We start from the raw sequence: 57,671 nt of genomic DNA on the forward strand, positions 1-57,671 counted from the left end.
TATATTAAATAAAACAAAAAAGTGCGTACAAACTTTGATTGATTTCTCATCACCCTTCTAATAGATAGTCCTTAAAATATTGCAAAGGTCTTGTTGCACCATCTTTAAAACTACTTGTAAAAACCGTTACCAATTGATAGTCAGGTGCGACAATAATATACTGTCCTCCATGTCCAACCGCAAAAAAAATCCTGCCTACTTGATTGTCGGATGTTATGTTCCACCAATGATATGCGTATGAATAATCATCATCAGTTTTGACCTTTGGACTTGTTGATTCTTCAATCCAATGATATGATACGACTTGTTTGGATTTCCATACTCCATTTTTTAAATATAGCGTCCCGATTTTTAACATATCGACCGTTTTCATCGTTAATCCGAATCCACCAATTGCTATACCTTGAGCATCACGATTCCACTTATAATCTGTTATTCCTAGAGGTGTAAATAAATGCTTTTTGGCGAAGACCTCTGTATTTATTCCAGTAGTCTTTTGTAAGATTGCACTTAACAATTGTGAAGAACCACAACTGTAGACCATTTTACTTCCAGGAGGATGATCACTGTCCTGCTGCAATACAAAATTAACCCAATTTTTGCTGGGTATCATCCCTCTATTACCTGGCCAGTGTAACCCTGAAGTCATTGTCAGCAGGTGCTTGATTGTGATTTTCTGATGCTCTTTATCTTTATTAAATTCCGGAAAGTAATTAATTATTGGTGTGTTAACATTTTCGATACACCCTTTGTCTATTGCAATTCCGATCAGTGCTGATAAGATGCTTTTTGTGACAGAATATATTTTATGTTGCTTTTCCTTCATCTTTTTATTTCGATAATATTCAAAAATCACAGTACTATTCTTCTGTACAAGGACACTATCAATTTTTTCTTTTTTTATTATTTTTTCAAAATCGGTTAAAAGTTTCATTCGCCTGGGAATGCCCCCTTATATAGTAATCCAATATCTTTTTTCTTCTTTCCTAATTTCAAATCCAATAGATTTATAAAGTTTTAATGCAGATTCATTTTTTGTTTCAACGAGAAGCTGTATGTATTCAAGATTACAGTTTTGTAAATGGTGAATCCCCTCTATTATTAAATGACTTGCAAGACCGCACTTTCTCCAATCAGGCTTAACAAAGACATTTTCTATTGTGCCTATATTCTCATCTGCCTCCTTCCAAGCCATAGTACTGCCAATGATTTCATCATTATAAAAAGCAGTAACGGAAGTCCAGTATGGATTACTCTTATATTCACGCAATTTTTCTATTCCCGTTGGAGTCTCCGACCAAATTTCATTTTCTGCCTGCAAATATTTTATTTCTTCTTCGTAAGTGTTCATGTTCCAATGTTTTATTTTTACATTGGTGAGCTTAAAGTTTGTCGGAGGTAAATCTTTATTTAATTCAATATTCATCCAATAAAGGTTCTCAAAATGTTTAAATCCTTTTGATTCAAAATAAGAATTTTCTTTTACTTCAGTTGCATAATTACCGACACATAATTTGGTAGGAAACTGTGGTGGTAGTTTATTCTTGAGTAATTTAGCTCTTTGCAGTAATCGTTCGTAAAGGATATCCCAAATCTCATTACGATTTTTCCAATCCGGATCAACTTTAATATTTAAATAGATTAAATGGTTGGCAGTTCCTTGATAATCTTCAGAAATCAAATTAATCGCTTGCACTTGTCCTTTTGCAATCATAGATCCTTTATTAAAAATGCAGTGTACATCATCCCAGGTATCTTCTGGCCCCGGCCACCAATAGGTCACATTTTCTTCGTGTTTGATCAATTTTTCATATAATAGTTCTACTGAATCCCAGTCTTCTTCATGATAGCTTTTAACGTAAAAATCCCCATCTACAGCCATTGTATAATCCCCCTTACTTTTTGTTTATATAATATTAGTTGTCAGAATATTTATATATATTATATACCTTATTAAACAAATAAATCTTCCTTTTTAATTTAGGACTAAATGAATGCCATCTATTGTTTCCGAAATGCTAAGGGTGTACATATTTCATCGCCTTCAGAATCAACACTCTTTTTGTATGTTTCATTATAATGGGTAAGATAAAAAATCTTCCATTTTAAGGTTCAAAACACAAAAGTAATTATATTCACAACAAACTAAAGTTATATTTCACACAAAAGGAGCTTGGATATCCAAGCCCCTCTAACTATATTTAACCTCTTATTCAACTAAAGCGATCGATTGTAGAAGACCGATTCTTTATTGCATAGTATTCTTGAACTGCGCAGCAAATAACTTTGTATTATTACACTCCGTTTGTAATAATAATTATCTAATACTACTTATTGGAAAAAAGATATCAGTTACAGGATCTAAATAAATTAAGTCAACAGATTTACTTTTAATGTGCTGCAAGAACCGTCCCCATGTGCCTATCTCCGTCTGATGTTGCTCATTTCAAATCCACTTTTGGGTAGGGTTGGCATCTCATCTAGGCTATAGTTTAAGTCTTGGTTCGGGATGTCGTAATTAATTCTTTTAACTAGAAACTCTAACGTCGCTTTCATTACCTCGAGCGTAACACCTTCTCCAGGACAACGATGCCCTTTAGCAGGGTCACCCCCACCATGTGGAATAAAATTATAAAGACTGCCATTCCAATCTTTGAACCGACTTGGTTTAAACTCGTTAGGTTTTTCCCATAACCTTGGATCATGGTTTGTTCCATACATATCTAAAAATACAACTGTTCCTTTTTTAAATTGAAAGTTATTCCAAGTGAAATCATTTCGGACCTTAGCACCTACAAATGGGCCAAAAGGATAAAAACGTCGAACCTCGTGAATAAACCTTTCCATGTCGTCACTGGTCCCAGTCTCAAGCTTTTCTTTTTCATCTCTATATTGATAAAGAGCTAAGGCGGCGAATGTAATAAACGTTGCATTCGCCACAATTGGTCGTAACACGTTAATGAGTTCTACTGCTGCCATTTGGGTATCCAATTGTGTTCCATCGGGTTGTTTAAAAAACGCCATTTCATAAAGGGCTGTCCCTTTTTCCGATTGTAATTTTCCAGTTCGGACGTTATCGATGACTCCTCTAATCCATACCTCTGCTCGATTACGTGCTCTTCTACCTTGCCAATGTTCTGGTCCAACTTTTCCAAATGCATAAATCATCGATATAAAGTCATTGGCACGGTCCGTTATTTCTGAATCAGCTAGAGGAACTCCAGCCCACTGGCATACGACATTAGTTAGGATATTCTTCGCTTCCTCAAAAAGTACAATCCTTTCCGCATTCTCCCATCGTTCTAAGGCACATTCCCAATGCACACGAGTAAGTTTAGCAAGCTGTTGTTGGTTAGACGGAGTTAATAAGGACATAAAAAGTAATTTCCGATGTAGATGCGCTTCCCCATCCATCGTTTGAATAGCATTTTTTCCAAACAACGTTTCCTGTACGCGTTTTGGAGCTGTTCCTTTTCGTTGGAACTTTTCTGGGTCATAAAAAACTTCTGCAGCTTCTTCCCCTCTCATACAAATAACATTTTTGCCTAGTACACGAGCTTCAAAAATATCTGATTCATATCGTTTTACTCGATTCTCGATAAATAGATAGCCTTCTCTTAATAACGCTAGACTGTTATCTAAACTGTCATCATGCGGAAGCGATTGATTCGTTACCATATTTTCGTTCTCTCCTTTGTGTTATCGTAATGATTCATTATTTCCGCTTAGTTGCTGCTAATGCTAATGCCCCTAATCCAATAACAGCCATGGTAGAAAGGATCGGATGTTTACTAGCTTTCACATAAAGACTCTCTGAACGAATCCAGCCGGTATTCGTTCCCCGTTCATGTAATCCGTAACCAGCTTGATATAAGGCGCTATTTCTATTCAAAGCTGGTCTATTCGCGTACTGAGTAGGTGGCATCAAAAATTCAATGAGTCGATCAGTGAGTCGTGGAAGAAGTGTGCCCATCAGTTCTAGCAGTTTAGCTTGTGAGCCTACGTACATATCTCTTTTTGGGTGTTCCGCAGCGAATAGAATTGCTTCTGCAACAGCTTCTGGTGGATAAATCATCCCTTTATGTACCGGGTGCTCGTTTAAATAACTGGTGGCATGCTCATTATACGGTGTATCGATTCTTCCGGGATGGATCAACGTAACGGAGACAGGGACATTTTCTTTTTCTAATTCCATTCTTAGACTTTCTGTCCATCCATGCACAGCAAATTTAGTAGGGGCATATGTGGATTGAATGATTGTCCCTCGATCGCCGAAAAGACTACCAACATTGATTAAAGCACCTGTGACTCCTCTTTCTTTAAAGTGATTCACAGCAACTCTACTCCCATAAACGACACCCCAATAGTTGGTGTCGTGCATCCGCTTCATGTCTTGAATCGCTACATCCATCGCATAGCCATAGATCGTAACACCAGCATTATTCACCCATGTGTCAAAACGTCCGAATTGTTCAATTGCCTTTTGGGCTATTTTTTGGACATCCTCTTCACGTCCCACATCCGCTTTTACATAAGTCGCAGGATACCCTTTTTCTCTCAGTTCTTCTGTGACTTTTTTTAATGCTTCTTCATTTCTAGCAGCCAATACGACCTTAGCTCCTTTAGATGCAGCCATTCTTGCAGTGACTAGCCCAACGCCACTAGATGCCCCCGTAACAACAATCACTTGGTCTTTTAATTGCATTAAGGGCGAGTTACTTTTTTTCTGAATATTTGTTGTTTGATAATTCCATTGCTTGTTCTTTAGTTCTGCTATTCCTTTTAAATCTATCACCTTGTCATAATATTCATTTTTGTCATATATCATCTCAATTCCCAAGGATGTACCCCCTTTTCCTCAAAATCTTAACCTTAGTATTTGTAATCAATTAAGAAATATACATGGTTTACATACTAAATTTTAGTTGATTTCCATCGGTTTATTTTTTAAAGGTAGGGGAAGTTAACGATTACAATTAAAACATCTATTCTATTGAATTAATAAATAACCATTACATCTTTTTTCGTTATTAACGCTAGATTCAAAGATTGATTCGTTTTAATTATACATAAACTAAAAAAAGAGGGAGTCTTCTGTATAGGGAGAATTTTTTGTTTACTGAACAAATAAGCGTTCCTTAAAACTTCATATGGACCAATAGCATCAAGCATATTTCGCTTAATCGTTCGATATCAGTACTATCGACGTTTCTAATTTAATCCTCTTTTTCCCATTGATGTTGGTGCTTTATTACTTCCAGCCGTTCTTTTTTTGATCAATCCTTACTTGATTATTTCTTCGACTCTGTCTTCGCCTATATGTTTTAACCTTTAACTTCTTATACCAAAAAAATCAGACACTTGCCAATACAACTTTTATAAAGTTACATAAGATGTAATATCTGAATTAAGGAGGTGTCATTATGAGTGCTGGTACTGATTATGGATACGGTGGAGGCTTTGCCTTGATTGTAGTACTGTTTATTTTATTAATCATTGTTGGTACTTCCTTCGTTGGTGGTTTCGGCGGTTATGGTTATTAATACGACTGCCCATATCTAGCAACCTTCTTCATGGATACAGGGGTTAGTATACTTTCCTCTGTATCTATATTACATAATTGAATTCATCTTCTATTAGGCGCGTTAACTACAATAAATATTTATAGTCGAATATCCTATGCAGAACCTAATTAATGTAGATAAGGTTAAATTACTTAGCTGCCACCTATGGCCGGAATCCTCCTTTGTCCTTTTCTTATTCAAGAAAATTATAAGCAAAGTGACTCAAAAGTTGTTTTTTGTTCTTTTGAGTCACCATATTTTTCTTTTTAAGTAAAATCAATGTTTGCGATTCACGAAACGACCAGAATCTGGAGTTGCGATACGACCAAATTCCTTTACCAATCTTTCCAAACCATCTGAAAGTTCTGCTCCAAACACCGGCCGCCCATGACCAGTCACCGCAACGGCAGGTTTTAATGCTTCTAGTTTTTTGACGGATTCCCTTGCAGCATTCCAATCGGTCGTTAAATATCTTGGTGGTCCGCTAAATTCCAATTCCTGCGTCATCACCTTATAAAGCGATTCTTGTTTTACTGTGACAAAGGCGTCACCCGCAATTAGAGCACGATCCTCATCTCTAAATAAGGATATATGTCCAGGTGCATGGCCCGGTGTATGAATCCATCGCCATCCATCCATGAATGGAACACTACCATCAGAAGGAAGTACTTCTACATTATATCCTAAATCAACCGGTTCATTAGGAAACATTGGGGACATTTTGGCCACCAGTCCACCTTCTACCGTTCCATCAGGTTCAGGGAAACTTTGCTTTCCAGTTAAAAAGGGCAGTTCTGCTTCGTGAGCATATACTTTAACTCCCCATTGATTAACTAAATCCACCACGGCTCCCACATGGTCAAAGTGACCGTGTGTCAATATAATTGCTTTTGGCTTACTTTTTTCACCATACCGCTCCTCTACCACTTCAATAATACGGTTCGCAGATTCAGGCATGCCCGTGTCAACTAAAACCCACTCATTTGTTTTTTCAGGATTTCCTACACAACATATATTTACAATTTGGTTTGTATAACAGTAAAGATCAGGAAGTACCTCCATGCCCATCCCGCTTGTAAGAGAGTACATGGGAAGAAACTGGTTCTCCATCGAATCTTTCATACCATCATGCATTTTATCCAAAAGTATTCACCACTTTTCGTTATTGTTGTTCAAACAAATTTTTTTATATTGGACAAAGACTCATTTTAAACATCTTTATTATTCGGTTAACTACAAAAAATATGCCTCCTATTTAATAAGGCCTTTTAGTGTCATTTCTAATTGAAGTAAAAAGTAATTCTTTAAATAAAGAGTTCAGTGGTATTGGTAGTGGTTACTGTTAGAGGTATTACCTTTTGTTCTATCTAGCGTAGCAGTAATAGTTGTAAAGATGAATTCATAATCACTTCGTCATCCAATGTTTGATTAGCTCTTGTTGTTCCGGCGTTCGATTGTCTATTTCCTGAAACGAACCATTTGTGTACAACCTTTCTGATTTTTCATTTATGCTTTTATTTTATCGGACTTCGAAATACAGTTTAATTATTCTTAATTTAAAAGAACTTTTGTTAAATAAATTACTATATATAATCTATCACCTCAAACAAACCCAATTTTTCCTTTATTATTGACTTATACTTGGCAGTTTCATATAGTGAATTATCTAGCTTTGTTTTGTTTATACATAGCATTTCAAATATTTCTCTTTCAATCTCTCTTCTTGCTTCTAATACTTTAATTGTTCCCTCCACACCACTATAACCGTTTATTTTCCCATAGCCGTGATTCGTATAATACTCAATAAAACCAGTAGACCATTCTTTGGACCTTTCATTAAATATTTTTCTGAATGACAATTCTAAATCAGCTTGCTCTATATAAAACAATACTGGATTTAATTTTTCTATAATTCTCTCTAAAGCCCTTACATAACTTACAACATTTTCTTTTTGCTCCCCATGCCTAATCATTGCGGTTGTTAACGGATTTTGTATAAAACAGCATTCGAAAATATAAATCTTATTTCCGTAGAGAGCTTTATCTGCAAAATCTCTCCATTTTTCAGTTATTAATTCAATATGCTTTTCTAACGGTAGCTCATAAATATCATTTTGAAAAGTGCTATTTAGTAAACTGTCGGGAAAGTTGTATCCGTATTCATTTTTGATTTTTCTATATGGCAATAAATAATTATTCCCTTTCTTCATAACATTTTTATTAATTACTTCTTTAAACATTACACTATTCCTTAACAAATTTTCAAATTCAACTTTATTAAAACGAGAAACTCCATCATAATCAGCAGGATGGTCGAGATTTCCTTCAAGAAATAACTCAGCATCTATATTTAATTCAGTTAGAATATCGTAGAGTAAGTTTGCAGTGGTAGACTTACCGAATCCAGGTAGCCCTTCTACCATTATCAATTGTGTATTCAAGCAAATTGCTCCTTTCTAAGTCAACACAATAACTTTAAATGAAAAATATATTGTCCACTGAACTCACCTCCGATAATCAATATCTCTCTAGCTATTTATATTTATTCGGAATCCTCCATGTTCTTTTTCTGTTTTTTTCTAAGATATAACCCTGCAACAAACATAAGAGCATAACCTATTAAAATAAATATATCTAATTTATGTTGCCATAAGTTGTCTGCGTCTAATAACCTCAAAGTATAAGCTATTGTCATCAATGGACCAAATATAATAAATACGATCGGTGTTTGATCTTTTGGATCTATCTTTTTACTCATCATACAACATCCCTCTTCTTACATGAATTTACACTTATAACTATTATTACTGGTGACTATAATACCATAATTAGCATTAACTGTATATCTATATAGTTATCTTAACAATATAAACCAGATTAACTAGAAACAGTTCTTTTTGCCTTCAGATATTCAATAAAATTGATCACCGTTTCTGGTAGGCAAATAATCATGAAGAAGATTACCAGTACGTTATGAACAGGTGTCCTGTATGGAGTGAACCATTCTGAGAAAAATTGCGAATTACTCAGTTTTTCAATATATCCTCCCTCTTGAAAATACAGTGTCCATGATGAATGGTCAAAAAGAAACAAAATACTGTTCAAAATAAGAAATAATCCGAGCGGCAGAAGCTATCTTCTCTTTTTCGTTTGAATGAATTTGTAAGACTTTCCTCCATACATGCGGTATGCACTACGAATCCTTTTTCGAGTAAATAATCGAACCTCAATAAAGTTTGACTATATAATCAAACTTTTGTTATATTTGATTAAATCATCAAACTTATTATGTGAAAGGAGCTGTTCATGTTGTTAAATGAGGTCTCTGTCTTTATTATGGATGTGAGTAATTCGTCTAACAATGACATTGGGAATGAGTTAAGTAGTTATTTGCAGCAATTACAAACTAGCATTACAAAGTGGACAGAAAATATAACGATAACAAAGGTTAGTCATCGTGCTGGTGATGAATTGGTTGTGGTAAGTAGTGGTTATGCATCTGCCTATATACTTGCTTTTTATATAAGCCGTATTTGGAAGTTTGTCGATCACCAACCTTATTTCGGTCTATCCTTTGGTAATATCAATCAAGACATAACCACCCTAAATCTAGAAACTTGGATTCACCCATTGATGAAACAAGCTAGAAATGCCAATGATTATTTGAAAAAACAACAGAACAGGTCACTATTTCATATGGCATTACCTAATGTATCGGATAAACATGGGTGGAATACTTTTAGTAAACAATTCGAAACATTAATCAATACAAGTTTCCGTTTAAAACAAGAGCATATTAATGACCAGACGAACATCCAATCACTTGTCTGTTCATTATATTTAATATTTGGTCAACAAAGCGAAATAAGTCAATATCTTGAACGAACAAAAGGTACGATATCACATCATATGAAACAAGGTAAAACACAGGTTATCTTGCAAGCATTTCATAACATTGTGGAACTACTAGATTCTTTAGAAGTAAGTGCGGAGTACCAACTAACAGATATGTTGCAAAAAAATATTAGATATCATGTTATGAATCACCTACAGGATTATTTCCCTAAGGGAGGGAGAATATCATGACTGTACTATTATTACTTCTCGGTCATTTAATTGCTGATTTTTGGTTACAATCAGATAAAATGGTGACAAACAAATTAAAGAACTTGCCTAAACACCTGTTTCATCACATGCTAACAACAGGTATAGCACTTGTTGTTGTATGGGGGTATCAATATGAATTCCAACATATCATGACCTATTTCATTCTCCCTTTTGCTTTTATTATCATTAGTCATTTTTTGATTGATTTATTAAAAATAAAATTAGTGGATACCATACCAAGAGGTTCTACTGATAACTTGCAACGTTTAGGATACTTTCTATTAGACCAACTAATACATGTTGTCATGATATGCCTAGTTAGTATCTTTTTCTTTAATACAAAAGTACTCTATTTATTAGACTTTAACAAGACAAACGATGTAAGTTGGTTTCATTCAATCGTGTTCATCATTATAATATATATTTTGGCAACAAGTGTTAGCGGGCATATAATAAAATTCATTATTGGCTCGTTACCGTCAAAACTCACAAATTTTGAAGGAGAATTGACAGTAAAAAATCAACTGAATGCTGTTAAAACAAAAAGTCTACCACAGACGGAAAATAGCTTTACAGAGGAATATCATTACTTTTCATATTCTTCCCCACTCCGTTCACGTGGTAAGCTCATCGGATATGTTGAGAGATTGCTTGTTATTATTTTAACAGCAATAGGTGCATACCAATCAATTGCATTTATTATCGCAGCTAAGTCGATTGCGCGATTCAAACAATTAGATGACCGTAATTGGGCAGAATATTTCTTACTAGGTACCCTCTCTTCTATCTTAATTGGATTAGTGCTAGGTTTGATTGTTCAAGTAGTACTAATGTAAAATGTAAAAAGAACCACTGCAACACGCAGTGGTTCTTTAATTTAAGCACGTTTTATCCATAACCAAACATAGAAAATACCGGTAAGTATAAACGCTAGCCATAAGTTTAACTGTTCGCCAAAGAATAACACAATTGTGCCTGTTCCAACGCCTAATATGAATATTCCTATTCCAAGCAATAACGTGGAGAACGTATGTAACGCCGCTTTATCTTTATTAAAAATGGCTAAATAAAGGTTATTCATTAAATTTTTGGTATTCCCTGTCATAATACCATTGTTGATGTTCGTTGATTTAATCTTACGAAACACGGTTAGCTCATAACCCGCAAGTAGTCCAAGCATAAATCCAATGATCACAGAACCTATATGTTGTTGAATGATAGCTATAACTAGCAGAAAAATCATTTGGATAAAAAGATAAATACGATACTTTTTCCACCCATATTCCTTCAATCGTTCTATGACTCCTTGTGCTAAAAATGCTCCTACTGAAAAACCAACAAAAGATGATACGTTTATCAAGGCGTCTAACGGATTGCCCGCAAATAATTTAGCTGCCATCATAACGACGTTTCCTGTTTGCGCACTGGCAAACAATCCTTCTTGTGTTATAAACGTAAAAGCATCAATAAACCCCATCAAAAAAGTCGAGAAAATCGTTAAGATAGTTAAAAGTCTGTTTTGATCTATGTCTTGTTTCAATCTAATCCCTTCTTTCAATCAATCACCATATAGCATATTAGTTTTTTATAGTCCAAATGTCAACTTACAAAATGAATAGTAGCATAATTTTGTAAAAAATTATTTTTTTCGAGTAAATTTAAGGAAGTTTTATATTATTTATGTTATTCTATTAGAAAAATGTAAATTGATAGGATGTTTTGATTGGATATAAGGAAATTAGAAAACGAAATACAGTTGTTGCAAAATGAATTATATAGATTAGCTAATGAAACAAACCAATATACGTTAGGGGACATTTTGAAGATTAGCGAACTATTAGATGAAAAAATAGTAATTTATCAAAAGTTAAACTTTCCAAAAGGCACCAAGGTGAATGAATACAATCTGCGTTAGTCAGACACCATAAAATTACCATTTTTCGTTACTCGTAGCTAGGAGGAATGTCATGAAGGAGTTAGGCACAGAGCTATATGTACATAATTCTAAATGGGTATGTCGAACACTTTATCAACTTAATCCAAAAGAAATCCCCTTCTTAAAAAAGAAATGGAGCAAGCAAGAGCTGCACATACAGCAACAAAGATATAAAAAAGAATTACATGTCGTACAACATTTTATGAAAAAGCTGATTCAACATATGGCAGGTATCCCTACTTTGATTATTACAACGGATTATCAAGGATATATACTAGATATATATGGTGACGATAGTATTAGAGAAATGATTGATTCATGTAATATAAAATTAGGTGCGAAATTTGATGAAAAAGATGTCGGCACTAATTCTGTTTCGTTATCATTAGAACATCAAAAACCATTCGCAATTATTGGTACCGAACATTATCATGAATATTTGTCAGAAGTAGCATGTTATTCTACCCCAATAGACTTTACTAATAAAGGTAGTTTAATAGGCACTGTTTCTATAATGACAACGGTCAACTTCGCAAGTAATTTTCATCTAGGTCTTCTTTCATCCGCGGTTGATACAATCGAGAGAGAAATTCAACTTCAAGAGCAAAATCACACATTACATTTACTAAATCAAATATTAATTGACTCTACCCCTATCGGACTTATTATGACAGACCAATGCGGTCGTATGATAGAATTTAATTCAAGTGCAGAAAGTATTCTAGAGCTATCGAAACAATCTGTTATAGATAACCCGACTCGACTTAGTACTATATCGGAATACATTCACTATGTACTTGAAACGGGTGAAATTATTGAAAATTTAGAATTATCTTTCGCTCCTTTAAAAAGCGATTACGATAAGAGACTATTACTTGATGTACTACCACTTTTCGATGAAAGGGAAATGATTGGGGCTTTTGCTCAATTTAGAGATATGACGAGTTATCATGACTTACAGCAACAGTTAATTAATTCAGAAAAACTATCTGCCATTGGAAAATTAGGAGCAGGATTAGCACATGAACTTAGAAATCCTTTAACATCGATCATCGGTCTTACACATTTAATGAAAGAACAAACAGGCAGTAATCAGTATTTACCCGTTATAATTAATGAATTAGATCGTATGAAGAATTTAGTGAATCAATTTGTCGCATACGGGAAACCTTCCAAAATGCAACGTGGTGAATGTAATCTCAGTCAGCTTGTTCATGATACGATCGATTTAATGCGTAATAATGCTTGTGAGAGAAATATAAAGATTCATTTTGAACCAGAAAACACGACACCAGTAGTACATATAGACAAAAATAAGATAAAACAAGTATTGATTAACTTTATCAAAAACGCATGTGAGGCAATGCCTAATGGTGGAAATATTAAAGTAAAATTCGATGATAATGTTGAAAATAGTATGATTCGAATTTCCATAAAGGATGAAGGAGTTGGGATGACAAATGAACAATTAGAACAATTGGGAACACTTTTCTTTACAACAAAAGAAACAGGTCTTGGAATGGGCTTACCGATTTGCATTGATATTATTCACTCTCATGATGGTAAGATTGAGTTTGATTCTGAAGTAGGAAAAGGTACAGAAGTGCATATATTTTTACCTCTATATCAAGAAAGGATGGATATCTTATGAAAAAAGTGTCCGAAGTATTGGTTGATAACTTTAAGCAATTAGGTGTGTCACATGTTTTTGGTATTCCAGGCAAACCAGTAGTTCCTTTGATAGCAGAATGTGAAAAACAACGTATTCCCTTTGTCTTGTCTAGGCATGAATCTGGGGCAGGATTTGCTGCTGGTGGCTATGCATTAGTAAAAAATAAAATTGGTATAGCAATCGGTACATCAGGTCCTGGCGGCACGAATATGTTAACAGCCGCTGGCCAAGCTAAAGCGTATCATTCCCCTACCCTATTTATTACAGGACATCCATCCGCTCAAGGTACAGGAAAAGCACAAGGTCAGGATTCTTCGATATTTGGTACAGATTTAGTGAAAATGTTTGAACCTGTCACCCTATTCAGCACTAGAGTTGAGCGAGGTGATCAAGTGGAATTATTATTCAAGCATGCAGTGGAAAAAGCGACGACAGGCAGAAAAGGTCCTGTTCACTTATCCATTCCAATGGACGTGCTACAAGAAGAAATTGATGAATTTAAAGTAGATATTTCTACTTTCACCGCTACCGTTGTATCAAATAAAATAAATGACGTAATTATTAAGTTGCAAAAGGCGAAAAGACCGATATTGTTACTAGGTAAAGGAGTGCATCTATCCAAAGCATATGAAGAAATAAAATGGTTAGTTGATAAGTGGCAGATACCTGTTATGACAACTCCTGGTGGTAAAGGGACTTTTACAACAGACCATCCTCTATCTCTAGGTTCTTTTGGATTAGGCGGTAATGAAAAAGCAACTCAATACTTAAAGGACGGCGTCGATACGATGATGGTAATTGGAAGTAAGCTTAGTGATATGTCTTTAGCAGGCTTTTCGTCATCATTATATCCAAAAGAAGTGATTCACTTTGATATTGATGTTACATTTGTTCAAAAATCTTTACCATTGCCTACCTTAACTGTTCAAGGTGATATAAAGTCTAACCTCCAAGAGCTCCAACAACAGACATCTACACTAGAAATGAAAAGCGTTACAAGAACTCCTCTTCTATTAACTGAAAATGAACAAATAACAGAATCCCAAGAAAAAGATACACCTATTTCCGCTGCAGTATCCATTAATGAACTACGAAAACTATTACCAATGGATTCGATCATGTTTGGTGATGATGGAAGTCATACTTTCTATGCCATTAAACACTATGATATCTATGAGCCAGGGACATTCTATTTTGATGACGTGTTCGGTACGATGGGACATGCGATTGCTTACTCTATTGGAGCAAAATTGGCATCACCAGAGAAAAATATTGTTTGTTTAACAGGTGATGGCTGTATGTATATGCACGGTACAGAGATTGCAACAGCCGTCGACTGGCAATTACCAATCATTTATATTGTTTTAAATAATAAAGCATTAGATATGGTTGATAAAGGGATGAAAAAGATGCTAGGTTATTCGGTTGGATCGTTGTATCGTGAGGGATTAGATGTAACCCGATATGCTGAATCATTAGGAGCTAATGCTTATCTTTGTCGAAACCTTGAAGACATTCGAAATGCAACTAACCAAGCATTAAAAGAAACAGATGGACCGACTGTCATTGAGATCATGGTTGATCCTGATGAAATCCCTCCAATCTTAAACAGAGTGTAAAAATACTAATCGCACGACCATCCATTAACTTTGCTACAAGGATGGTCGTGCGATTTTGTTATTTTACATATTCCTGTTCTTCTATCCATTCTTTATATGTTTGGTCAAAAACTGTTAATGCATTCATAGCTTTTGGAAAACCTACATAACCGCTACAATGTGTAATCAATTCTAAAATTTCTTCTTTCGTCAATCCAGATCTCAGTGCTGCTTTAAAATGAAACGTAAGGGTATGACCAAATTGTCCTTGTGTAATAAGTGAAGATAACGTAATTAGTGTTCGTTGTTTCCGATCAAGCGCATCATTATCATAGATATCACCATAGCCAAATTCTAATGCTAGATTGGCTAGCCGCGGGGAAACAGCCTGTACACCTTCCATTGCTACAATCCCTTGTTCTCCAGCAATTTCTGCAATATTAGCCCAACCCTTTTCTCTTTTATTCATGCACTTATCATCCCTTCTATCAGATTACTAGCATTGTTTGTTCATTATATATATTCTCCGCGGAAGCTCCAATATCCTTTTGCTTCTATTTAATATTTTGTAAGAAAGAATGGGTTATCTATATGAATCATGGATTGGAGTGAATAAGTCATCTTGTGTACTTCTAACAAGGGAGAAATGCTCCACGTTATAGTGACCGTGCAATGTGTGATTATGATGTTGGATAATTTGTTCTGCGTCTAATACTTCATTACCAAGTGTAGAATGCCCGTCAGCTACTAATGTCACATCAAAACCATTAATAGTAGCAGTTCTCACTGCAGAATCGATACAATGCTGTGTTTCACATCCCATCATAACTATATGCTTCACTTGATTAGTGTTTAAGTAGTTCATTAGATTTGTACCGTGAAAGGAATTTGTCGCTGTTTTATCAAAGATTGGGGCGTGTCTAGGAACTTGGATATCCGTATGTATTTGAAAGCCATCCCCTTTGCCTTCTGCAACATCCTTATCTCTAATGAACACAACAGGAACGTTTGCTGCTTTCGCTTTTTCGATGACTAAATTGATGTTCTCTATAAGTTGTTTCTTATTAAAAATTGGACCGTGGTTCTCATTTCCATCAACTAATGCTTGTTGTGCATCGATAATTAATAAAATTTGCTTCAATTCATTACTCCCTTTCTTGTTTTACATAAGTATGACCGCAATACACCTTCCTTTTTATTACTTCTTTCAATTGTATCATAACAACTTACTTACAAGGTAACATAATTAGGAATTGCGCTTCCTTCTCAACAAAAAAGAAGGCAATATTTAATTACCTTCTTTTTTCTTCGCTTTTCGATGATTAACGGCTATCGCAATTCCGCTCCCTATTAATAATAAACAAACGAGAATTACTTGCACATATTGGTCATATATAAGCCATAGGTTAATTTGATAATAATCCATAAAGTAGTCTCCAAAGACAGGTAAGACAAACGCATCGATTAAATAGAAAACACCAAGTAGGATTAAACCAAATGCAATCCATTTTTGATAATTGATGAAATAGTTAATAACAGGAACATCTTCTAGAACTTCATATTCATAACGATTCGCTAGTTGAAGTGCATCAAAGAAACTGTAAAACCATAGAATCGGAATCATAAACAAGAATAGTGACAAATGTAACACATCTAACAAATAAATCGATAATAAGAAACCGATCATCAATTGAATACCTCGCTGCTGCAATCCTAAATATAAATGTCCTGCACCAGGAAATATAGCTAAAATAGTTGTGAGCATCTTACTTTTCCTATCATTATCATGTGCATGATTAAAATCATCCATTAATGTCCTATCTTCTAATTTCTCGCCTGCTTGTTGCTTATTTAATAATTGGATAATATCAAACATGCTATATATCCATATTATTGGTAGAGCTAATAGAAAAATTAAAAATATCGCACTTGTTAAAAAGCTAATAAAAATAACCATAATAATCACGCCAACAAAAGCTGCTAATATCGTCAATCCGCGATAAGATAAACCTAAATAAAAATGTCCCATACCAGGAATAATAGATAGAAGCATAGTAGCAACACGATCTTGACCGTTTTCTTCCTTCGTGTTCTCAAGTTCATTTGTTCCTATTTGTTTGTTCGCTTCTACTTTTCCGATAAACAAGGTCAAAATAATATCAATAAAACTAACGCCCCAAATAAACATACCAAACAGGACAAGTATAATAACATCATAAAAGCCTATTAAGAATGCAAATACTGTCATCATAACACTAGCAATAAATGTTAACGCGTAAAGAATCCCTCTGCCTTTGTGTCCCCAATATATATGACCGAATCCAGGAATAAGTCCTAGAAAAAATGCTGCTATACTTGATTTATTCATTGTGTGATTCCCCCTTAATATTGTCTAGCAAATCAAGTGTTTTCGTCATTAGTTCGTCAGTGAACGAACCATCGTTATCTAACTTCATGTCTGACATGTTTGTTACACCTTGGAAGACACCTGATACGGTTAACAACATCGTTAATCCCGCTGCAACTAGATAATGAACGAGAAGGTGATTTTTCTTATTTCTTTTAGGAGTAACAGTTGTTTTTTCAATCTGCTGAATAGTTTTATCCGTAAAATCACTAGATAGAGTACTATTCATCTCTATATCATCTAGAACGGACATATATAAAGCGACACACTCGTCACATTCTAACAAGTGTTGATCAATATGTTCTGCATATTCTGTCTCTCCTTCTATATAAGAACGAAGCATATCTTTTGTTATATGGGTCATATTAAAAATCCTCCTTCTTCCAATTTTCTTTCATCCATTTCTTTGCTCGATACAGCCGCATTTTGACTGTTGTTTCCTCCACATTTAATTTTTGCGCAATTTGCTTATAAGATAATTCTTCGAAATAGTATGCCTTAATAACAGGTTGAAACTTTTCAGGCATGTTATTTATTTGGTGTTGCACTTGACGAGCGCGATCGTTATTCACCATTTGCTCTTCTAACAGAGGGTGCTCACTAGCAGGTTCAAATGCTTCAAATGTCTCTAGCTGTTCCATTTGTTTGGATTGTTTCCGTTTATAATCAATTGCTTTATGTAATGCGATACGACTAATCCACGTTTTGAATCCTTTATGTTGATAAGAAGAAAGAGCATCGATCATTTTAATAAATGTTTCCTGTGTTAAATCTTCTGCTAGTTTATCATCATGAATAACGCCGTATATGACTTTAAAAACATGATGCTTATACCGCTCTATTAACAAGCGCGTAGCATGATGATTTCCTGCTTTTATCTTCTTTATTAATTGTTCATCTTGAATGATGCTCCCCCCTCTCTTTCTCTCTATATAATAATTGACGAGATTAATAACAAAATGACTACAAAAAAGAGAAAATTTTTATTTATTTTTGGCCATGCTATAATAATACAATAGAATAATCATGTAAGGAGTGAGGATTTGCCTAAAATTAGAACAATTTTATTCCTTTTGCTACTAGGAGGATTAGTATGGTTTCTTTACGGAGATGACTATAAGCAAACAGGGCTTAGTGGTGTTTGGGGAGAAATAAAGGATGACATACAGCATATAAAAGAGAGTGATGCAGTTCAACAGATGCAACTTGGATTGGAAAATCTCCTTCACTATGTTACAGACAAAGAAGAGGTTCCTCCTACTCCAGATATAGAAGCACCTGATTTACATCAACCAACAGAGCAAACATTCTCTGTTCATAATATTGAAATACATGATCAAAAATCCACTGTAGAAGAGGATTTGAATCATGCTAAAAGACATTCCATGAATGACTACGGTATTGATTGGTATACGTACCATGAGCATTATCACCATTTTGTCATGGTCGCTTATGATAAAAATGATCAAGTAGTCGGTCTATTTACCAATCAAGATTTAATCAGCTCTACTGTCGATATTACACTTGAAACAGATAAGCGTACAGTCCGTGAACAATTTGGCGATCCATTACAAGCAATTCAAAAAGGGCTTGTCAAATATCGAATCGATGATAATGATGACCAAGATACGTATGTTATAGATAATAATTATATAACGTTTTTCTATGATGTCCACCAAGATAATCAAGTTGCCGCCATTCAAATTATCGCAAAAGAGTTAGAAGACGATAAAACAGATTATTTTGCTTCACCTAGTAAACAATTAACGGAAGGACTAGAATACCAGTTATTTGACCTTACAAATGCTGCGCGTGTGAAATTCGGCAAGACGGTATTAGAATGGTATGAACCCGCAAGACTTACTGCCCAACATCATAGTGAAGATATGGCGGAGAACAATTACTTCGGTCATACGAATCTAGCAGGATTATCACCATTTGATCGTTTGAAGGAAGATGATATTAGCTTTCAAATGGCTGGAGAAAACCTAGCTACTGGTCAAGCGAGTAGTATTTATGCACACCAAGGTTTGATGAATTCAGCAGGGCACCGTGAAAATATTTTAAAAGACGAATTTCGATTGATGACAGTCGGTGTAGCCTTTCAAGACAATGGCCAGCCTTTCTATACGGAAAACTATCTGACCAAATAAAAAATCCAAACCACTAATGGTTTGGATTTTCCGTTTTTCTATTAACTTATAGCATGTTCCTTCATCCAATTAATCAATAAATCTTCTTGATACAGATCATTCGGATATTCTACGACTCCTGTATCTTCTTCTTCGTATAGATACATAAGTAGTTCATTCAATGCGCCCATATACTCTTGATAAAGAAACTCATAACTGATTGTTTCTTTTGGCATCACATTATCTCTACACACGGCAGGATCTGTATAATTTACATATGTTCTACATGGTAAAGGTCTAATCTCATATGCTAAACATTTGTTCGTCTCTGTATCTAACATAACGCACGGTAGTAAAGATTGTTTATATTCATATTTTTTCTCTACATCTGTTACATCTAATTCTTCAAACTGTCCGATTTTATCTTGATACGTATTATAATAATGTGCAAAATGATTTTCTAAATGCTCTTTTCGTTCTTTCGGCATGTGATTAATTGAGTGTTTGATCATTTTCGCTTCCAGTTTATTAATAGAGATCGGGAAGTAGCAACAAAAGGCACAGCCCATTCGACAAGTTGGCGTCAGATCGACCGCTTGCTCCATTTGTTGTATTTCCTCTGAGACTGCATTAAGTAGCATTTGGTAGCTGCTTGCTATTTTTTGATCTGTCGGCAGCTCTATCTTCATTAATTGATCAACAATTTGATAAAACGTATCTTCATTGATCTCGTATTTCTCATTTAGTTGATTACATTTATCAATAATTTCTTGATGTGTTATATAACGATTCATTCCTATTCTCCTCACAGCTGCGATTCATTGAATAGTATAACAGAAAGTCCACTTATCGAACATAATCAACCGGAAAAATCGCAAAAGACGAACTTCCTAAATAAGAAAGGAATAACCATCCAGCTAGTAGAGCAAGGAATAGTATGTCTTTAACAGAATAACTAAGTTGATAATAAAAGGTTCTCTGCTCATTTCGAGAAAATTGTTTTGCTTCCATCGCAACCGCAATCCGATGTGCTCGCCGGATACTTTGAGCTAACAAAGGGATTGCATACAATTTGATTTTTTCATATATGCCTTTTATCCCTTTGGTATACTGCACACCTCTTACCTTTAAAGCTCTTCTTAACGATTGGAACTCTTCTAAAATAATTGGTAGCATTCGAATGGCTGCCATGAAACTATACGCATATTTTGGTTTTATTTTTAACTGTTGCATGGTTGAGTAAAATAGTTGAACTGGCCTTGTCGTTAAGGCGAACAATAAACTTAATAGGCCAAACACACAACTTCTTAGGCCTAAATGAATTCCGCGATAAAAACTTTCCTCTGTTATATGAATAATCCCCCATTTAAACCATGTATGTTCCCCATCACCGAAGAAAATCATCGTTGTCGCAGAGGAAATAAAAATGATGAATAAAGGCAATGCCAATAGGCAAAGTAATTTCCAACTATGACCTGTACTGAATAGATAAAGTACAAGTGAGCCGATGATAACATAAAATAGAAAGTTCGGGTTATGAATAAACAGTAGTCCAATAAAAAGACTTGCTAACGTTAATAATTTTAAGCTTGGGTTTAACTGGTGTAACCATGTAGAGCGATAATCGATACTAATAGACATAATGTTCATCCTTTATCGTTTTGTCTTCTGTATTATGATAATTCACCACATCTATTAACCTACCGTTTTTGATACGCCATTCTTTCGTTGCATAAATCTCTACTATTTCCGGTTGATGGGTCACCATAACAATTGTTGTGCCTGCTCGTCTGCACTTTTCAAATAAACGAAGCATTTGAAAAGTATTGGTAGCATCTTGGCCAAACGTTGGTTCATCAAGTAGTAAAATATCTACATTACTAATAGTCGCAGTTGCGACACTTAATCGTTTCTTTTGGCCTATCGAAAGCTGATAGGGATGATGCTCCTTTACATGTTCAAGATTGTATGTTATTAAGTGTTGATTGATTCTTTCTGCAAACTGTTCAGACGGGATATTACTATGTTCTAATGAATGCTGTAACTCTTTATAGACACTATTGGTTATAAATTGAAGTTCAGGGTTTTGAAATACATAGCCCATTTTGCGATAATCACACGTTTCTACACCTTCGGATAAATGGTAGTTAATAGTCCCTTCTGTTTTGATTAATTGCATGATCGCTAACATTAACGTACTTTTCCCAGAGCCATTTTCCCCTGTTATCGCAATCCAATCCCCATGTTGAATCGTTGCTTGTTCCACTTCTATTTTCTTTTGTTTGTGATAAAAACCTGCAAAAGCATCTAGTTCTATAATTGGTCGATGACTCGTTTCTAGTTCTGATTTTGCAGGTATAGTCATTCGATAATCCTCCCATATATCTGGATACCAAATCCCTGCTTGATAAAATGTATCTTTATGCTGATGTAATAGAAGGTTTGGATTACCATCTGCGATAATTTTTCCTTCGCTATCTAACATAATAAGGCGGTCAACTAGCGGTAATACGTGATCGATTTTGTGCTCGACGATAACCACTGTTTTATCATCAGCAACGGTTTTTAATGTGTCCCAAACTTGTTGTGTCCCTGTTTGATCAAGCATTGCCGTTGGTTCATCTAAAAACAGCACCTCTGGTTCTAGCGCTAAAGCGGAGGCTATTGCTAATCGTTGTTTCATTCCTCCTGATAATTGCTGGATAGAGGTATGAATATCTTCTAGTTGTAATCCGACTTTTTGAAGATACTGATGAATCAACGTTGGCATTTCTTTTTTCGGTGTATTTCTATTTTCTAATACAAAAGCAATTTCTTCATCCACATAGGGCATACAAAATTGTGCATCTGGATCTTGAAAAACCATGCCATATGATGGTGAGACTGAGCGTTCCGCTATCTTTAACGGCATTTCGATAACATCAGGTATTAAACCTGCCATAATCTGAAGTAACGTCGATTTACCTGAACCTGATGGACCAACAACTAATACTTTTTCTCCTTTTGCTATAGTAATCGATAAATCTTTGAATAGTAGACTATCACTGTTAGGGTAGGTTGCTCGTAATTTTTTTAACGTTATCATCTTAACGCACCTCGTCATCTAATAGGTGATAATCCTCATTTGACACAGGACGAATACTTTTGGTTACCCCTGTTTTGTCGATAGCTTCTACTAGGAAATAAGCAAAGAAGCCGGTGATCACAATCGACCCTACGATTCTATTCACTATTAGTAAAGTAAGATTCCACACAGCTAATGAATCAATATAACCATAAAACACATCTAAAATAAGTGAGCCGACAGCTGCACCAATTGCTGCGAGGCAAGTAACGTATAATCGATAACTCTTGTAACGATACATCGCAAATATAAGTTCACAGCCAAGTCCTTGAATAAGTCCATATAGTAGCAACGATATTCCCCAATGGCCACCAAACATAAATTCTCCTTGCGCGGCTGCTAATTCCGCTAGTAAAGCAACTCCTGGCTTTCGGATGATTAAAAAGGCAACAGTCGCCGCCATAAACCACATGCCATAGAGCAATTGATCGATATGTAATCCGAAAACACCTACTAAACTATACAATGGTCCCCAAAGTTTATAAATAACCGCAAAAATAAAAGCAATGACAATCGTGATCAAAATATCTGTTAACGTTAATGATTTTTTCATTGGTATTACGCTCCTTTTTATTTTATTGATTAATAGTCAAAACTCGCTTCTCTTTCCTCCTTTTGCATACGAAAAAAGCCACTATCCATACGTGACGTAGAGATAGTGGCTAAACTTATCCATCAGAAAACTGCAATATCATTATTCTATTGCACCTTAAGCCACTTCCCTACGCTGGTATGAACCAGATCAGGTTCTAAGGGTCTTAAAGTAATGACTTTAATCTCAGTCTTTAAAAGACACCCCTAGTGGAATGTGATCGTAATATGTAATTTGACTACATCATACCAAATCTTTTCGTATTGTCAAGGTTTATTGTAGGAAATTCCCACCAAATTTCATAACAATTAAGAAAAAATTTTGTTTGCAACGAGTACATTTTTTTGATATAGTTAGAATCAACAAAAAACAATTATATCGTTTTGCTTCAATTTTTATTGAAGTGAGAATAGAGGTGCAAAAACCATTAGTACCTAGCTGGAGGCTGATGTAGCCGAGGAAAGCTAATGGAAAGGGGAATTTGCCGAAGTAATGTACGTACACATCAACATACATTGCTGGTCCTGCATTAAATAAATGTTGGGCTGTCATATAGTGAAGACTGTATGGAGGGCTATCTCACGCATCGAGCTAAAGTATACAAAGATGCAAGTAATGATACCCTCATTACTTGCATCTTTTTTATACGAAAAATGGTTTGATGAGATATGCTCTATTCAGGTACAAGTGAAATTGTTTTTAATCTTTGAATAGAGGTGGATGTAAAATGAATTTTGGACGTGTATTAACCGCGATGGTTACACCATTTAATGAAAAAAACGCAATTGATTATGACAAAACAGAGCAACTGATTAACCATTTACTTCAAAATGGAACAGATGCCTTAGTAGTAGCTGGGACGACAGGTGAATCCCCTACCTTATCAAAAGAAGAAAAGTTATCCTTACTGCAGTTTACGGTAAAAACTGTTAATGGCCGTGTGCCTGTCATTGCAGGAACAGGTTCTAACAATACACAAGAATCAATGGAAATGACGAAAAAAGCAGAAACGATTGGTGTGGATGCAGTCATGCTAGTTGCACCATATTACAACAAACCTTCTCAAGAAGGGCTTTATTTACATTTTAAAACTATTGCAGCATCCACTAGTTTACCTGTGATGTTATACAATATTCCTGGTCGATCAAGTGTTGCAATCAATCCTGAAACAATCATCAAATTAGCTCAAATCGAAAATATTGTTGCTGTTAAAGAAGCTAGTGGTGATTTAGATGGCATGACGCGTATTATTCATGAAACAGATAGTAACTTCTCCTTATATAGTGGTGATGATACATTAACACTCCCAGCTGTAGCAATCGGTGCACACGGTATTGTTTCTGTTTCTTCTCATATAGTAGGATCGGAAATGAATGAAATGATAACTGCTTACACTTTAGGTAATGTTGCTCGAGCACAAGAATTACATCAGTATTTACACCCGATTATGCAGGCAATGTTTATGGCTCCAAGTCCAGCACCTGTTAAAGCAGCTCTTTCAATGAACGGAATGGATGTGGGAAGTTTGCGTTTGCCATTAGTTCCTCTTAACGAAGAAGAATTGCAGCTTTTACGTCATAAATTACTCTTTATCCAAGAAAAATATTATGCAGGATAATAAGAAGACAGTTCATCGATTAAGGTGAACTGTTTTTTCGTGTGTAAGTATGAGCGTTCTGCTATACTATGAAACGAGGAGTGAATAAGATGAATATATATGTAGATGCGGATGCATGTCCGGTGACAGATATGATAATAGAAGAAGCAAAATTATTTCAGTTGGATGTAGTGTTAGTGAAGAGTTATAGTCATTTTTCTATGAAGGAAACGCCTAGTCATGTTTCTATTAAGTATGTAGATGATGGAGCGGATGCGGCTGATTACCGAATTGTCCAAATGGTAAAACATGGTGACGTTGTGGTAACACAAGATTATGGTTTAGCGGCACTTTGTCTAGAAAAAGGATGTCATGTTATACACCATATCGGCTTTCGTTATACAAAAGACAAAATCGACCAAATGCTACAGGAACGCCATATTAATGCACAAGCACGAAAAGCAGGTATACGAACGAAAGGGCCGAAAAAGTTTTCAGAAGAACAAAAAAATAGCTTCCGCTTGAAATTACGAAAGCTATTAGAACAGAGCAGTTAATTACTTACTACATAAGCGTTCATCCAGTTCAGACATGCTTGTTTCCAATCTTGTGTGTACGGATGATCGTCGGCAAGTCCTAATCCGTGTCGTCCGTCTTGATAAATATGCAACTCATAAGGTATTTGGTCAGTTTGTAGTGCCACAGCATATTGCAAACTATTGAATGAAGGTACTGCTTGATCATTAGCTGTTGACCAAATAAAAGCAGGTGGTGTGTCTTTGTGCACCATTTCCTCGCATGAATAATAATCTACTAGTCTTTGCTCTGGCTTTTCTCCTAATAAGTTCGTTTTACTACCTTCGTGTGTGAATTCTCTCATTGTAATAACCGGATAACAAAGAATATGAAAATCTGGCCTAGATGAAACTTCCCTTTCCGTAATAAACCGATTACTGATCGTTGCTGCTAAATGACCACCAGCTGAAAAACCGAGCACGCCTACTTTGTTTTCTCCGTGGAGGTTCCACTCAGCTCGTTTTTGTTTGATGAAAACGATAGCTTGTTGTGCTTGCGTTATCGTCTCTTGTTCTGAAATAGGGGCAGTCTTGTAACGCAGTACACATGCATGGAACCCGTTTTCATTTAACCATTTAGCAACAGGTTCCCCTTCATGATATGCTCTGTGACCATACCCACCTCCTGGTATAACTAAAATAATTGGTGCATGTAAAGCATTTTCTAATAGATATGGAGTAATACTCGGAACATCCGTATGTAAAGCAGATTCTTCCCAGTTTACTGTGTTTTGCTCAATAATTTTCAATAAGATAACCACCTTTATATATTAGTTATTTACTCCTTTTTTTATTTCATTTTCGAAGAAGCCGTATTGTCAATATTAGATTCTGTTAAATGAAATTATTTTCGTAAATTTTAACATTATTTATTGAATTGGTATAAGAAATTCACAATATTTATCTTCCCCCTCTTCTTCTTTATAACGTTCAACAATTGGAGATTTTCTTAAATTGAAATTATACTTTGACATTTCGGCATTTAGGTTATTCCAAAAATCTCTTACAGCTTCTGTAGTATGGACAATTGTAAATACTGCATATTTACCACCTTCAAAAATTCCTGTGTTGGCAGGCCTTTTTACTTCCCAGTCATTATCCACAGAAATAATGAGATCATATCTACACTCTTCAAGAGGGGTAATTGCAGGATTATCCTGTGCAATACCATAAATACCGTATTCAAAACGATTTTTTGATAACCCGTTTGTACGTACCCATTTCTTAAATTCTTTCATCATTTCGAAATTTTTCTCATTACCATAAGGTCCCACATTTCTAAAAAACGCAATTTTTGTTGTGGGCAAATTTTCAACTTTGATTTTCATATTATCCCTCCTTGAAATCAAGCATATATCGATTTAAAATGTTTTTCTATATGTATTTTAATTTTTTTAAAAATATTAGCAATCTTTTAAATCATGATACAATGTTTCCATTTCGCCATTTTAAAATGAGCCAATTGAGAAAGCAGAAGAGCTTTCTGTTTTTTGAGGGTTACTGACTGACATTGTATGCTTTGATATGTATGCTATTGAATAAGGCACTACTTTCCATCGGTAAATTACATACTTTAATACTAATAACTTGTGTCACTAATTATGTGATATAATTCCATCTAAATATAGGGAGGGTTCGCTTTGAAAGAAAGTCGCTTGTTTAAAATTATCTATTATCTTTTGGATAGAGAAAAAGCTACCGCCTCTGAATTAGCTGAAAAGTTCGAGGTTTCCTTTAGAACAATATATAGGGATTTAGATATCATAAGCAGTGTGGGAATACCTATATATACATCTAATGGTAGAAATGGTGGTATATATCTTGTAGACAACTTTGTTCTAAATAAAGCTCTTTTATCCGATGAAGAGCAGCAAAATATATTAATAGCATTACATAATTTAGAAGTAACGAAAAAATGATCAGATAATGACACCATATTGAAATTAAAAGCCCTATTTCGAACTCACATACATGAATGGATAGATATAGATTTTTCTCAATGGGGAGAATAGCATAACGTTCATAATAAATTTGAGATCATTAAAACGGCAATTTTGAGTCGAATGCAAATAAATTTTGACTATGCTTATTCTAAAGGAGAAGTAAGTCACAGGATAGTAAACCCTGCAAAATTGCTATATAAATCAAATGCTTGGTATCTTCAAGCATTTTGCATAGATAAAAAAGATCTTAGGATATTCAAGTTAAATAGAATTTATGAAATTACCGTTACGGATAACCAATTTCAAGCTTTGGATATTCCGTCTTTAGATGAGAAAAGCTGTGCAGAATATATTCATCTTGATTTACTTTTTTCTGAAAAAATAGCTTATAGGGTCTTTGATGAATTTAATCTAAATAATATAACACGACAAAGCGATGGTAGTCTTATTGTTTCTATTGATATGCCTAATGAAGAATGGTTAATTAGATATTTGTTATCCTTTGGTAAATTTATTAAGGTTTTATCCCCTATGTGTATTCGCACTCAATTTTTGGAAGAAGTTAGAGCTATGTACGAATACAATATAAAGTGAGACTTCAATCAGTGGGAGTTTTACGGACGTTTACACCGTGATAAATTTATAAATACTGACATATGTTGTCAGTATTTATGTGATATCCTGATTATAAAATGATTTATATTTAGGAGGATCAGTATGGAAAAACAGATAATAAATAAAAATTTAGATGTACATACTTTCCGTAATTTCTATTACTTAAAAGAGGAACTTATAACATTTTGTAAACAGGAAGATTTACAAGCTACAGGTTCTAAAGAAGAATTAACAAATAGAATCGCTCATTACCTTGAAACGGGTGAAAAGATCCGGGCTAAAAGGTCGCCAAAACAACGTAAAAATATTGATAAAATTGATCTCGAAAGCAAAATTGAAGAAAATTTTGTATGTACAGAAGCACATAGAGCTTTCTATAAAGAAAATATAGGTAAATCATTTTCTTTCAATGTCCTATTTCAGCAATGGTTGAAACAGAATGCAGGCAAGACTTACCAAGATTCGATTACTGCATATTATCAAATTTTAGAAAATAAGAAGAATAACAAGACGAAAATAGATAAGCAATTTGAATATAATACATATATTCGAGATTTCTTTCATGATAATAAAGACAAATCTCTAAAAGATGCCATTACATGTTGGAAGTACAAAAAATCTATTCCTGGTCATAATAAGTATGAAAAAGGAGACTTGAAGTTTTTATAAAATGAGTCTACAAACAGGGAGTTTTTATGGATGTTTAACTGTATTAGAAATTCTGCTACGCGATGAAATATACAACTTTTATTATTAAAATTATCAAAAAATGGGTAAATCCCCATTCGAAAAAGTAAAGCTTGCATAGGCTACTATCAAGTAACAAAAGACTTATAAAAAGGAGAATGCTTCATGCATCATCATCATTATCCTGTGGGACCTCAACATTTTCGTCATCCACAACATCAACATGAAGATGAGAGAGTTTTCGGTCCAATTGGGCCGCTAGGGGCTGGCTTATTAGGATTTGGTTTAGGTTATTTTGGAAGTGAAGCTTTCGGTCCTCCTGGGCCATACCCTTACCCGCAACCATATCCGCCATACTATAACTACCCACCATATGGGCCACCAGTGCCATATGGACCTGGTCCTTACTACGGAGGATATTAATGTAATATAAAGAGATCAGTTGCTGACTGATCTCTTTTATTTCTTACCAAGATTTAATTAAAAAGATGCATACTTAAGTATCGTTCTCCAGTATCTGGAGCAATACATAATACTTTCTTACCTTTACCTAGTTTTTCCGCTAGTTGAATAGCTCCATAAACAGCGGCACCTGCAGATGGACCAACAAAAATACCTTCTTTTGCAGCTAAGTCTTTAAATGTCGTAATTGCTTCTTCATCTGAAATTTGAATGATTTCATCATAAACTGATGTATTTAAGATTTCCGGAACAAAACCAGGACTTGTGCCTACAAGCATATGTTTACCCGGCTTTCCTCCTGATAGAACAGGTGATCCTTCTGGTTCTGCTACAGCGATGTGTAAGTTAGGTAATGCTTCTTTCAATGTTTCTCCTGTTCCTGTAATCGTACCACCAGTACCAGCGGTTGCGACAAATGCATCTAAATCATGATCTGTTTGTTCTAAGATTTCTACTGCCGTCGTTTTACGGTGGATATCAGGATTTGCTGCATTTTCGAATTGCTGTGGCATAAAGCTATTTGGAATTTCTTCTAGTAATTCTTTTGCTTTTTTGATTGCACCAGGCATTTTTTCAGCACTTGGTGTTAGTACTACTTCTGCACCATAAGCTTTTAAAATGTTAATACGTTCTTTCGTCATATTGTCCGGCATCACTAAAATAGCTTTATAACCTTTCGCGGCACACGTTTGTGCTAGACCAATACCAGTGTTTCCACTTGTTGGTTCAATAACTGTCGCCCCTTCTTTAAGTAGGCCAGCTTTTTCTGCTTCTACAATCATATTGTAAGCTGCTCTGTCTTTCACACTTTTCGATGGATTAAACATTTCTAATTTTACATACACATCTGCAGCACCTTCAGGTACGATTCGATTTAATTTTACAATTGGAGTGTTACCGATCAACTCCGTTATATTTTGATATACGTTCATTTGTCTACCCCTTCCTACTATATCCTTCTCTATGATAGCAAGGATTTATATAGAAAGACAAGTATAGTATTAAAACTATAATAAATATATACCTTGCAATACAAGAGTAATAAAGCTATACTATTTATATATCATGTATTACAAGGTACTTCGCAGCCATAACTCTTGCATAACAAGTTACCGATGAGGAGGTGAAAGTAATTGTCCACAACACAAATGCTAAAAGGGATCATAGACGGTTGTTTATTAGCAATCATAAAAAACAAAGAAACATATGGATACGAAATGGCAGAAAAATTAGAGGAGTATGGATTTGATTCCTTTAGCGAAGGAACTATTTATCCTTTATTAATGCGAATGCAAAAAGAAAAATTAGTTTCCTCTACCTTAAAGAAGTCAACCGCAGGACCTAGGAGAAAGTATTATTCCTTAACAGAAAAAGGCGAATTAGAGTTAGAAAACTTTATGAAACGTTGGGAACAATTACAATCAAATGTAAATAATGTTTTACACAATGAATCCCAAAATGAAGGAGATGGTACGATTGAAAAATGAACAGAAGCTATCACATCAAAGTAATACATTTATTGAAGATTTAAGGGTTTACCTCTTTTCTTCTGGTAAAAATGAAAGGGAAATCAAGGAAATTACAGAAGAATTAGAAGTACATTTACAAGAAGCCGAACAAAAAGGGAAATCAATAGAGAAAATAATTGGAAATTCACCCAAAGAATATATGGAGATGATTTCAAAAGAAATGTCGAATGACTACCTTGCTTGGATGAAATATATTGTTATTATTTTGTTAGGTATGTTTTCTCTAAATATTATCCCAGAACTATTGAATGGTATACTATCTTATTCAGTTCTGGAGATTATTGGCCATATTGTCATAGCGCTTATTTTTATTACTTTTACATTTGCTAGTTTTAAGTATATTTCCGTAATAAGTCATTCAAACAAGAAAAAATTAATGCTACTTAGCTCCGTAGCATTCACTCCTATCATATTGTTTATAGGCTTGATTTACCTTAACAGAGCATTTGAAACACCGATTGTTCACTTCAATCAAATAGCCTTAATTATAACAGGAGCAATAGCTGTACTAATAATCATTGGTATTTCCTTCTGGGCGAAAAGCTGGGTGCTTATTATTCTCTTATTGCTGCTTAGTTTACCAGACTATTTCCTCGGTAAGACTTCCATTACTGATGAAACACAGCTCATCGTTAGTGGTTTGATTACTTATGGTGGGATTGGCCTTTATATTTGGTTTAGCTACAAACAACACAATAAATCTCAACAATAAAGTTAACGAAAGTTAGTGTCCGTTTATCCCCCACTTCTCTTCCTCGTTTTCGCTTGAACGTTGAAGTGGGGTTTACGGATGTTTGCACCGTTCGGGTGTTACCAATCATCGATAACAATATAAGTAGCCCTTATTGGTCCGTGTACTCCTACCACTAGATTCATTTCAATATCCGCACTATTACTTGGTCCAGTAATAAAATTAATACAAGAGGCGATGCTTTCTCCTTGCTTTACTTGATGATGGATATAATTTGTTGCTTGCGTCATTCTTCTTACAATCGTGGATTCCGGGATAATTGCTATATAATTTGCAGGTAGCAAACTGACCGATCGGCCCTTCCCTTTATCATTAAGTAAAACAACTGTACCTGATTCTGCTAACGTTATATCACTAAACGTAATGCCGACATCCGCTTTTTCAGCTATTTCAACGGATTTTTCTCGATTCGTATTATCCCATTTAAAAGCGTCTAAATCCTGTAATGATTGCTCAGTATTGGTTTGTGTGAATCGCTCATCAGCTGTGTATACAATAGATGTAGCTTGTAAGTTTGTTAGTACGTTTATTACCGTTTGATTAAGTTCCTCTAAACTAGTAGAATAAAAGTCAGTATGAATCTCTTTACACTGATTTTGCAACACACTTACTAATTGTGCTTGATCATAGTTAGTTAATACGTTCTCTTGTGGTGTGACTGACCATTCTGGCTTTTCTACTGGTTTATTCATAGGGATATTACCTAGGTTTTCACGAATGTTCGATAAGAAAGTATCACGATTGATAATATTACCTTTTACCATTTTGCTCACCCCTCTTTTCAAACCAGTCTCGGAAACGCTCTGTCACTGGTTGCGGAAAATCTCTAGCATGTGTCCAGTGCTTTAATGGACCAGGTCCTTTAGTGATCACCTTGTTTTTCGCGAAAGGTGTAGTTAATAGTGGTGCCATTTTTGTTGCGGTTCGGTACAAATTTCCCGAGTTAACGATTTGCTCAAAACCTCGCATTGCAACACGTTCTGATAATGTTGTTTTCTTTTCATCTTCTACTATTTGTCTCCTGTGCATAATTAATTGCTCATGTAGCGGTATTTTTACCGGGCATACTTCCGTGCAAGCTCCACATAAGGAAGATGCATAAGGTAATTCCTTATATTCATCATAATCAGATAATAATGGAGAAAGTACTGCACCAATGGGACCAGGATAAATCGAGCCATATGCATGCCCGCCAACATGACGATAAACGGGACAAACATTGATACAAGCAGCACATCGAATACAATGAAGTGCCTCTTGAAATTCTGTGCCTAATATTTTCGATCTCCCATTATCAACAATTACTAAATGAAATTCCTCTGGACCATCTGCTTCTCCATCCTTTTTAGGACCAGTTAATGCAGTAATATAGCTAGTTAATTTTTGCCCAACTGCGGCTCTCGTTAATAAACTAACGACAATATCAAGTTCTTCCCAACCTGGTACAATTCGTTCCATCCCCATTACGGTAATCTGTGTTTTCGGAAGAGTAGATACCATCCGAGCGTTGCCCTCATTGGTCACTAGCGCAAAAGAACCAGATTCTGCAACAGCAAAATTACAACCAGTAATGCCGATGTCAGCTGCTAGAAATTCTTCTCGTAATTTTTCACGTGCAAACAATGCTAACTCCTCTGGTTTTTCCGATTTTAAGTATGCTAGTTTTTCCTTAAATACATCTCGTATCTGTTCTTTATTTTTATGAAGTGCAGGTGCTACGATATGGGATGGTGGGTCATGATCATCTATTTGTAAAATGTATTCACCTAAATCTGTTTCCACCACTTCACAATCGATCTCTTCCAATGCTTGATTCATTGAAATTTCTTCTGTTACCATTGATTTCGATTTAGCTATTTTTTTTGCGTGCTTCCTTTTAGCTATTTGCTGAATATACTGATTGGCCTCTTCACCCGTTTCCGCAAAAAAAACATGTCCGCCTAATTCCGCTACTTTTTCACTTAATTGATGTAAATAGTAATCTAAATGCTCGATAGTATGGCGTCTAATTTCAGAACCTAATGTCCGCCACTCTTCCCAATCTCCTAGTTCGTCCGCTGCATCTTTTCGTTTGCCTTGCAATCTTGTTTGGGCAGAACGAACAGCACCACGCATAAAATCATCTGCTATCCCGCTTGTAACTCTTTGTTTAAAGTCTTTCTCTCCAATTTGCATCGGCATTATCCGTCACCTCTGCTGTTTAAAATTTCCGCAACATGCTTTACTTCTACTGAACTATTATGTCGAGACAAACGTCCACCAATATTCATCAAACAACTACTATCTGCACCTAATAAAAGATTTGCTTTTGTCTCTTCAATATGTGCTACTTTTTCATCCACCATTTGTTCAGAAATATCACTCATTTTTACAGAAAATGTACCACCAAACCCACAACAGTCATGACAATTAGGTAAATCTACCATTGTTAACCCTTGGACGTTTTCCAATAATCGTAATGGTGCTTCTTTTACACCTAAGAGACGTGTCATATGGCATGATGTGTGATAAGTAGCTACTCCATCAAAATGTGCTCCTACATCATCTATTTGAAGCTCTTCAACGATAAATTGCGTTAATTCGTATGTTTTGTTTTTCAATCTTTGTGCACGTTGTTGCCATTCAGATCCCTCTTCAAATAAATGAACATATTCATGAATCATATATACGCATGAACCAGAAATACCTACTACATATGCAGATTCTTCAAATGTCTCGATTAAATGTTTTGCTACATCAATGGTTTCTTTATGGTATCCGCTGTTATATGCTGGTTGACCACAACAAGTCTGAGTCCTTGGAAAGTCTACTATGCAGCCTAAATGCTCCAATAATTCAACAGCAGCTTTCCCTGCATTGACATAAAACATATCACCTAAACAAGTAACAAAAAGTGATACTTTCATTCTATACGCCCCATTTCTTAAAGCATCCACTATGCTAACGGTCTAATACATTATCTTTATTTAATAGATTCTTACAATCAATTAATTGGTAAGCAGTATGGATAGATTCTCATGAAAAGAATCTATCCATACTGTCTTTTTACCTGGTAAATGCTGCCGCTACTCCTCCATCAACTGTTACCATACATCCAGTAGTTTTGGCTGCTTTTGATGACGCTAAGAAAGCAATCGATTCAGCGATATCATCTGGTAAAATATTCACATTTAAAATAGTTCGTTTACGATAATGTTCTTCCAGATCGTCTGTTCCTATCCCGTAGGAGGATGCACGTTCTTTTTTCCAGGAGGAATCCCAAATTTTCGATCCTCTAATGACAGCATCAGGTAAAATAGAGTTCACTCTAATTCCAAAAGGACCACCGTCTGCCGCAATTGTCCGAGCTAAATGTACTTCTGCTGCTTTAGCTGTACTGTAGGCCGCAGCATTTTTTCCAGCATATATAGAATTTTTTGAACCGATAAAGACCATATTTCCACCAATATCTTGTTCTTTTAATAACTTAAAAACTTCTCTTGCAACTAAGAAATAACCAGTAACTAATACGTTCATGTTTAAATTCCATTGTTCCATTGTCGTTTCTTCAAAAGGACTGGAACTTGCTAGACCAGCATTATTTACTAATATATCGATACCGCCATATTTTCTAACAGAATCTTGAATGGCTTGTTTTACTTCTTCTTCTTTTGTAACATCCATTTGCACTGCAAAGGCACGGTTTGCTCCATATTGTTCATTTACTTCATTTGCTAATTTTTCCGCGCCGTCCATATTAATATCAGCGATAACCACATGTGCCCCGTCATTGATTAATCGGTAAGTTGTAGCTGTTCCAATTCCTCCAGCCCCACCTGTAACAAATGCAACCTGACGCGAAAATTCTTTTTCTGCTGGAGCTAAGCTTAGTTTGTATAATTCTAACGGCCAATACTCCACAGCATAAGATTCTGCTTCATTTAATGAAACAAAGTTTCCTAAGGAACAAGTACCTGCCATCACTGCAATTGCACGGTGGTAAAGCTGTTCGCTGATGTTCGCTGCTGTCCAGCTTTTACCAGTATTAAGCATACCTAAACCAGGGATTAAAATAATTCTAGGTAAAGGTTCTACTAATTGGTCTCCGTCCGTTTTGTTTCGTTCAAAATAAGCGATATATGCTTCTTTATATGCAGATAAACCTGCTGTTATTTTTTCTTTTAAAGCTTCTTGTGTTTCCGATTGTGGGTCCCAGTCAATAAATAATGGTGTTCGCTTCGTATGAACAAGATGGTCTGGGCAAGCCGCTCCTACTTGTGATAATTCTTTTGCTTGTTTACTATTCACAAATTCTAGTACACTAGCATCATCATTATAGGTAACAAGCATTTTTTTATCTTTACTCACTTGGCCACGGATGAACGGCATGATGTCAGCAAACAACTCTTTTCTATATGCTTCAGGTAAAGGCTCATATTTTGAACCACCAAATATGGATTGGTTACTTGCTTGCTGTGTAATATATGCTTCTGCTTGATTAATAATATCTATCGTTTTGTTATAACTTTCTTTAGACGTTTCCCCCCATGTAACAAGTCCGTGTTTCTCCATGATGACTAATTCCGCATCAGGATTATTTTTTACGCCTTCTGCAATCATTCTAGAAAGCTTAAAGCCTGGTCGAATGTATGGTACCCAGACGAATTTATTCCCATAGATTTGTTCTGCAATTTCTTTCCCATTATCAGCACAGGCAATGCTGATGATTGCATCAGGATGCGTGTGATCCACCTGTTTAAAGGGAAGAAAAGCATGTAATAATGTTTCTATAGAGGAACGAGGGTGTTTAGCATCTATCATACAATGTGAAAGGTACTCTACCATTTCCTCATCTGTCATATCCTCACGTTCCATTAACGGTTGAATGTCAGCTAATTTTAAGCCAGTGAAATTATCCGCCTTCATTGTTGCTAAATCAGAACCGCTACCTTTTACCCACATCACTTCAATATCTTCACCTTTAAAATCTTTTTCTACTGTTTTAGATGACGTATTTCCGCCACCAATATTAACTACGGAACGATCTGAACCTAATAGATTAGAACGATATACTAATGATGATAGCCCATCAATCTGAGTAGATATATCGTCCTTCCACTTGTTTTCTACCATAAAAAATCCTCCTCTTATCCTTTTGTTTTGTTTTATTTATCTGTTTATATCTTTATTATAATGCAAATAAAAGGTAAAACAACAAAACAAAGGTATTGTAACTAAAATGTATTTAATGCTCAACATTATTAACGTTGTGATAATACTGCTTTTTCATACTCTTTTACTTGATCAAGCCACTTTTCTTGGCTAGGTACGCCCATTTGTTCGCAATAATAATCCCAAACAGCGCCAAACGGATACGTTTTAAACTCTTCCATTAAAGCTAAACGTTCCGTGAAATTGCCTTCATCTTGCAATTGTTTTAAATGGTCGTTTGGTAAAAGAAGTGCGTATAATAAAGATTTAATCATGTTTCTTGTACCAATTGTCCATGCAGCAACACGATTAATACTTGCATCAAAGAAATCTAATCCTATCATTACTTTATCCAGTGCATTATTCCGTACAATTTCAAGTCCTATTTCGCGCAATTCATCATCTAATATAACAACGTGGTCACTGTCCCAACGAACCGGACGTGATACATGAAGGGCTAATTTGTCATGAAAAAGGAGTAGCGCAGAAATTTTATTAGAAATCACTTCTGTCGGATGATAATGCCCACTATCTAATAAACATAATTTATTATTTTTCATTGCATAACCCATATAAAATTCATGGGAACCAACAACATATGCTTCAGAACCAATTCCAAATAGTTTACTTTCCACTGCATCAACATTTAGAGACTCATCTACATCTGCAGCAAATATTGCGTCTAACGATTCTTTTAAACGTTTGCGAGGTGTTAATCGATCACTTGGAATATCTTTAAATCCATCTGGAATCCAAATATTCGTTAATGCCGGCTGACCTAGTTCTTTGCCAAAGTATTCGCCAATTTGACGGGATCTGATACAATGTTCAATCCAAAAATCTCTAATTTGCTTATCTGGATGTGCTAATGTTAATCCATCGGCTGCTTTTGGATGTGAAAATAAAGTTGGATTAAAATCTAGCCCTACGTTCATTTTTTTTGCCCAATTCACCCAATTTTCAAAGTGTTTTGGTTCTAATTCATTTCTATCTATTTTCTGTCCGTCTGTTTCTGCGTAAATAGCATGTAAATTTACTTTATGACTGCCAGGGATTAGTGATAACGCCTTTTCTAAATCACTCCTTAATTCTTCAGGTGTAGTAGCTTTACCTGGATAATCACCTGTTACATCGATCCCCCCAGACAACTCCTGTTCTTCTACCTCAAATCCAGTTATATCATCACCTTGCCAACAATGTATGGAGATCGGTACACTCTTTAATTGTTCAAAAGCATTATCTATAGAAATACCCCATTTTTCATATTGCTTTTTTACTAATAAAAAGTTTTCATTCACACTCATGCTTTTTCACCTCTTCGTTCAAATTTTTGACTAGCAAAGGACTTATTAATGATGTTCTTTGATTCTTCAATAGAAGCAATTTGTCCCGTTGTTATCATCTGCGCTACTAAGTTCCCAATAGCTGTTGCTTCATCTGGACCAGTGTATAGTGTTTTACCGCTTTTTTCGGCTAGTTTTTCATTCATATAACGATTCTTACTACCACCACCTATAATATTAATGGCGTTATACCTTTTACCTGTTATTTTTTCTATTTCCTTTGCCGTTTGGCTGTAACTTTCTACCAAGCTATCAAAGATACATTTAGCGAATTGCCCCACTGTTTGTGGAATCAATTGTTTGGTTTCCTGACAATATTGTTGAATAGCTACTTGCATGCATTCGGGCTTTAAAAAACGCTGATCATTTACATTGATGACGGATGTAAATGCATTTTCTTGAAAGGCAAGTTCAACAAAATCTGAAAAGCTATAACGATCGTTATACTCACGCTTTAATTCTTGAATCATCCATAATCCCATAATATTTTTTAAGAATCGTATACGCTCATTTGCTCCTCCTTCATTGGTAAAGTTATATGTTAACGCTTCGTCTGTCGTAATTGGTTGGTCATGTTCGACGCCCATTAATGACCATGTTCCGGAACTGATAAATATCGTGTCGTCAGCTAGAGTAGCTAAAACCGCTGATGCCGTATCATGTGTACCTGGTAAAATAACTTGAGCCTGACATTGCCATTCTTCTTGTAATGATTGTTTAAGTAAACCGATTGACTGCATTGGTTTACTTGGTTCAGAGAATATATGACTAGGCAATTCTAGTTGTTGGAGAAGTGATTGATCCCAACGTTGTGTGGAAGCATTTACTAATTGTGTTGTCGTTGCATTGGTGTATTCGTTTGTAATCGTTCCTGTTAATAAATAGTGTAAGTAGTCCGGAATCATTAAAAAATAGTGTGCTTTTTCGATTAATTCAGGATGTTGATTTTGCAGTGCGACTAATTGATAAATCGTATTAAATGGTTGAAATTGAATACCTGTTTGTGTATAAAGGGTTTTTTTGTCCACTTTTGTATGGACTTGTTCCATTATTCCATCAGTACGATGATCACGATAACAGACAGCTTCTGTTATTCGATTTTTGTCCTTGTCTAGTAGAACAAAATCAACTGCCCATGTATCAACACCAATACTAATCGGTTGAAAATTTGCTTTCACTGTTAATGTAATACCTGTTTTTATTTCTTGAAATAAGCGATCAATATCCCAACAAAGCTGTCCTTTTTTTTCTAACATATCGTTATCAAAACGATGTATTTCCTCTAAATATAGATGTTCATCTATCAAATAGCCTACAATAACACGTCCGCTAGAAGCCCCGATATCGACTGCTACATTACACTTTTGCAAATAAATCACCTCTTTTTGTAAGCGTTTATATAATGTAATAATAATAAATTAATCGGAATATAACTATAACCAAAATTATTTATTTAATGTCCTTTTTTGCACAAAAAAAAGCAGTTAATCAATGTTGATTAACTGCTTTCTGTATGCTTTTGGTGTCATTTGATATTTCTTTTTAAAGAGTCGATAAAAATAACTAATATTTTCATAGCCAATTTCCTCAGCGATCGCTTGTATAGAAAGCTCTGTATTCATCAGCAACTGTTTCGCGACTAATAATCTTTTCTCTTGCACTAAATCTTTGAAATTTTGATTCGTTAGCTGTTTTATCTGCTTACTTAATGAATACACGGTTTGATTAACGAGTTGCGATAGAGTTTGCAAATTGGCGTCATAATAGTTTTCTTCAATATAACGAAAAACTTCTGTTAGAAAAGCATGATGTTCTGACATTAAAGTGGTTTGTTTTGTTTGGTTTCGCTCCATTAATTCAATAATGAGTAAACCTATTAAGAATTTCATTTTTGCTGTTGTAAATACAGATGGGGTCATCATTTCCTGTAATAGCTGTTGCATAATATCTTGTATACGTGCTGAATCAGCAACAGGGTAATGTAAATACTCTCCTTTTTGTGTATAATGAAACATACTATTCAATAAAAATTGAACCATTTTGTTTTGTGTAAAGTCTTTGGATAAATGAGATAAGATATAATCAAAAAAATCCGGATGAATAATAAAATTGATAATAATATCTTCTTGATGACATGCTTGCAACTCGTGTTCGATATATTGATTAAGAATAACGATATCTCCTTGTTTCAATGTGATAGATTGGTCTGCAATCGTTTGTTGTAACTGACCATGAAATACATAATTCATTTCAATATAATCATGTGAATGTCTAGGAAAGTGAATATAACGAGGATGCTTACGGAGCATTATTAAATTATCTTGTAGAAATTTTTCACTTTGGATAACAAAACCAGAGCTAGTATTTGTATATAACTGCTTATTAACAGCATGATTTCCAGCAAGAATCGCACGTTCCTCTTCTGTCTCTTGAAACAATTTAGTATACAAGCTAGTAGCCAACATACCTAAAGCACCTCCTACTAAAAATTCTCTTTTTATGAAAATGTCCAAAAACAAAAACTAACAATTACGTTGTCTAAAAACGATAGTAAACGTTGCTCCGTGTTGGCTACTCCATGAAATACGCTCACTCATTCTACTTCTAGTGACTGGTAGGCAAGCGCTACGGCAGAATACTCCGCTTTCTATGGGCGCAGCTTCAACTAACTTTTCAACAAGAACGGTTGAAAAGTGGATTTTCAGCTCGCGCTGTTCCCATAGGAGTCTCCGTATTCTGCCTTCGCTTTAGTTATATTCTCTATTGATAAAGCCTTTTGAAAAAGAGAATCCAAACATATCATCTCGTCAGACAGTTTAGATTCTCCTCATTTCATTTCTTTTAAATTAGTAGCTGAAATAGTTGTTCATCTTTATTGATTTCAATATAACTGAATCCATTTTGCTCCATTCTAGTTAGGAGCTGGTGATAGTCTTGAGCGTTTTGTAGTTCAACACCTACAAGCACAGGGCCTTTGTCACGATTGTTTTTCTTCGTATACTCAAAACGAGTGATATCATCATTTTTCCCTAATACTTTATCCATAAATTCACGCAATGCTCCGGCACGTTGTGGGAAATTCACGATGAAATAATGTTTATACCCTTCATAAATTAAAGAGCGTTCTTTAAATTCCTGCATACGGTCAATATCATTGTTACCACCACTGATAACACACACTACATTTTTCCCTTTTATTTCATCACGATAGTAATCTAGTGCAGAAACTGGTAATGCCCCGGCAGGTTCGGCTACAATCGCATTCTCATTATATAGATCTAGCAATGTTGTACACAACTTACCTTCTGGTACAACGGCAATATCATCAATAAATTCTTTCGCAATATCAAACGTCATATCACCTACACGTTTTACACTTGCTCCATCAACAAATTTATCAATTTTGTCTAATTTCACTACTTCATTTTTAGCGAGCGCTGCTTTCATTGAAGCTGCGCCCTCAGGCTCTACTCCAATAATTTTTGTATCCGGACTAATGCTGTTTATGTACGAACCGACGCCAGCAATTAATCCACCACCACCAACCGCTGTGAATACATGTGAAATCGGTTCTTCCATACTATCTAATATTTCTAAACCAATAGTCCCTTGACCAGTAATGGTCTTTGGATCATTGAAAGGATGAATAAATGCCGCATTATGCTCTTCACAGTAAGCCATTGCTTGTTCAAATGAATCATCAAATGTATCACCAACAAGACGAATTTCCACGAAAGAACCACCAAAGAATTCTACACGATTTACTTTCTGGCGTGGCGTGGTACTAGGCATAAAAATAACGCCTTTTACACCTAATGCTTTACACGAATATGCTAAACCTTGTGCATGGTTACCAGCACTTGCGCAAACTACCCCGTTTGCTAACTCTTCTTTTGATAGTCCTTGCATCGCATTAAATGCACCGCGAATTTTAAATGATCGAACAACTTGTAAATCTTCTCTTTTCAGATATACATTACAATCATATTTATCCGATAGAATCGGATCACGCTGCAATGGAGTTTTTACCACTACATCTTTTAAAACTTGATTCGCGATAATAATATCTCTTACTTGAATTGGATTGACTTTTGTACTCATGATTAGAACACTTCCTACTACAATTGTTAGATTTATACTAACATAAAGAAACAGAATAGAAAATATATTTTTTCTTTTTTAAATATTTTTTCAATTTAGTCAACTAATCATTTATTATCAGCGTAAAATAAAGATTTCGTTCTTCTCCATATACTAATTAAGAGATATCCGCGTTGGAATACGTTAAAATAGCCACATCTGTTCCGGAAATAGTAATTCTATTTGTTACTGATTTTCCTTGCAAACAATCCGTGTAACGGATATTTTCATTTAAAGAGATGGTTACTGGGTCTTCATTATGATTGAGCATAAACAAAAACGTTGTATCTTGTCTGGATCGTTCCACTATTTCTACATTTTTTGGTGCAGCATGTGGCGCTTCAATTTTAAGCTGTTGTAAGATGCCATTTATCAATTTTTCTAGATAGTTTGTTGAAGGATTCGTGCCAACATAGATCGTGTTGCCTTTACCATATCGATGAAATGTTACTGCTGCATAGTCTTGATACCAATTTTCTTTATATGTTGCAATCGGTTGAGCGCCTTCCAAACGAATAATATCTGCCCATGTATTAGTTATGAATATTTCTCCGTTCATCACGATCGTATTTGTTTCATTCTCAGCCATTGGCGCAAATTCTTCCACTGTAATACCAAGTAGTTCACGCAATGGTGCAGGATAGCCGCCTAGGTGAATGTGATCTTGTGCGTCCACAATTCCACTAAAAAAGCTAACGATTAATGTGCCGCCTTGAGCGACAAACTGTTTCAAATTGGCTTCTTCTCCAGCGCGAATCATATATAGCATCGGTGCAACAACTAACTGGTACTTAGCTAAATCATCTGTCGATTGAACGAAATCTACCGCAATATTATGTTCGTAGAATACTTGATAATATTGATAGACTTGGTCCAAATAAGATAATTTGTTGTGTGGTTTTCCTTCATGTTCTACTGCCCACCAATTCTCCCAGTCAAAAATAATCGCGACTCTAGCTTTAATTCGCGCATCTACTATGCCATTTAACTTTTTTAATTCATTCCCTAGTTGTTTCACTTCCTGGTATACACGACTATTTGTATCATTTGAATGTGGAATCATTGCACCATGGAATTTTTCCGCGCCTGCCTTTCCTTGTCTCCATTGAAAATACATCACACCGTCACCACCACGCGCAACAGTAGAATAACTCCACAACCTCATTTCACCTGGCTTTTTTGTCTTATTGATATCTCGCCAATTAACATGTGATGTGACTTGTTCCATTAAATAAAAAGGTTGGCCATTTTTTAAACTTCTCATTAAATCATGATGCATCGCATGTCGAAATGGTTTACCTTCTCTTGGATCAGGATAAGAATCCCATGTAACTAAATCCAACTCTTTTGCCCACTCAAAATAATTAAGCGGTTTGAATTCGTACATAAAGTTTGTAAACACAGGAACATCAGGTGTGATCTTTCGAAGTATCTCTTTTTCTGTTTTATATAGATTAAAAATAGCATCATTCATAAAACGTTTATAATCTAGTTTTTGACTCGGATTATAGAAGGTTGGTAAATTGACAGGGAATTGGATTTCTTCCCAATCTTTATAGCGTTGACTCCAAAAGTTCGTTCCCCACTTTTGATTAAGTATTTCAATGGAGCCGTAACGTTCTTTTAACCAGTTGCGAAAAGTCGCCAAACTCTCATTACTGTAACATTCCGCTACATGACACGCATATTCGTTATTAATATGCCACATTTTTAACGCTGGATGGCTTTTATATCTCTCAGCTATTTTTGTCACTAATTGCTGAACAGCAGAAATAAAGCGTTTGCTATTTGGAGAATAATGCTGACGCGAACCAACTTGTAACGGTACGCCATTTGCCTGAACTGCTAGTACTTCCGGATATTTTTTAGAAAGCCATGCAGGAGGTGAAGCAGTTGCAGTTGCAAGTGACACACCAATCCCATGATTATGTAAAATATCTAGTACTTTATCTAACCAAGTAAAGTCATATTGATCTTCTTCTATCTCAATAACAGACCAACTAAAAATAGCTACAGATACTAAGTTTACACCGGCTTCTTGCATGAGTTTAGCATCTTCCAACCAAATATTTTCATCCCATTGTTCTGGATTGTAATCACCACCAAAAGCTATTTTAGGCATCACATCATTTATTTGTTTTACCAATTGTTCCACTCCTCTCGACTTTCACGTAATTAATACATATTATATAAGAAAACGCTATCATATTCAAACCCACTAACAGTTTTTTTGTTAATAATAAAAGGTACTCTGCTCAAAGCAAAGCACCTTTCAATTAATTTACATCTATGATGCCATAATGAAATAAGGCTGTTTTTCTTTTTAATTGTGTAAATCCGAAAGCTTGAAATCTTTCACTTTTCCAATAATCTTTTATAACGACACGTTGTTTGGCAACACGTTTTGCTTCCTCTATTGCTTCAGCAGTTAAATCCTCGTGTAGGGCATGTTGCCTAATCGGATTAAGACCATTCGATGTATCGATAGCTTCTTGGAACATTGGATCAAAATACACAACATCGACAGCATTTGTTGGTTGTTGTGTTAAGTACGATAAATGATGGGCATGTTGAACATTAATTCTTCGCATCGCTTCATTGATACTATCATAGGAACTATCTGTCTGTTTTAATCCTTCACTTGTTAGCATATATATCGCTTTACTCGCTTCTAATCCAGTAACGACACCTTGTTCTCCCACTACTAAGCTTGCAATAATACTATCTGAGGCTAGACCGAATGTGCAGTCCAATACACTCATGCCTTTTTCTAAGTTAGCTGCGGTAACAAAAGCATCTTCTTTATTGTTCAATAATCTTTTTGCCCTAACCATCGCTAAATTTAGATGAAAGAACAATTTGTCCGAACTTTTGAAAGGAGAAAGAAATAGTTTTTCTTTTCCTACAACTAGAATATCAACTTGATATAAACTTTTCAGTTGATTTAGAGATTGTTTTTTTCTCTCTATATATGGTACTTGATAAATAAAGGACAATTCGTTCGCATATTGAATAAGATCTGTTGTTACACGTCCGGCAGTTGTAATAATCATTGTTTTTTCCTCTTCTTATTAATTAGTTAGTTAAAAAAGCGTGATACGTCCTTATTATTCATGGCTTCTTGTTTTTGTTTATTATTAACATGGGTATATATTTGCGTTGTATTCAAGTTTGTATGACCCATTAATTGTTGAATGGTGACTAAATCAGCACCTTCACGAACCATTCCGGTTCCAAATGTATGTCGCAATTTATGTGCTGATAATTTTTTCTGACTTAAGTAGGCAAACTCCTTTCGTTCTTTAAGTCGATCAAACGTCTCTGTTGTTATCTCTTGGATTCTTCGTCTTGATATTCTTTTTCCCCGTTTGGAAAGGAAAAAAGCATTACTATTACTTACCTTTGGTCTGTACATCTTTTCATATTCTAAAAGCAATTGATACAACGGAATAGGTAATGGTATATAACGTGTTTTATTCCCTTTTCCTAACACTTCAATGCCAGGCTCATTCGAATCACGAATAATATCCTGCGTATTGAGATTATGCACTTCGATGACACGTAAACCAGTTAGACTCATTAACATCAACATACATTTATTACGAATATAATCCTCGTTAGGAGCAATGGAAGCAAGGAAATGATCTAACTCATCGTCACTTAAATACACAGGTAGTCGACCATTTTCTTGTTTAGCCATCTCAATATCTTGCGCAGGATTATAATCAAGTATTTCTGCTTTGATAAGCGATTTATAAAAAGTACGAAGCGACATTAACCGTCTATTACGAGTTGACTTCGCTTTATTTCGATGTTGTTTACGAAGAAAGGAAGAAATTTCTCGTTTGGATACTGTCTCTACATCAACAAACGCTGCCTGCTTTTCATATAAGTAAGCGAGGAAAAGTTTAATATCATATGTATAGGATCTTATCGTAAAATCTGAATATCCTAAATCCTCTAAATATGTTTGCAAAATATCTAGTTCTTCTTCATAGTAATCATAAAGTTGTTGCTCTATATTGGAATGTTGTTCTTTCGTTGAAAACAATAGCCTAACCCCTTTAAAAATAGAATCACATTTACTCTATTATATCATAACCGCGTATAATAACAATTATATGCGGTTAAATGGTATAAAAATGGGTTCATTATAGCAGAAATAGTCTGCTTCTACAGGCGATTTTAAGACAACTTAGCCTAGTGATGGCCCACCTAAGTTTCTTTATTTCGCCTGAGAGCGACACGTTTTGATAATGAATCGTTCATAAATACTATCATAACAAGGCTTATAACCATTTTTACTAATAATATTTTATAGATGTTGTACGATGAAAAGTTATTCCGAGCAGGCAATATGTATTTCAACATCACCATTCGGCAGGTATTTTTCATAGTCTATCGTATAGCTACGTTCTAGCTCACTAGATTTCTCTAACTCCCAAATCTTTTGCCATGTTTTTATTATGCCATCATCAGAAGTATCGACTTTAAAGATTTGATAGTTTGTTGGATTGGATATTACAACGCTCCCTTCCTCATTCTCTATTCCAACACCTAATGAATAATCTCCTGTAAAGTCACTTTCATAATCATAGTACACACCGTAAACGATTTCTTTTTTGCCTTCAAAATGAGTAGATGCTTGCTTCCACATATCTTGGATCTTCTCCATCATTTGCTCATCATTAAAGTTATTCGTTCGAATGCTCGTAAATAAGTCTATTCTCATTCAATTCCGCTCCTTTACTATAAAGTAAAAAAGATGCCAAACAATTAATGTCTGACATCTCTGTGGAATCTCTTAAAATACGTTTTGTAAGTTTGGAACTACTTGCTTCTTACGTGATACAACACCTTTTAGTGTAGCTGTTTTATTTTCAAGTGTTACATCAAAAGCTTCCGCTACTTTTTGCTCTGCTTCACCAATTGCAAGAGCAACAGAATCATTATTTAGAATATCTGTAATAACGAGTACAAATAATTTTAGTCCTTTATCAGCAACTGTTTTTTCGATTGCTGGCTCTAATTGGTCACGTAGTGCAAGTACATCATCCACTTCTACTGTATTTACTTGAGCAATTTCTACTTTGTTTCCATTCATATCGAACTCTTTAGCATCTAAAGAAATAAGTTCTTCTGCTGACTTATCGCTTAGGTCAGCACCAGCTTTTAACATGTCTAAACCATATTGTTCAGCGTCTACACCAGCGATCTCTGCTAGTTCTTTCGCTGCTGCAACATCTTGATCTGTACATGTAGGTGATTTGAATAATAACGAATCAGAAATGATTGCTGATAACATAAGACCAGCTGTTTCTTTTTTCACTTCTACACCATTCTCTTTGTATAATTTGTTCAAGATAGTAGCTGTACATCCAACTGGTTCAGCGCGATAGTAGACAGGATCTTTCGTTTCAAAGTTCGCAATACGGTGATGATCGATTACTTCTAATACTTGAACGCGATCGATATCGTCTGCACTTTGTTGACGTTCGTTGTGGTCAACTAAAATAACTTGATCCACTTCATCAGATACGTTTTCTACCATACGTGGTGCTGATTGATTGAAATGATCTAATGCATATTGTGTTTCATTATTCACTTCACCTAATCGAACTGCCTCCACATCTTCCCCAAGTGCTTGCTTCAACTCTGCGTACGCAACCGCTGAACAAATTGTGTCAGTATCAGGATTCTTGTGTCCAAAAATTAATGTGTTTGCCATGTTTCATACTCCTTTATTTGCCAAATATGTTTCTCCAAATTCTATTATACCGTAATTATGTCTAAAGAAAAATAGTTTATTTTATTTGACCATTTCCGTGTAATAAATATTTAGTAGATGTTAATGCTTCAAGCCCCATAGGTCCACGTGCATGTAGTTTTTGTGTACTAATACCAATTTCAGCCCCAAAACCAAATTCAAATCCATCTGTAAATCTTGTTGAAGCATTATGATAAACAGCTGCTGCATCTACTTCATTCATAAATTGCACAACAAGCGTATCATTCTCTGTGATAATCGATTCGGAATGATGTGTACCATATTTATTAATGTGATTAATTGCTTCTGTTACAGATTGAACGGTTTTGATCGCTACTGTATAATCTAAATACTCTGTTTCATAATCTTCTTCCGTTGCCTCGATCACATTACTATCCATAGAAGTGAAATAACTATCTCCATGTATTTCTACCTCATTTGCATGTAGTGCTTTGATTAATTCTTCACCATGTTGTTCAGCCCATTGTTGATCCACTAATATGGTTTCTATGGCATTACATACGGAAGGGCGATCGGTCTTGGCATTAATTGCAATTTCTATTGCCATTTCCTTTTGAGCTGTTTGATCGATGAATAAGTGACAATTACCTGCACCTGTTTCTAGTACTGGAACGGAAGCATTCGCAACAACTGTATCAATTAATTTCTTGCCACCGCGTGGAATTAAAACATCTAAATACTGATTAAGTTTAAACATTTCTGAAGCTGTTTCACGACTTGTGTCCTCTACTAGCTGAACGGCATCCTTTGGTAAATCCGATTGTGCTAGTGCATCATGAATAACTTTTACTAAAGCAGTATTGGAATAAATAGCAGATGAGCTTCCTCGTAACAACACAGCATTCCCTGTTTTCAAGCAGAGACTTGCTGCATCAATCGTTACGTTTGGTCGTGCTTCATATATCATACCGACTACACCTATTGGAACGCGTGCTTTTTGAATTTGTAAGCCATTTGGACGAGTCCATTTTTCGATAATATTACCGATCGGATCCTCTAATTCCGTTAATTGCAATAGTGCATCTGCCATGTCATCAATTCTCGCCTCATCTAAGATAAGTCGATCAATTAATGATTCATGCAAACCATTTTGTCGTCCTTGTTCAATATCTCGACTATTCTCCGTAATGATATATTGTTTCTGTTCCCTTAATTGTTTCGACAACAATTGTAACGCATGATTCTTCTGTTCGGTTGTTTTAGTAGCAAGACTTGTCGTCGTCCCCTTAACCAGCATTGCTTTTGTCAATAAATCACTCATAATTATAAGCCTCCTCTATCGATAATACGAGTCTATCACGATGAACCACTTCGGGCCGTTCATTAGCTGATTGTTCCATTACAATATGACTCGCTTCTCCTTTAAATTTAATGATATCTTCTGCATCATAATTCACTTGGCCTTTAGCGATAATGGAATCGTTATATACAATATCAACGACCTCACCAATCGAAAATGTCCCTTCTACAGATTGAACACCTGCTGGCAATAGACTTTTGCCTTGATAAAGAATGGCCTCACTTGCTCCTTTATCTACATGTATGCTTCCCGAGATATCAGAGTGAAAGGCAATCCATTGTTTTTGTTTTCGTAAACTTTTAGTCGAGTCTTCACCAATATACGTACCGTCACCATCATCCTGCATAATGCGGATCAGTTTATCTTCCCCTTTACCCGTTCCAACAAACACCTTAACTCCAAGTGATAATGCTGTTTTTGCGGCTAAAAGTTTCGATTTCATACCGCCGGTGCCAAACTTCGAACCGGATTCATGTTTGGTCTGTTGCAGAATCTCTTTTGATAAACTTTTTAGTCGATCATATTTTTTCGCAGTTGGGTCTGTGTTCGGATTTTTATCATATAAACCATTAATATCTGTTAACATAATTAAAAAATCAGCATGAACGAGTCCACTAACTAACGCTGATAGCATATCATTGTCACCAAACGTCAATTCGTCAATAGCAACCGTATCATTCTCATTAATTATTGGTATAACATCTCGTTTTAACAATTCTGTTAAGGTAGAATACACATTACTGTATTGTGTCTCATTGCTAAATACATCTTTTGTAAGTAAAAGCTGTGATGTTACCATATTAAAGGTGCGAAATTCATCTGTATACGCTTGAATCAACAGACCTTGCCCTACTGCAGCGGCAGCTTGTTTACCAGCAATAGTAACAGGTCTAGTCGGATAACCTAAATCATAAAACCCTGCAGATACTGCACCAGATGAAATTAAAATTACTTCATAGTTTTGCTTTTTTAGTGCAGCGATCGCAGCAGTATGCTCTTTCAATTTGATCAGGTCAAGGCCACCGTTCTTGTTTGTTAACGAACTACTACCGATTTTCACTACAATTCGCTTTTTAGCCATTACATTCACGCCTTTATCTTAAATAATTCTTCCTCAAGCAACCTTACATAAAAAAACTCTTTCCATCCTAAGCAAAAAGGACGAAAAGAGTTTCCGCGGTACCACCTTTAGTTGAACATATAGTATTAGCTACATGCTCCCCTTCACTCTTTAACGCAGAGTAACGATTAAGTTTATGCTTAACAGTTCATAGAGTAGGTTCATTAGTAGAGTGGGTGGAGGAATCTTTCAGCCTATGAATTCCATTCTCTTGTCACCGTCTTGCTAATTACTGGCTCTATTCATTACTTTTCTTTATTCTATTTGTATTATAATGAAAGGCGTTAAAAATCTCAAGTAGAATTATTTAACTTTTACTAGCCAATCGAATGGATCGTTTTCTTTCCCATATTGAATACCAGTTAAGACATCATATAGGCGTTTAGCTATTTCACCTGTATCACCATTGTTGATCACCATTTTCTTACCTTCCCAAGCAAGCTCTCCAACAGGTGAAATCACGGCAGCTGTTCCTGAGCCGAACGCTTCTTCTAATTCACCTTTTTCATAGTGATCATTTAGCTCTTGCATCGTAATTTTACGTTCTGTCACAGGAATATCCCAAGATTTCAACAGTTCAATAACAGAGTTTCTTGTCACACCTTCTAAGATACTACCATTTAACTCTGGTGTAATAACTTCTCCGTTTACTTTGAAGAATACGTTCATACTACCTACTTCTTCAATATATTTCTTCTCTACACCATCTAACCATAATACTTGTGCATAGCCTTCACTCGCCACCTGCTCTTGCGCTTTCAAGCTTGAAGCATAGTTACCAGCTGTTTTCGCTTCACCAGTACCACCTTTTACCGCACGAACAAATTGGTTTTCTACGGCGATTTTCACCGGATTAATACCTTCAGCATAGTAAGCACCTACTGGTGATAAAATAACGATAAATTGATAATTTGCAGATGGAGCAACACCTAAGTATGGCTCTGTCGAAATGATAAACGGTCTAATATAAAGGGATGTACCAGGTGCATTTGGTACCCAATCTTGATCGATTTCCACTAATTGCTTGATTGCATCAATCGCAAACTCTTCGTCAATTTGTGGGATACATAATCTATCATTAGAATGATTTAAACGTTCCATATTTTTATCTGGACGGAATAACTGAATCGTATTATCCTCTGTTCGGTATGCTTTTAATCCTTCAAAAACCGTTTGACCGTAGTGAAAGACAATAGCAGCCGGATCAAGGATAAGTGGTTCATATGGCTTAATACGAGCATTGTGCCAACCTTTATCTGGTGTATAATCTTGAATAAACATATGATCAGTAAAATATTTTCCGAATGATAATTGATCAGATGCTGGTTTTTCTTTTACATTTTCGTTCTTGATGTACGTGATTTTGTTCTCTGACATAAAAAAGACTCCTTGTTGAATGAATTCAAAACTTTTTCGGTAAAATAACCTATAATCTATATTTTATTACTAAATAGCTAATAATGACAATAGTTAATTTTAAAAATATTCTAATAACTAAGGGGATTTATCATGAATTATGAACTTTCTGAACGATTTGAAGCCGCATTTAATCAAATACATGACAAATTATGTGATCTTGTCCATGAGCAAAATAATCATGCTTCTTTTACAGAAGTATTGTCAAAAGCGAGACAAGAGCATCTTGTTGTCCAGCAATATTATGACCTGTTAAAACAATGTAGTAAACTACGAAATGCAATCGTTCATCGCAAGATTAAAGAAGAATTTTATATTGCGGAACCACATGAGGATGTAGTAAAGGAATTAGAACAATTGACCGAATTATTCGTTCAGCCTCCTACCGCATTATCGATTGCTTCTCAACCTGTAGAGTTCTTTCATGTAAATTCATCGATGGAAAAACTAATGGAATGTATCAAAAGAACCCATTATTCGCAATATCCTATTTACCAAGACAATACATTGATCGGACTTTTAACAGATAGTGATATTGTAGATGTACTAGCTTCAAAGCTTCAGGAAATCCCAATTGATCAACAACAACCCATTCATGAATTGTTCGTTTTTGAAGAGCAAAGTCATATGAAGGTTGTTGCAAAAAGCGCTACCGTAATAGAAGTAGAAGCGCTATTTAAAGAATCCATTGTTAATGATCAAAAAATAGAAGCGATCATTATTACGGATAAGGGAACAGCTGATGAGCCACCATTAGGGCTTATTTCCTCATGGGACCTAATTAGATTACGAACCCATCAATTTCCCTTATTAAAACATACATAGAACGAATGATTCTCCTACTTTCTATATAGATATAGCAAAACCTACGACAAAGCGTAGGTTTTGCTAACATTTTATAAGTTTGCTACAGATGGTAAGGCTGTTTCACCCATTAAATATTCATCAACATGGCAGGCAACTTCTCGTCCTTCATTAATTGCCCATACAATAAGACTTTGACCACGGCGAGCATCTCCTGCTGCGAATACATGATCAACATTCGTACGGAAATCACCATATGCTGCTGCTACACGATTACGTTCTGTTTTGACGTCAAAAGCGTTTAAAACAGGTTCTTCTGCTCCTTCAAAACCAATCGCAATTAATACTAATTGTGCTGGCCATACTTTTTCTGTTCCTGGAACTTCTTCGTAAACGAACATGCCGTTTTCGTCACGTGTTTTTTTCATTTCGACAGTGTGTAGCTCTTTTAAGGCACCATTTTCATCTGTTACAAATTTTTTCGTTTGAATAGAATACTGACGGATATCTTCTCCATAATATTCTTTCGCTTCTTTATGTGCATATTCTAAGCTAAATACTTGTGGGTATGCTGGCCATTGATTATTATCAGAACGTTTCAATGGCAATTGTGGGTGTTTACCGAATTGCGCAATGCTATTTGCACCTTGACGAAGTGCAGTAGCAATACAGTCAGCTCCAGTATCCCCACCACCGATAACAATAACATCTTTTCCTTTTGCATCTAATTCTTCTTCTACTTCAACACTATCATCTAACACTTTTTGTGTTGATTTTGTTAAATAATCCATTGCAAAGCGAACACCTTTACCTTCACGACCTTCGATTGGTAGATCACGATGTTTTTGCGCTCCAGTACAAAGGATAACTGAATCATAGTTTGATTTAATTTCTTCCGCAGAAATATCTTTCCCTACTTCTGTATTCAAAACAAATTCAATACCTTCTTGGCGAAGTAATTGAACACGACGCTCTACAACATCTTTATCCAATTTCATATTTGGAATACCATATGTTAATAAACCACCAGCACGGTCTGCACGTTCATACACTGTTACACTATGACCAGCTTGATTTAATTGATCAGCAGCAGCTAAACCGGCAGGACCTGATCCAACAATCGCTACTTTCTTACCTGTGCGATGTGCAGGAATACGTGGCTCGATCCATCCCTCTTCAAAACCTTTATCAATGATTTTTTGTTCGATATTTTTAATCGTAATGGCTGGATCATTGATCGCAACTGTACAAGAACCTTCACATGGAGCAGGACAAACTCTCCCAGTGAATTCCGGGAAATTATTTGTTTTCATTAGACGGTCTAATGCTTCTCTCCATTTTCCTTTATACACTAAGTCATTCCATTCTGGGATGAGGTTGTAGATAGGACAACCAGATGTTGCCCCATCAATATCCATTCCAATATGACAGAATGGTGTACCACAATCCATACAGCGAGCTCCTTGTGTTTTTGCTACCTCGTCTGAGAAAGGAGCAGAATATTCTTTCCAATCTTTAATTCTCTCTAATGGATCACGCTCATTTGCTGTTTGTCTTTCAAATTCCATAAAACCTGTTGCTTTCCCCATATTATCTGACTCCTTTCTATTTAGTGAATACTTCTTCTGGATTTAATGTAACCGTCATTTTATTTTCTTTCTTAGCCGTAAATGCTTCTAAACGTGCTTCGTCCACTGATAAGCCTTGAGATTCGAACCAATCCATTTGTTTTAACATTAATTTGTAATCTGTCGGGATTACTTTAACAAATTTCTGCACTTCTTCATCCCAGTTTTGCAATGTGACAGCGGCTTTATCACTGTTTGTATATTCATGGTGATTCATAATTAATTCTTTTAACTCTTCTATTTCCGTTTGATCTGTTAATTGTTCAAATTGAATTAACTCTGTATTACATAGTTGCTTAAACTGTTCGATATTATCTGGTTTGACATAGGCAATACCACCAGACATACCTGCAGCAAAGTTCTTACCTACATTACCAAGGATAACAACACGGCCACCAGTCATATATTCACAGCCATGGTCACCGACACCTTCCACAACAATTTTAGCTCCACTATTTCTTACAGCGAAACGTTCTCCAGCATACCCTTGAACATATGCTTCACCACTAGTTGCGCCATAGAAGGATACATTACCAGCGATTACGTTATTACCTGGGTCAATAGTTGATTGTTCAGATGTGCGAACAATTACTTTTCCTCCTGACAAGCCTTTGCCAACATAGTCATTGGCGTCACCCGTAACAGTCATCGTCATACCAGAAGGAATAAAGGCGCCAAAGCTTTGACCAGCAGAACCAGTGAAATGTAGGTTGATTGTATCTTCTGGTAAACCTCTTTCCCCGTATTTCTTAGAAATTTCACTTCCGACAATTGTTCCGACAACACGATCCGTATTTTTGATCGGGAATGCTGCCTCAATTGCCGTTCCACTCTCAATAGCTTCTTTCGCAATTGGTAAAATGTGTTTGATGTCTAGTGATTTATCTAATTTATGGTCTTGTGTTGTCGTATTCGTTCGCGTTCCTTCAGGCTGATGAAGCAATGTCGTTAAGTCTAGATGTTTTGCTTTCCAGTGTGCTTTAGCACGTTCTGAAGTTTTCAAAATATCTGTTCGACCAATCATCTCTTCAACTGTACGGAAACCTAATTCAGCCATAATTTCACGAACTTCTTCGGCAATAAAGGTCATATAATTAACGACGTGATCAGGATTTCCAGTAAATTTCTTACGTAACTCTGGGTTCTGTGTTGCAACCCCTACTGGACAATTGTCATTATGGCAAACACGCATCATGACACAACCGATAACTACTAATGGAGCAGTTGCAAAGCCGTACTCCTCAGCCCCTAATAAAGCAGCCATAACAACATCTTTACCAGTTAATAGTTTTCCGTCTGTTTCTAAAATAACTCTATCACGTAAACCATTAAGCATTAATGTTTGGTGTGCTTCTGCCAAACCTAGTTCCCATGGTAAGCCCGCATGTTTGATACTTGTTTTCGGCGATGCACCTGTACCACCATCATAGCCTACAATAGAAATAACATCTGCGTTACCTTTTGCCACCCCTGCTGCAATTGTACCTACACCAGATTTAGCAACTAATTTGACACTAATTCTTGCATCACGATTGGCATTTTTTAAATCATGAATTAATTGTGCTAAATCCTCAATTGAATAAATATCATGATGTGGAGGAGGTGAAATTAAGTCTACCCCAGGAGTAGAGCCACGAACTTCTGCTACCCACGGATATACTTTCATACCAGGTAAATGTCCACCTTCACCAGGTTTAGCACCTTGTGCCATTTTAATTTGAATTTCTTTCGCATTTACTAAGTAATTACTCTTAGCACCAAAACGCCCAGAAGCTACTTGTTTAATCGCGCTTGAACGCAAATCCCCATTTTCATCTCTCGAAAAGCGATCAGGGTCTTCTCCACCTTCACCACTATTACTTTTACCACCTAAGCGGTTCATTGCAATCGCAAGTGCTTCATGTGCTTCCTTACTAATGGAACCAAATGACATCGCACCTGTTTTAAATCTTTTCACGATTGATTCTACCGGCTCTACTTCCTCAATTGAAATAGAATTAGATGATTTAAAATCGAACAAGTTACGTAAAAAGCCAATACGTTCTTCATTTGCTGTTTTAGAGAATTTCTTAAACAGCTTGTAATCTCCGCGGCGACACGCCCATTGTAATGTGTAAATAGTCGTTGGATTAAAGGCATGATGCTCTCCGACTTTACGCCATTGGAAATCGCTACCTGGTTCAAGTGATTCTTGTATGGCTGTTTTATAGCCTTCAACGTGACGTTTTTCCGTTTCTTCTTGAATAACATCTAATCCGATACCGTCAATCTGTGATGATGTACCAGTAAAATGTTCTTCGATTACTTTTTTACTTATGCCGACTGCTTCAAAGATTTGTGCACCTCGATAACTTTGCACCGTAGAAATACCGATTTTTGACATAACTTTGATAATACCTTCTGTTGCAACCGCCACAAACTTCTCTTGTGCTTCTTTTAAGGTCATCTTTAAGCGATTATCTAAAATTGCCTCATAGTATGTTTGATAAACAAGGTACGGATGAATAGCGTCTACACCGTAACCTAACATTGTTGCAAAATGGTGTACCTCTCTTGCTTCACCAGTCTCTGCAATAATGCTTGCTTTTGTTCGGATTCCCGCGCGTACTAAATACTGATGTAATCCACTTACAGCAAGTAATGTAGGGATTGCCTTTTGCTTACCATCCATATTTTTATCACTTAGAATAAGAATGTTCTTGCCTGCTTCAATTGCTTGCTTAGCTTGTGTGAACACTTGATGCAGTGCTTCTTCCATATTGTCTGTAAATAACGTTTCAATTACAGCAGAATGGATTCCTTCTACATGGTTATTCGCTAATTTATCTAGCTGTGCTGTCGATAATATCGGTGAATCTAAGCGAACTCTACTTGTTTTGGTTTTAGCAGGATGAAGAATGTCTCCCTCTGCACCTAACCATGTCAACATAGATGTTACTAACTTCTCACGATAAGCATCAATCGGTGGATTAGTTACTTGAGCAAACAATTGTTTAAAGTAATTAAACAAGCTTTGCGGGCGTTCTGATAAAACAGCAAGTGGCATATCATTACCCATTGCACCAATTGGGTCTTTTCCACCTTCTAATAATGGTAAAAGATATTTTTCGACGTCTTCTGTCGTATAGCCGAATGCTTTTTGTTTTTGTAATAATTGTGGATCTATATAGTCGTCATTCTCTGCATTCACAGCTAATGGCACGATTTGATCCTCTAACCAATCTTGGTAAGCATGCTCATTCGCAAATTCTTCTTTAATTTCTTTGTCTGAAATAATACGTCCTTCTTCAATATCAATTAACAACATTTTGCCAGGACTTAGACGTTCTTTTAACAAAATATTTTCCTCTTCATAGTCAATAACACCAACTTCTGAAGAATAGATAATATAATCATCTTTTGTAACATAATAACGCGCAGGACGTAGACCATTACGGTCAAGAATGGCTCCGATTTGTTTACCATTTGTGAATGTAATAGAGGTTGGACCATCCCAAGGCTCCATCATCATACTATGGTATTGATAGAAGGCACGTTTCTTCTCGTCCATGTGAGGATTTTTCTCCCATGGTTCAGGTATTAACATCATCGCTGCATGTGCAGGTTTACGACCAGCTAATGTAAAGAACTCTAGTGCATTATCAAGTGTAG

General features: G+C 35.6%; 55 protein-coding genes, 2 riboswitches and 1 other annotated feature (1 of these 58 running past the window's edge). Of the genes, 16 read left to right on the forward strand and 39 right to left on the reverse strand.

The annotated features are described in order from the left end of the window. Positions 1-49: 49 nt before the first annotated feature. The 4 genes from SH601_RS09330 to SH601_RS09345 all read right to left on the reverse strand — a co-directional run bounded on the left by SH601_RS09330 (position 50) and on the right by SH601_RS09345 (position 4,705). Positions 50-934: a serine hydrolase domain-containing protein gene (locus tag SH601_RS09330; protein WP_319958019.1), complete on the reverse strand. Its 885-nt coding sequence runs from the start codon at positions 932-934 to the stop codon at positions 50-52. 18 nt (positions 935-952) lie between these two features. Further along, positions 953-1,882 carry a GNAT family N-acetyltransferase gene (locus SH601_RS09335; protein WP_319958020.1) on the reverse strand — a complete coding sequence of 310 codons (930 nt, stop codon included), beginning with the start codon at positions 1,880-1,882 and terminating at the stop codon, positions 953-955. 539 nt (positions 1,883-2,421) lie between these two features. Further along, entirely contained in the window at positions 2,422-3,678 is a 1,257-nt protein-coding gene (gene cypC / locus SH601_RS09340) for a CYP152 family fatty-acid peroxygenase CypC (protein ID WP_319958021.1), read from the reverse strand. Between the two features lie 37 nt (positions 3,679-3,715). Next, on the reverse strand, positions 3,716-4,705 hold the full coding sequence (locus SH601_RS09345; RefSeq protein WP_319958135.1) for an SDR family oxidoreductase: 990 nt from the start codon (positions 4,703-4,705) through the stop codon (positions 3,716-3,718). A 718-nt stretch (positions 4,706-5,423) separates the two neighbouring features. On the opposite strand from SH601_RS09345, the gene SH601_RS09350 reads away from it, so the two are divergent. Next, on the forward strand, positions 5,424-5,543 hold the full coding sequence (locus SH601_RS09350) for a YjcZ family sporulation protein (protein ID WP_319958022.1): 120 nt from the start codon (positions 5,424-5,426) through the stop codon (positions 5,541-5,543). A gap of 297 nt (positions 5,544-5,840) precedes the next feature. On the opposite strand, the gene SH601_RS09355 is transcribed toward SH601_RS09350, so the two are convergent. The 4 genes from SH601_RS09355 to SH601_RS17630 all read right to left on the reverse strand — a co-directional run bounded on the left by SH601_RS09355 (position 5,841) and on the right by SH601_RS17630 (position 8,693). After that, complete coding sequence (locus tag SH601_RS09355; protein WP_319958136.1) at positions 5,841-6,698, reverse strand: MBL fold metallo-hydrolase; 858 nt, start codon at positions 6,696-6,698, stop codon at positions 5,841-5,843. Between the two features lie 449 nt (positions 6,699-7,147). Further along, positions 7,148-8,005: a P-loop NTPase family protein gene (locus tag SH601_RS09360; RefSeq protein ID WP_319958023.1), complete on the reverse strand. Its 858-nt coding sequence runs from the start codon at positions 8,003-8,005 to the stop codon at positions 7,148-7,150. Between the two features lie 101 nt (positions 8,006-8,106). Next, on the reverse strand, positions 8,107-8,322 hold the full coding sequence (locus SH601_RS09365; RefSeq protein ID WP_319958024.1) for a hypothetical protein: 216 nt from the start codon (positions 8,320-8,322) through the stop codon (positions 8,107-8,109). A 119-nt stretch (positions 8,323-8,441) separates the two neighbouring features. Then, complete coding sequence (locus SH601_RS17630) at positions 8,442-8,693, reverse strand: YfzA family protein (RefSeq protein WP_413775109.1); 252 nt, start codon at positions 8,691-8,693, stop codon at positions 8,442-8,444. A 177-nt stretch (positions 8,694-8,870) separates the two neighbouring features. On the opposite strand from SH601_RS17630, the gene SH601_RS09370 reads away from it, so the two are divergent. Next, positions 8,871-9,650 carry a hypothetical protein gene (locus SH601_RS09370; protein WP_319958025.1) on the forward strand — a complete coding sequence of 260 codons (780 nt, stop codon included), beginning with the start codon at positions 8,871-8,873 and terminating at the stop codon, positions 9,648-9,650. Beyond that, the gene (locus SH601_RS09375) at positions 9,647-10,507 is read left to right on the forward strand and encodes a DUF3307 domain-containing protein (protein WP_319958026.1); all 861 of its coding nucleotides are present in this window, start codon (positions 9,647-9,649) and stop codon (positions 10,505-10,507) included. The genes SH601_RS09370 and SH601_RS09375 overlap by 4 nt, the downstream gene beginning before the upstream one ends. A gap of 41 nt (positions 10,508-10,548) precedes the next feature. Here the strand turns inward: SH601_RS09375 and SH601_RS09380 are convergent, their stop codons facing one another. Further along, positions 10,549-11,211, reverse strand: coding sequence for a YoaK family protein (locus SH601_RS09380; RefSeq protein WP_319958027.1), 663 nt, complete (start codon positions 11,209-11,211; stop codon positions 10,549-10,551). Between the two features lie 183 nt (positions 11,212-11,394). On the opposite strand from SH601_RS09380, the gene SH601_RS09385 reads away from it, so the two are divergent. From SH601_RS09385 to SH601_RS09395, 3 genes are read left to right on the forward strand one after another with little or no spacing between them, the layout of a single operon-like run. Then, positions 11,395-11,586, forward strand: coding sequence for an aspartyl-phosphate phosphatase Spo0E family protein (locus SH601_RS09385; protein WP_319958028.1), 192 nt, complete (start codon positions 11,395-11,397; stop codon positions 11,584-11,586). A gap of 52 nt (positions 11,587-11,638) precedes the next feature. Then, positions 11,639-13,258 (forward strand): ATP-binding protein, encoded by a 1,620-nt coding sequence (locus SH601_RS09390; protein ID WP_319958029.1) that lies wholly within the window; start codon positions 11,639-11,641, stop codon positions 13,256-13,258. Next, positions 13,255-14,898: a thiamine pyrophosphate-binding protein gene (locus SH601_RS09395; protein WP_319958030.1), complete on the forward strand. Its 1,644-nt coding sequence runs from the start codon at positions 13,255-13,257 to the stop codon at positions 14,896-14,898. Before SH601_RS09390 ends, SH601_RS09395 begins: the two co-directional genes overlap by 4 nt. 58 nt (positions 14,899-14,956) lie before the next feature. On the opposite strand, the gene SH601_RS09400 is transcribed toward SH601_RS09395, so the two are convergent. The 5 genes from SH601_RS09400 to SH601_RS09420 form a co-directional block, all read right to left on the reverse strand. After that, on the reverse strand, positions 14,957-15,346 hold the full coding sequence (locus SH601_RS09400) for a carboxymuconolactone decarboxylase family protein (protein WP_319958031.1): 390 nt from the start codon (positions 15,344-15,346) through the stop codon (positions 14,957-14,959). Between the two features lie 114 nt (positions 15,347-15,460). After that, positions 15,461-16,018, reverse strand: coding sequence for a cysteine hydrolase family protein (locus tag SH601_RS09405; protein ID WP_319958032.1), 558 nt, complete (start codon positions 16,016-16,018; stop codon positions 15,461-15,463). Positions 16,019-16,165: 147 nt separating this feature from the next. Continuing rightward, positions 16,166-17,245, reverse strand: a complete 1,080-nt coding sequence (locus SH601_RS09410) for a hypothetical protein (RefSeq protein ID WP_319958033.1) — start codon at positions 17,243-17,245, stop codon at positions 16,166-16,168. Further along, positions 17,238-17,648, reverse strand: a complete 411-nt coding sequence (locus SH601_RS09415) for a hypothetical protein (RefSeq protein WP_319958035.1) — start codon at positions 17,646-17,648, stop codon at positions 17,238-17,240. The genes SH601_RS09410 and SH601_RS09415 overlap by 8 nt, the downstream gene beginning before the upstream one ends. 1 nt (position 17,649) lies before the next feature. Then, positions 17,650-18,132: an RNA polymerase sigma factor gene (locus SH601_RS09420; protein WP_319958036.1), complete on the reverse strand. Its 483-nt coding sequence runs from the start codon at positions 18,130-18,132 to the stop codon at positions 17,650-17,652. A gap of 195 nt (positions 18,133-18,327) precedes the next feature. On the opposite strand from SH601_RS09420, the gene SH601_RS09425 reads away from it, so the two are divergent. Beyond that, positions 18,328-19,437 (forward strand): CAP domain-containing protein, encoded by a 1,110-nt coding sequence (locus SH601_RS09425; RefSeq protein ID WP_319958037.1) that lies wholly within the window; start codon positions 18,328-18,330, stop codon positions 19,435-19,437. Between the two features lie 41 nt (positions 19,438-19,478). Here the strand turns inward: SH601_RS09425 and SH601_RS09430 are convergent, their stop codons facing one another. Genes SH601_RS09430 through SH601_RS09445 form a run of 4 tightly spaced genes read right to left on the reverse strand, consistent with a single transcriptional unit; the run spans position 19,479 to position 23,093 of the window. Beyond that, a complete protein-coding gene (locus SH601_RS09430) occupies positions 19,479-20,210 on the reverse strand; it encodes a YkgJ family cysteine cluster protein (protein WP_319958038.1) in 732 nt (243 codons plus the stop codon). A gap of 52 nt (positions 20,211-20,262) precedes the next feature. Then, complete coding sequence (locus tag SH601_RS09435; protein WP_319958039.1) at positions 20,263-21,057, reverse strand: energy-coupling factor transporter transmembrane component T family protein; 795 nt, start codon at positions 21,055-21,057, stop codon at positions 20,263-20,265. Next, positions 21,047-22,501 (reverse strand): ABC transporter ATP-binding protein, encoded by a 1,455-nt coding sequence (locus SH601_RS09440; protein WP_319958040.1) that lies wholly within the window; start codon positions 22,499-22,501, stop codon positions 21,047-21,049. The genes SH601_RS09435 and SH601_RS09440 overlap by 11 nt, the downstream gene beginning before the upstream one ends. Position 22,502: 1 nt before the next feature. After that, entirely contained in the window at positions 22,503-23,093 is a 591-nt protein-coding gene (locus SH601_RS09445) for an ECF transporter S component (protein WP_319958041.1), read from the reverse strand. 149 nt (positions 23,094-23,242) lie between these two features. Continuing rightward, positions 23,243-23,350: riboswitch (TPP riboswitch) on the reverse strand. 184 nt (positions 23,351-23,534) lie between these two features. Next, positions 23,535-23,717: riboswitch (Lysine riboswitch) on the forward strand. Between the two features lie 142 nt (positions 23,718-23,859). Here SH601_RS09445 and dapA point away from each other — a divergent pair. Both dapA and SH601_RS09455 read left to right on the forward strand, forming a co-directional pair. Then, a complete protein-coding gene (dapA, locus tag SH601_RS09450; protein ID WP_319958042.1) occupies positions 23,860-24,750 on the forward strand; it encodes a 4-hydroxy-tetrahydrodipicolinate synthase in 891 nt (296 codons plus the stop codon). A gap of 89 nt (positions 24,751-24,839) precedes the next feature. Beyond that, the gene (locus tag SH601_RS09455) at positions 24,840-25,286 is read left to right on the forward strand and encodes a YaiI/YqxD family protein (protein ID WP_319958043.1); all 447 of its coding nucleotides are present in this window, start codon (positions 24,840-24,842) and stop codon (positions 25,284-25,286) included. On the opposite strand, the gene SH601_RS09460 is transcribed toward SH601_RS09455, so the two are convergent. After that, the gene (locus SH601_RS09460) at positions 25,283-26,053 is read right to left on the reverse strand and encodes an alpha/beta hydrolase (RefSeq protein ID WP_319958044.1); all 771 of its coding nucleotides are present in this window, start codon (positions 26,051-26,053) and stop codon (positions 25,283-25,285) included. The genes SH601_RS09455 and SH601_RS09460 overlap by 4 nt on opposite strands. 120 nt (positions 26,054-26,173) lie before the next feature. Continuing rightward, the gene (locus SH601_RS09465; RefSeq protein WP_319958045.1) at positions 26,174-26,632 is read right to left on the reverse strand and encodes an AraC family transcriptional regulator; all 459 of its coding nucleotides are present in this window, start codon (positions 26,630-26,632) and stop codon (positions 26,174-26,176) included. A gap of 312 nt (positions 26,633-26,944) precedes the next feature. On the opposite strand from SH601_RS09465, the gene SH601_RS09470 reads away from it, so the two are divergent. The 4 genes from SH601_RS09470 to SH601_RS09485 all read left to right on the forward strand — a co-directional run bounded on the left by SH601_RS09470 (position 26,945) and on the right by SH601_RS09485 (position 28,972). Then, a complete protein-coding gene (locus SH601_RS09470) occupies positions 26,945-27,223 on the forward strand; it encodes a helix-turn-helix transcriptional regulator (RefSeq protein WP_319958046.1) in 279 nt (92 codons plus the stop codon). Positions 27,224-27,343: 120 nt separating this feature from the next. Next, positions 27,344-27,841, forward strand: a complete 498-nt coding sequence (locus tag SH601_RS09475; protein ID WP_319958137.1) for a helix-turn-helix transcriptional regulator — start codon at positions 27,344-27,346, stop codon at positions 27,839-27,841. 123 nt (positions 27,842-27,964) lie between these two features. After that, positions 27,965-28,531: a DUF6434 domain-containing protein gene (locus SH601_RS09480; protein ID WP_319958047.1), complete on the forward strand. Its 567-nt coding sequence runs from the start codon at positions 27,965-27,967 to the stop codon at positions 28,529-28,531. A gap of 183 nt (positions 28,532-28,714) precedes the next feature. Next, positions 28,715-28,972, forward strand: coding sequence for a hypothetical protein (locus tag SH601_RS09485; RefSeq protein WP_319958048.1), 258 nt, complete (start codon positions 28,715-28,717; stop codon positions 28,970-28,972). A 53-nt stretch (positions 28,973-29,025) separates the two neighbouring features. Here SH601_RS09485 and cysK read toward each other — a convergent pair whose 3' ends face one another. After that, the gene (cysK, locus tag SH601_RS09490; protein ID WP_319958049.1) at positions 29,026-29,943 is read right to left on the reverse strand and encodes a cysteine synthase A; all 918 of its coding nucleotides are present in this window, start codon (positions 29,941-29,943) and stop codon (positions 29,026-29,028) included. A 201-nt stretch (positions 29,944-30,144) separates the two neighbouring features. Between cysK and SH601_RS09495 the strand changes: the two genes are divergently transcribed. Next, complete coding sequence (locus SH601_RS09495; RefSeq protein ID WP_319958050.1) at positions 30,145-30,498, forward strand: PadR family transcriptional regulator; 354 nt, start codon at positions 30,145-30,147, stop codon at positions 30,496-30,498. Continuing rightward, positions 30,488-31,252: an HAAS domain-containing protein gene (locus SH601_RS09500; RefSeq protein ID WP_319958051.1), complete on the forward strand. Its 765-nt coding sequence runs from the start codon at positions 30,488-30,490 to the stop codon at positions 31,250-31,252. Before SH601_RS09495 ends, SH601_RS09500 begins: the two co-directional genes overlap by 11 nt. A gap of 98 nt (positions 31,253-31,350) precedes the next feature. On the opposite strand, the gene SH601_RS09505 is transcribed toward SH601_RS09500, so the two are convergent. From SH601_RS09505 to SH601_RS09580, 16 genes are all read right to left on the reverse strand, one after another. Beyond that, positions 31,351-32,055 (reverse strand): LutC/YkgG family protein, encoded by a 705-nt coding sequence (locus tag SH601_RS09505; protein ID WP_319958052.1) that lies wholly within the window; start codon positions 32,053-32,055, stop codon positions 31,351-31,353. Next, complete coding sequence (locus tag SH601_RS09510) at positions 32,042-33,472, reverse strand: LutB/LldF family L-lactate oxidation iron-sulfur protein (protein ID WP_319958053.1); 1,431 nt, start codon at positions 33,470-33,472, stop codon at positions 32,042-32,044. Before SH601_RS09510 ends, SH601_RS09505 begins: the two co-directional genes overlap by 14 nt. After that, positions 33,472-34,197, reverse strand: a complete 726-nt coding sequence (locus SH601_RS09515) for a (Fe-S)-binding protein (protein WP_319958054.1) — start codon at positions 34,195-34,197, stop codon at positions 33,472-33,474. Before SH601_RS09515 ends, SH601_RS09510 begins: the two co-directional genes overlap by 1 nt. A gap of 139 nt (positions 34,198-34,336) precedes the next feature. Further along, complete coding sequence (locus tag SH601_RS09520; RefSeq protein WP_319958055.1) at positions 34,337-36,403, reverse strand: bifunctional aldolase/short-chain dehydrogenase; 2,067 nt, start codon at positions 36,401-36,403, stop codon at positions 34,337-34,339. 128 nt (positions 36,404-36,531) lie between these two features. Next, the gene (rhaA, locus tag SH601_RS09525) at positions 36,532-37,785 is read right to left on the reverse strand and encodes an L-rhamnose isomerase (RefSeq protein WP_319958056.1); all 1,254 of its coding nucleotides are present in this window, start codon (positions 37,783-37,785) and stop codon (positions 36,532-36,534) included. Beyond that, positions 37,782-39,194 carry a rhamnulokinase gene (gene rhaB / locus SH601_RS09530; protein ID WP_319958057.1) on the reverse strand — a complete coding sequence of 471 codons (1,413 nt, stop codon included), beginning with the start codon at positions 39,192-39,194 and terminating at the stop codon, positions 37,782-37,784. The genes rhaA and rhaB overlap by 4 nt, the downstream gene beginning before the upstream one ends. A gap of 114 nt (positions 39,195-39,308) precedes the next feature. Continuing rightward, positions 39,309-40,289 (reverse strand): AraC family transcriptional regulator, encoded by a 981-nt coding sequence (locus SH601_RS09535; RefSeq protein WP_319958058.1) that lies wholly within the window; start codon positions 40,287-40,289, stop codon positions 39,309-39,311. A 376-nt stretch (positions 40,290-40,665) separates the two neighbouring features. After that, positions 40,666-41,925, reverse strand: a complete 1,260-nt coding sequence (gene ilvA / locus SH601_RS09540; RefSeq protein WP_319958059.1) for a threonine ammonia-lyase IlvA — start codon at positions 41,923-41,925, stop codon at positions 40,666-40,668. A gap of 157 nt (positions 41,926-42,082) precedes the next feature. Then, positions 42,083-44,110 carry a beta-galactosidase gene (locus SH601_RS09545; RefSeq protein WP_319958060.1) on the reverse strand — a complete coding sequence of 676 codons (2,028 nt, stop codon included), beginning with the start codon at positions 44,108-44,110 and terminating at the stop codon, positions 42,083-42,085. Between the two features lie 130 nt (positions 44,111-44,240). Beyond that, on the reverse strand, positions 44,241-45,017 hold the full coding sequence (locus tag SH601_RS09550; protein WP_319958061.1) for a class I SAM-dependent methyltransferase: 777 nt from the start codon (positions 45,015-45,017) through the stop codon (positions 44,241-44,243). Between the two features lie 26 nt (positions 45,018-45,043). Next, positions 45,044-46,015 (reverse strand): tyrosine-type recombinase/integrase, encoded by a 972-nt coding sequence (locus SH601_RS09555; RefSeq protein WP_319958062.1) that lies wholly within the window; start codon positions 46,013-46,015, stop codon positions 45,044-45,046. Between the two features lie 288 nt (positions 46,016-46,303). Continuing rightward, a complete protein-coding gene (locus SH601_RS09560) occupies positions 46,304-46,696 on the reverse strand; it encodes a GyrI-like domain-containing protein (RefSeq protein ID WP_319958063.1) in 393 nt (130 codons plus the stop codon). 72 nt (positions 46,697-46,768) lie between these two features. Then, entirely contained in the window at positions 46,769-47,692 is a 924-nt protein-coding gene (locus tag SH601_RS09565; protein ID WP_319958064.1) for a manganese-dependent inorganic pyrophosphatase, read from the reverse strand. Between the two features lie 76 nt (positions 47,693-47,768). Then, entirely contained in the window at positions 47,769-49,013 is a 1,245-nt protein-coding gene (locus tag SH601_RS09570) for a glutamate-5-semialdehyde dehydrogenase (RefSeq protein WP_319958065.1), read from the reverse strand. Next, the gene (gene proB / locus SH601_RS09575) at positions 49,006-50,133 is read right to left on the reverse strand and encodes a glutamate 5-kinase (RefSeq protein ID WP_319958066.1); all 1,128 of its coding nucleotides are present in this window, start codon (positions 50,131-50,133) and stop codon (positions 49,006-49,008) included. The genes SH601_RS09570 and proB overlap by 8 nt, the downstream gene beginning before the upstream one ends. Positions 50,134-50,206: 73 nt before the next feature. After that, positions 50,207-50,427, reverse strand: a binding site (T-box leader). 48 nt (positions 50,428-50,475) lie between these two features. Beyond that, positions 50,476-51,549, reverse strand: coding sequence for a branched-chain amino acid aminotransferase (locus SH601_RS09580; protein ID WP_319958067.1), 1,074 nt, complete (start codon positions 51,547-51,549; stop codon positions 50,476-50,478). A 132-nt stretch (positions 51,550-51,681) separates the two neighbouring features. Between SH601_RS09580 and SH601_RS09585 the strand changes: the two genes are divergently transcribed. Next, complete coding sequence (locus SH601_RS09585; RefSeq protein ID WP_319958068.1) at positions 51,682-52,413, forward strand: CBS domain-containing protein; 732 nt, start codon at positions 51,682-51,684, stop codon at positions 52,411-52,413. Positions 52,414-52,484: 71 nt separating this feature from the next. Here SH601_RS09585 and SH601_RS09590 read toward each other — a convergent pair whose 3' ends face one another. Together SH601_RS09590 and gltB are read right to left on the reverse strand one after the other, a co-directional pair. Further along, a complete protein-coding gene (locus SH601_RS09590; RefSeq protein ID WP_319958069.1) occupies positions 52,485-53,981 on the reverse strand; it encodes a glutamate synthase subunit beta in 1,497 nt (498 codons plus the stop codon). Between the two features lie 16 nt (positions 53,982-53,997). Further along, positions 53,998-57,671, reverse strand: partial view of a glutamate synthase large subunit gene (gene gltB / locus SH601_RS09595; RefSeq protein WP_319958070.1) — the 3' portion only. It continues 880 nt past the right edge of the window; only the last 3,674 of its 4,554 coding nucleotides appear in the window; its start codon lies beyond the right edge, outside the window; its stop codon occupies positions 53,998-54,000.

The organism is Gracilibacillus pellucidus, from assembly GCF_033949965.1.
Taxonomy (GTDB): domain Bacteria; phylum Bacillota; class Bacilli; order Bacillales; family Amphibacillaceae; genus Gracilibacillus; species Gracilibacillus pellucidus.

Excerpts from the sequence above, each read along its gene's own strand:
- SH601_RS09330 (WP_319958019.1), bottom strand. The coding sequence starts at position 934 with ATGAAACTTTTAACCGATTTTGAAAAAATAATAAAAAAAGAAAAAATT.
- SH601_RS09335 (WP_319958020.1), bottom strand. The coding sequence starts at position 1,882 with ATGGCTGTAGATGGGGATTTTTACGTTAAAAGCTATCATGAAGAAGAC.
- cypC (WP_319958021.1), bottom strand. The coding sequence starts at position 3,678 with ATGGTAACGAATCAATCGCTTCCGCATGATGACAGTTTAGATAACAGT.
- SH601_RS09345 (WP_319958135.1), bottom strand. The coding sequence starts at position 4,705 with ATGCAATTAAAAGACCAAGTGATTGTTGTTACGGGGGCATCTAGTGGC.
- SH601_RS09350 (WP_319958022.1), top strand. The coding sequence starts at position 5,424 with ATGAGTGCTGGTACTGATTATGGATACGGTGGAGGCTTTGCCTTGATT.
- SH601_RS09355 (WP_319958136.1), bottom strand. The coding sequence starts at position 6,698 with ATGCATGATGGTATGAAAGATTCGATGGAGAACCAGTTTCTTCCCATG.
- SH601_RS09365 (WP_319958024.1), bottom strand. The coding sequence starts at position 8,322 with ATGAGTAAAAAGATAGATCCAAAAGATCAAACACCGATCGTATTTATT.
- SH601_RS09370 (WP_319958025.1), top strand. The coding sequence starts at position 8,871 with ATGTTGTTAAATGAGGTCTCTGTCTTTATTATGGATGTGAGTAATTCG.
- SH601_RS09375 (WP_319958026.1), top strand. The coding sequence starts at position 9,647 with ATGACTGTACTATTATTACTTCTCGGTCATTTAATTGCTGATTTTTGG.
- SH601_RS09390 (WP_319958029.1), top strand. The coding sequence starts at position 11,639 with ATGAAGGAGTTAGGCACAGAGCTATATGTACATAATTCTAAATGGGTA.
- SH601_RS09395 (WP_319958030.1), top strand. The coding sequence starts at position 13,255 with ATGAAAAAAGTGTCCGAAGTATTGGTTGATAACTTTAAGCAATTAGGT.
- SH601_RS09400 (WP_319958031.1), bottom strand. The coding sequence starts at position 15,346 with ATGAATAAAAGAGAAAAGGGTTGGGCTAATATTGCAGAAATTGCTGGA.
- SH601_RS09410 (WP_319958033.1), bottom strand. The coding sequence starts at position 17,245 with ATGAATAAATCAAGTATAGCAGCATTTTTTCTAGGACTTATTCCTGGA.
- SH601_RS09415 (WP_319958035.1), bottom strand. The coding sequence starts at position 17,648 with ATGACCCATATAACAAAAGATATGCTTCGTTCTTATATAGAAGGAGAG.
- SH601_RS09430 (WP_319958038.1), bottom strand. The coding sequence starts at position 20,210 with ATGAATCGTTATATAACACATCAAGAAATTATTGATAAATGTAATCAA.
- SH601_RS09435 (WP_319958039.1), bottom strand. The coding sequence starts at position 21,057 with ATGTCTATTAGTATCGATTATCGCTCTACATGGTTACACCAGTTAAAC.
- SH601_RS09440 (WP_319958040.1), bottom strand. The coding sequence starts at position 22,501 with ATGATAACGTTAAAAAAATTACGAGCAACCTACCCTAACAGTGATAGT.
- SH601_RS09445 (WP_319958041.1), bottom strand. The coding sequence starts at position 23,093 with ATGAAAAAATCATTAACGTTAACAGATATTTTGATCACGATTGTCATT.
- dapA (WP_319958042.1), top strand. The coding sequence starts at position 23,860 with ATGAATTTTGGACGTGTATTAACCGCGATGGTTACACCATTTAATGAA.
- SH601_RS09455 (WP_319958043.1), top strand. The coding sequence starts at position 24,840 with ATGAATATATATGTAGATGCGGATGCATGTCCGGTGACAGATATGATA.
- SH601_RS09465 (WP_319958045.1), bottom strand. The coding sequence starts at position 26,632 with ATGAAAATCAAAGTTGAAAATTTGCCCACAACAAAAATTGCGTTTTTT.
- SH601_RS09480 (WP_319958047.1), top strand. The coding sequence starts at position 27,965 with ATGGAAAAACAGATAATAAATAAAAATTTAGATGTACATACTTTCCGT.
- SH601_RS09485 (WP_319958048.1), top strand. The coding sequence starts at position 28,715 with ATGCATCATCATCATTATCCTGTGGGACCTCAACATTTTCGTCATCCA.
- cysK (WP_319958049.1), bottom strand. The coding sequence starts at position 29,943 with ATGAACGTATATCAAAATATAACGGAGTTGATCGGTAACACTCCAATT.
- SH601_RS09505 (WP_319958052.1), bottom strand. The coding sequence starts at position 32,055 with ATGGTAAAAGGTAATATTATCAATCGTGATACTTTCTTATCGAACATT.
- SH601_RS09510 (WP_319958053.1), bottom strand. The coding sequence starts at position 33,472 with ATGCCGATGCAAATTGGAGAGAAAGACTTTAAACAAAGAGTTACAAGC.
- SH601_RS09515 (WP_319958054.1), bottom strand. The coding sequence starts at position 34,197 with ATGAAAGTATCACTTTTTGTTACTTGTTTAGGTGATATGTTTTATGTC.
- SH601_RS09520 (WP_319958055.1), bottom strand. The coding sequence starts at position 36,403 with ATGGTAGAAAACAAGTGGAAGGACGATATATCTACTCAGATTGATGGG.
- rhaA (WP_319958056.1), bottom strand. The coding sequence starts at position 37,785 with ATGAGTGTGAATGAAAACTTTTTATTAGTAAAAAAGCAATATGAAAAA.
- SH601_RS09535 (WP_319958058.1), bottom strand. The coding sequence starts at position 40,289 with ATGTTGGCTACTAGCTTGTATACTAAATTGTTTCAAGAGACAGAAGAG.
- ilvA (WP_319958059.1), bottom strand. The coding sequence starts at position 41,925 with ATGAGTACAAAAGTCAATCCAATTCAAGTAAGAGATATTATTATCGCG.
- SH601_RS09550 (WP_319958061.1), bottom strand. The coding sequence starts at position 45,017 with ATGATTATTACAACTGCCGGACGTGTAACAACAGATCTTATTCAATAT.
- SH601_RS09560 (WP_319958063.1), bottom strand. The coding sequence starts at position 46,696 with ATGAGAATAGACTTATTTACGAGCATTCGAACGAATAACTTTAATGAT.
- SH601_RS09565 (WP_319958064.1), bottom strand. The coding sequence starts at position 47,692 with ATGGCAAACACATTAATTTTTGGACACAAGAATCCTGATACTGACACA.
- SH601_RS09570 (WP_319958065.1), bottom strand. The coding sequence starts at position 49,013 with ATGAGTGATTTATTGACAAAAGCAATGCTGGTTAAGGGGACGACGACA.
- proB (WP_319958066.1), bottom strand. The coding sequence starts at position 50,133 with ATGGCTAAAAAGCGAATTGTAGTGAAAATCGGTAGTAGTTCGTTAACA.
- SH601_RS09580 (WP_319958067.1), bottom strand. The coding sequence starts at position 51,549 with ATGTCAGAGAACAAAATCACGTACATCAAGAACGAAAATGTAAAAGAA.
- SH601_RS09585 (WP_319958068.1), top strand. The coding sequence starts at position 51,682 with ATGAATTATGAACTTTCTGAACGATTTGAAGCCGCATTTAATCAAATA.
- SH601_RS09590 (WP_319958069.1), bottom strand. The coding sequence starts at position 53,981 with ATGGGGAAAGCAACAGGTTTTATGGAATTTGAAAGACAAACAGCAAAT.